Origin of the sequence: Fulvivirga sp. M361 (assembly GCF_007097395.1) — a bacterium.
Lineage (GTDB): Bacteria > Bacteroidota > Bacteroidia > Cytophagales > Cyclobacteriaceae > Fulvivirga.
This window is the reverse complement of sequence record NZ_VKDC01000001.1, coordinates 122,844-180,514: the sequence shown is the minus strand read 5'-3', so window position 1 is coordinate 180,514 and position 57,671 is coordinate 122,844. Positions and strand designations below refer to the sequence as shown.

Annotated in this window: 43 protein-coding genes and 1 pseudogene (2 of these 44 cut by a window edge); 24 read left to right on the top strand and 20 right to left on the bottom strand. The window is 41.2% G+C overall.

What is annotated here, in order from left to right; all coding sequences use genetic code 11:
* Positions 1-684: the final stretch of an alkaline phosphatase gene (locus tag FNH22_RS00735; protein ID WP_143396372.1), read on the top strand. 879 nt of this gene lie to the left of the window's left edge; only the last 684 of its 1,563 coding nucleotides appear in the window; its start codon lies off the left edge, out of view; the stop codon is at positions 682-684.
* Positions 685-803: 119 nt separating this feature from the next.
* Positions 804-1,676: a DMT family transporter gene (locus FNH22_RS00730; protein WP_143396371.1), complete on the top strand. Its 873-nt coding sequence runs from the start codon at positions 804-806 to the stop codon at positions 1,674-1,676.
* A gap of 11 nt (positions 1,677-1,687) precedes the next feature.
* Here FNH22_RS00730 and FNH22_RS00725 read toward each other — a convergent pair whose 3' ends face one another.
* The 4 genes from FNH22_RS00725 to FNH22_RS00710 all read right to left on the bottom strand — a co-directional run bounded on the left by FNH22_RS00725 (position 1,688) and on the right by FNH22_RS00710 (position 5,529).
* Positions 1,688-1,963 (bottom strand): UBP-type zinc finger domain-containing protein, encoded by a 276-nt coding sequence (locus FNH22_RS00725; protein WP_143396370.1) that lies wholly within the window; start codon positions 1,961-1,963, stop codon positions 1,688-1,690.
* Positions 1,964-1,999: 36 nt separating this feature from the next.
* Complete coding sequence (locus tag FNH22_RS00720) at positions 2,000-3,661, bottom strand: response regulator (protein ID WP_143396369.1); 1,662 nt, start codon at positions 3,659-3,661, stop codon at positions 2,000-2,002.
* 18 nt (positions 3,662-3,679) lie between these two features.
* Positions 3,680-5,071, bottom strand: a complete 1,392-nt coding sequence (locus FNH22_RS00715) for an ATP-binding protein (RefSeq protein WP_143396368.1) — start codon at positions 5,069-5,071, stop codon at positions 3,680-3,682.
* A gap of 65 nt (positions 5,072-5,136) precedes the next feature.
* Positions 5,137-5,529, bottom strand: a complete 393-nt coding sequence (locus tag FNH22_RS00710) for a DoxX family protein (protein WP_143396367.1) — start codon at positions 5,527-5,529, stop codon at positions 5,137-5,139.
* Between the two features lie 158 nt (positions 5,530-5,687).
* On the opposite strand from FNH22_RS00710, the gene FNH22_RS00705 reads away from it, so the two are divergent.
* From FNH22_RS00705 to FNH22_RS00695, 3 genes are all read left to right on the top strand, one after another.
* Entirely contained in the window at positions 5,688-6,230 is a 543-nt protein-coding gene (locus FNH22_RS00705) for a hypothetical protein (protein WP_143396366.1), read from the top strand.
* A gap of 622 nt (positions 6,231-6,852) precedes the next feature.
* Positions 6,853-7,347, top strand: coding sequence for a hypothetical protein (locus FNH22_RS00700; RefSeq protein ID WP_143396365.1), 495 nt, complete (start codon positions 6,853-6,855; stop codon positions 7,345-7,347).
* Positions 7,348-7,452: 105 nt separating this feature from the next.
* Positions 7,453-10,767: an ATP-binding protein gene (locus tag FNH22_RS00695; RefSeq protein ID WP_143396364.1), complete on the top strand. Its 3,315-nt coding sequence runs from the start codon at positions 7,453-7,455 to the stop codon at positions 10,765-10,767.
* A 207-nt stretch (positions 10,768-10,974) separates the two neighbouring features.
* On the opposite strand, the gene msrA is transcribed toward FNH22_RS00695, so the two are convergent.
* The 3 genes from msrA to FNH22_RS00680 form a co-directional block, all read right to left on the bottom strand.
* Positions 10,975-11,520 carry a peptide-methionine (S)-S-oxide reductase MsrA gene (msrA, locus tag FNH22_RS00690; RefSeq protein WP_143396363.1) on the bottom strand — a complete coding sequence of 182 codons (546 nt, stop codon included), beginning with the start codon at positions 11,518-11,520 and terminating at the stop codon, positions 10,975-10,977.
* Positions 11,521-11,609: 89 nt separating this feature from the next.
* Positions 11,610-13,952: a 7TM diverse intracellular signaling domain-containing protein gene (locus FNH22_RS00685; protein WP_143396362.1), complete on the bottom strand. Its 2,343-nt coding sequence runs from the start codon at positions 13,950-13,952 to the stop codon at positions 11,610-11,612.
* Between the two features lie 8 nt (positions 13,953-13,960).
* The gene (locus FNH22_RS00680; protein WP_143396361.1) at positions 13,961-15,058 is read right to left on the bottom strand and encodes a 6-phosphofructokinase; all 1,098 of its coding nucleotides are present in this window, start codon (positions 15,056-15,058) and stop codon (positions 13,961-13,963) included.
* A gap of 213 nt (positions 15,059-15,271) precedes the next feature.
* Between FNH22_RS00680 and deoD the strand changes: the two genes are divergently transcribed.
* Positions 15,272-15,976, top strand: coding sequence for a purine-nucleoside phosphorylase (gene deoD, locus FNH22_RS00675; RefSeq protein WP_143396360.1), 705 nt, complete (start codon positions 15,272-15,274; stop codon positions 15,974-15,976).
* 34 nt (positions 15,977-16,010) lie between these two features.
* Here the strand turns inward: deoD and FNH22_RS00670 are convergent, their stop codons facing one another.
* Positions 16,011-16,766 (bottom strand): LytTR family DNA-binding domain-containing protein, encoded by a 756-nt coding sequence (locus FNH22_RS00670; protein WP_143396359.1) that lies wholly within the window; start codon positions 16,764-16,766, stop codon positions 16,011-16,013.
* Between the two features lie 120 nt (positions 16,767-16,886).
* Here FNH22_RS00670 and FNH22_RS00665 point away from each other — a divergent pair, with 120 nt between their 5' ends.
* Complete coding sequence (locus tag FNH22_RS00665; protein WP_143396358.1) at positions 16,887-18,200, top strand: PDZ domain-containing protein; 1,314 nt, start codon at positions 16,887-16,889, stop codon at positions 18,198-18,200.
* Positions 18,201-18,270: 70 nt separating this feature from the next.
* Here FNH22_RS00665 and FNH22_RS00660 read toward each other — a convergent pair whose 3' ends face one another.
* Genes FNH22_RS00660 through FNH22_RS00650 form a run of 3 tightly spaced genes read right to left on the bottom strand, consistent with a single transcriptional unit; the run spans position 18,271 to position 25,473 of the window.
* Positions 18,271-20,661, bottom strand: a complete 2,391-nt coding sequence (locus tag FNH22_RS00660; RefSeq protein ID WP_143396357.1) for an ABC transporter permease — start codon at positions 20,659-20,661, stop codon at positions 18,271-18,273.
* Between the two features lie 3 nt (positions 20,662-20,664).
* Positions 20,665-23,046, bottom strand: a complete 2,382-nt coding sequence (locus FNH22_RS00655) for an ABC transporter permease (protein WP_143396356.1) — start codon at positions 23,044-23,046, stop codon at positions 20,665-20,667.
* Positions 23,047-23,049: 3 nt separating this feature from the next.
* The gene (locus FNH22_RS00650) at positions 23,050-25,473 is read right to left on the bottom strand and encodes an ABC transporter permease (protein WP_143396355.1); all 2,424 of its coding nucleotides are present in this window, start codon (positions 25,471-25,473) and stop codon (positions 23,050-23,052) included.
* 263 nt (positions 25,474-25,736) lie between these two features.
* On the opposite strand from FNH22_RS00650, the gene FNH22_RS00645 reads away from it, so the two are divergent.
* From FNH22_RS00645 to FNH22_RS00605, 11 genes and pseudogenes are all read left to right on the top strand, one after another.
* On the top strand, positions 25,737-27,107 hold the full coding sequence (locus tag FNH22_RS00645) for a sigma-54 dependent transcriptional regulator (protein WP_143396354.1): 1,371 nt from the start codon (positions 25,737-25,739) through the stop codon (positions 27,105-27,107).
* A gap of 50 nt (positions 27,108-27,157) precedes the next feature.
* Positions 27,158-28,507 (top strand): PAS domain-containing sensor histidine kinase, encoded by a 1,350-nt coding sequence (locus FNH22_RS00640; protein WP_143396353.1) that lies wholly within the window; start codon positions 27,158-27,160, stop codon positions 28,505-28,507.
* A 10-nt stretch (positions 28,508-28,517) separates the two neighbouring features.
* On the top strand, positions 28,518-28,847 hold the full coding sequence (locus tag FNH22_RS00635; protein ID WP_143396352.1) for an SdpI family protein: 330 nt from the start codon (positions 28,518-28,520) through the stop codon (positions 28,845-28,847).
* 772 nt (positions 28,848-29,619) lie between these two features.
* Positions 29,620-30,327 (top strand): annotated as a pseudogene (locus FNH22_RS32825) (ABC transporter permease); the annotation flags it as partial.
* Complete coding sequence (locus tag FNH22_RS00630; RefSeq protein ID WP_255517946.1) at positions 30,328-32,001, top strand: ABC transporter permease; 1,674 nt, start codon at positions 30,328-30,330, stop codon at positions 31,999-32,001.
* A 346-nt stretch (positions 32,002-32,347) separates the two neighbouring features.
* Entirely contained in the window at positions 32,348-32,734 is a 387-nt protein-coding gene (locus FNH22_RS00625; RefSeq protein WP_143396350.1) for a hypothetical protein, read from the top strand.
* 197 nt (positions 32,735-32,931) lie between these two features.
* The gene (locus FNH22_RS00620) at positions 32,932-33,180 is read left to right on the top strand and encodes a type II toxin-antitoxin system ParD family antitoxin (RefSeq protein ID WP_143396349.1); all 249 of its coding nucleotides are present in this window, start codon (positions 32,932-32,934) and stop codon (positions 33,178-33,180) included.
* Complete coding sequence (locus FNH22_RS32820; protein WP_143396348.1) at positions 33,177-33,473, top strand: type II toxin-antitoxin system RelE/ParE family toxin; 297 nt, start codon at positions 33,177-33,179, stop codon at positions 33,471-33,473. Before FNH22_RS00620 ends, FNH22_RS32820 begins: the two co-directional genes overlap by 4 nt.
* Before the next feature lie 329 nt (positions 33,474-33,802).
* Positions 33,803-33,964 (top strand): hypothetical protein, encoded by a 162-nt coding sequence (locus FNH22_RS31910; protein WP_185154019.1) that lies wholly within the window; start codon positions 33,803-33,805, stop codon positions 33,962-33,964.
* Positions 33,933-34,223, top strand: a complete 291-nt coding sequence (locus tag FNH22_RS00610; RefSeq protein WP_185154018.1) for a hypothetical protein — start codon at positions 33,933-33,935, stop codon at positions 34,221-34,223. Before FNH22_RS31910 ends, FNH22_RS00610 begins: the two co-directional genes overlap by 32 nt.
* A 357-nt stretch (positions 34,224-34,580) precedes the next feature.
* Positions 34,581-35,147 carry a hypothetical protein gene (locus tag FNH22_RS00605; RefSeq protein ID WP_143396346.1) on the top strand — a complete coding sequence of 189 codons (567 nt, stop codon included), beginning with the start codon at positions 34,581-34,583 and terminating at the stop codon, positions 35,145-35,147.
* Between the two features lie 94 nt (positions 35,148-35,241).
* Here the strand turns inward: FNH22_RS00605 and FNH22_RS00600 are convergent, their stop codons facing one another.
* The 5 genes from FNH22_RS00600 to FNH22_RS00580 all read right to left on the bottom strand — a co-directional run bounded on the left by FNH22_RS00600 (position 35,242) and on the right by FNH22_RS00580 (position 41,961).
* Positions 35,242-36,573 carry an OmpA family protein gene (locus FNH22_RS00600; protein ID WP_143396345.1) on the bottom strand — a complete coding sequence of 444 codons (1,332 nt, stop codon included), beginning with the start codon at positions 36,571-36,573 and terminating at the stop codon, positions 35,242-35,244.
* A gap of 445 nt (positions 36,574-37,018) precedes the next feature.
* Complete coding sequence (locus FNH22_RS00595; protein ID WP_143396344.1) at positions 37,019-37,792, bottom strand: hypothetical protein; 774 nt, start codon at positions 37,790-37,792, stop codon at positions 37,019-37,021.
* A gap of 30 nt (positions 37,793-37,822) precedes the next feature.
* Positions 37,823-38,590, bottom strand: a complete 768-nt coding sequence (locus FNH22_RS00590; protein WP_255517952.1) for an MIP/aquaporin family protein — start codon at positions 38,588-38,590, stop codon at positions 37,823-37,825.
* Positions 38,572-40,068, bottom strand: coding sequence for a glycerol kinase GlpK (gene glpK, locus FNH22_RS00585; RefSeq protein ID WP_143396342.1), 1,497 nt, complete (start codon positions 40,066-40,068; stop codon positions 38,572-38,574). The genes FNH22_RS00590 and glpK overlap by 19 nt, the downstream gene beginning before the upstream one ends.
* Positions 40,069-40,365: 297 nt before the next feature.
* Complete coding sequence (locus tag FNH22_RS00580) at positions 40,366-41,961, bottom strand: glycerol-3-phosphate dehydrogenase/oxidase (protein WP_143396341.1); 1,596 nt, start codon at positions 41,959-41,961, stop codon at positions 40,366-40,368.
* Between the two features lie 126 nt (positions 41,962-42,087).
* On the opposite strand from FNH22_RS00580, the gene FNH22_RS00575 reads away from it, so the two are divergent.
* On the top strand, positions 42,088-42,915 hold the full coding sequence (locus tag FNH22_RS00575; RefSeq protein ID WP_255517945.1) for a DeoR/GlpR family DNA-binding transcription regulator: 828 nt from the start codon (positions 42,088-42,090) through the stop codon (positions 42,913-42,915).
* A gap of 213 nt (positions 42,916-43,128) precedes the next feature.
* Here the strand turns inward: FNH22_RS00575 and FNH22_RS00565 are convergent, their stop codons facing one another.
* Positions 43,129-43,551 (bottom strand): DUF134 domain-containing protein, encoded by a 423-nt coding sequence (locus tag FNH22_RS00565; protein ID WP_143396338.1) that lies wholly within the window; start codon positions 43,549-43,551, stop codon positions 43,129-43,131.
* A gap of 186 nt (positions 43,552-43,737) precedes the next feature.
* Between FNH22_RS00565 and FNH22_RS00560 the strand changes: the two genes are divergently transcribed.
* Positions 43,738-44,157: an acyl-CoA thioesterase gene (locus FNH22_RS00560; protein ID WP_143396337.1), complete on the top strand. Its 420-nt coding sequence runs from the start codon at positions 43,738-43,740 to the stop codon at positions 44,155-44,157.
* Positions 44,158-44,497: 340 nt separating this feature from the next.
* Here FNH22_RS00560 and FNH22_RS00555 read toward each other — a convergent pair whose 3' ends face one another.
* From FNH22_RS00555 to FNH22_RS00545, 3 genes are all read right to left on the bottom strand, one after another.
* A complete protein-coding gene (locus tag FNH22_RS00555) occupies positions 44,498-45,472 on the bottom strand; it encodes an FKBP-type peptidyl-prolyl cis-trans isomerase (protein WP_143396336.1) in 975 nt (324 codons plus the stop codon).
* Positions 45,473-45,870: 398 nt separating this feature from the next.
* The gene (locus FNH22_RS00550; protein ID WP_143396335.1) at positions 45,871-46,623 is read right to left on the bottom strand and encodes a hypothetical protein; all 753 of its coding nucleotides are present in this window, start codon (positions 46,621-46,623) and stop codon (positions 45,871-45,873) included.
* Positions 46,620-47,240: an RNA polymerase sigma factor gene (locus FNH22_RS00545; protein ID WP_143396334.1), complete on the bottom strand. Its 621-nt coding sequence runs from the start codon at positions 47,238-47,240 to the stop codon at positions 46,620-46,622. The genes FNH22_RS00550 and FNH22_RS00545 overlap by 4 nt, the downstream gene beginning before the upstream one ends.
* A gap of 150 nt (positions 47,241-47,390) precedes the next feature.
* Here FNH22_RS00545 and FNH22_RS00540 point away from each other — a divergent pair, with 150 nt between their 5' ends.
* The 4 genes in view from FNH22_RS00540 to FNH22_RS00525 are tightly spaced (at most 37 nt apart) and all read left to right on the top strand, a layout consistent with a single transcriptional unit that may run on beyond the window.
* Positions 47,391-50,606: a CHAT domain-containing tetratricopeptide repeat protein gene (locus FNH22_RS00540; RefSeq protein WP_143396333.1), complete on the top strand. Its 3,216-nt coding sequence runs from the start codon at positions 47,391-47,393 to the stop codon at positions 50,604-50,606.
* Between the two features lie 37 nt (positions 50,607-50,643).
* Positions 50,644-52,326 carry a hypothetical protein gene (locus FNH22_RS00535; protein WP_143396332.1) on the top strand — a complete coding sequence of 561 codons (1,683 nt, stop codon included), beginning with the start codon at positions 50,644-50,646 and terminating at the stop codon, positions 52,324-52,326.
* Between the two features lie 12 nt (positions 52,327-52,338).
* Positions 52,339-56,376, top strand: coding sequence for a hypothetical protein (locus FNH22_RS00530; protein WP_143396331.1), 4,038 nt, complete (start codon positions 52,339-52,341; stop codon positions 56,374-56,376).
* A 9-nt stretch (positions 56,377-56,385) separates the two neighbouring features.
* Positions 56,386-57,671 carry the 5' portion of a fibronectin type III domain-containing protein gene (locus FNH22_RS00525; RefSeq protein ID WP_143396330.1) on the top strand. It continues 691 nt past the right edge of the window, so only the first 1,286 of its 1,977 coding nucleotides appear in the window; it begins with the start codon at positions 56,386-56,388; the stop codon falls past the right edge of the window.

Below are 57,671 nucleotides of genomic sequence, written 5' to 3'. Positions count from 1 at the left end.
GCAGACCTGATCATGCTGGATGAACGTTTAGCGGGAAGGACCATGCCTGCCGATAGTCTCAATGACCCCTCCCTGAAGGATAGTACACGCAGTATGTTGGGGGTAACACAGTTGGAATGGTTTGAAGATAAACTGAAGAACTCCCGGGCTACGTGGAAAATAATTGGTAACCAGGTAATCTATTCTTATTTAAACTGGGGGCACCGCAGCTTTAACATCAACCTTGATTCGTGGGACGGATACCCTGTAGAGCAGCGGAAGATTGCCGATATTATTCAGAAAAATGAGATTAATAATGTCGTTTTTGTAACGGGTGATACGCATTCATCCTGGGCATTTGAAGTAGCTATCGACCCATTTAAGGAATACAATCCTTCTACAGGTGAAGGGGCCTTTGCAGTTGAATTTGGAACTACCAGCGTTAATTCTGCTAACAGTAATGAACGTTTTCACACAGATTCGGTACGTGTACATGAAGGTAAAATTGTCAATAGTCCGATTAACCCACATTTGAAATATGCTAACCTACGGGACCATGGTTACCTCGTACTAACCCTTACGGCTGATGATGCACGGGCTGATTGGTATTATGTCAATACCAATCGCGAGCCTTCCGATGAGGAATCGTTAGGAAAGTCGATTTCTGTGAAAAAGGACCAGGTTCGACTCAACTTTATCGACTAGATCAGTTTTCTCTGATTTTAAGAGTAACTCAGGTTACATGCTTAGCAATAACCAATAATCTTAGGTGGTTATCATAAGGTTTAAGTAAGTTAGCATGCACTCTTTTCAGTTTGAAAACTATGAAGACGGGTAACCTGGTATTGTTTGCTATACCTGCAGTCATTTGGGGTTCCACATGGTATGTGATCACTTTTCAGCTCGGTGAAGTGGATCCATTACTTTCGGTTTGCTATCGCTTTGCGTTTGCAGGTGTGATACTACTGATTTATAGCAAGGTAAGAGGGTTAAAACTGAGCTTTACGCCAGGCCAGCATGTGTTTATGGCTATGCAGGGAGCTTTATTGTTTGGAGGTAACTACTGGTTGGTGTATATCTCAGAGTCTTATATTACCAGTGGGTTAGTGGCCATTGCTTTCTCTACGCTGATATTCATGAATATCCTTTTTAACTTTCTTTTTCTTGGAAACCCGGTCAATAGAAAACTGATTTTGGGGGCTTTATTGGGAGTTTCCGGTACAATTATTATATTTCACCAGGAGTTGTCCACCCTCAGTTTCGAAGATGATGTATTTAAAGGGTTGGTTTTTTGTACCATTGGAGTGGTTCTGGCATCCCTTGGCAATATCACATCTGCTTTTAATCAGAAGCAAAACCTTCCGGTCATCCAGACCAATGCCTACGGGATGCTTTATGGAGGCACTTTAATGTTCCTGATAGCCCTTGTATCCAATAAACCACTGGTTATTGATACGTCATTGCCTTACCTTGCTTCTCTTGCTTATTTGACAATTTTCGGATCAATAATTGCTTTTAGCACTTACCTGACACTGGTAGGAAGAATAGGTGCTGATAAGGCCGCATATGTGATCGTGTCACTACCTGTAATTGCTATTGTTATTTCTGCTATTTTTGAAGACTTCAACGTCACGTTGTATACGTTAACAGGAATGTTACTCATTGTATTGGGTAACGGAATGGCGCTCCGGAAATAGCCGGGTTTTGCTTACCGGCTTAGCATTTTCAACTCCTGATGTACATAACAGTAAGCCCAACTTTCTCCGGGTTCAGCGGAAATAACTACCGGATGGTCGTGATTTGCAGCATGTTTTGAAGCGTGCTTATTGGGTGACGAATCACAGCACAATGTAGTGCCACAAGCCTGACAAGTTCTAAGGTGTACCCAGCGGTCGCCCGTTTTTACACATTCATCGCATTGGTACTTAGCCGGGGCTTTGAATTCCAGGCTTTCCAGGTGTTCACAGTTTTTTTGTTTGAGCATGATAGATCAATGATTATTGGAGGTTTTAAAATGTCATCAGTTTTCTGCCAGGTATTCATGAACCAGTTTAATGGCCATGGCACCTTCACCTACGGCAGAGGCCACACGGTTCATAGCACCGGCACGTACATCACCTGCGGCGAAGATACCGGGACTGCAGGTTTCCAATAAAAAGGGTTCTCGCTCCAGCTTCCATATTTTTTTAAAATCATGGTATTTATTTAATCCGTTACCTGTTTCTATAAATCCCTTCTTATCTTTTATAATATTGAGTTGCAGCCAATCTGTATAGGGTTTGGCTCCAATGAAAATAAGTAAAGCGCCTGCTTCCACAGTACGATCTTCCTTCTTCTGAATGTCTTTGAGTACCAGCTGTTGCAACCTGTCTTTTCCTATGGCCTTAGCCACCTCGGTATAGCCAAGTACATGAATGTTCTCAGTCCCGTTGATTTGGTCTATGAGGTATTGTGACATACTGGAGCTCAGGTCAGGCTTCCTGATGAGGATATATACATTACGTGCGAAGTTAGAAAGGTACATGGCAGCTTGCCCCGCAGAGTTACCCCCTCCTACGATATATACCTCTTCATTACGGCATGCATTTGCCTCTGTATTGGCAGCGCCGTAGTAAACTCCGGCGCCTGTAAAATCGTCTACACCCTCGGCCTCCAGCTTCCTGTAATCCACACCTGTGGTGATCACAACGCTTTTGGCATTTACCTCATTGCCATCTACTAACTGAAGTATTTTGTAGTTATCCTGGAGTTTTATATTCACTACCTCCTGTGGCGACAGAAATTCTATTCCGAAACGTGTGGCTTGTGTGATGGCCCTTCTTGAAAGTTCAGCACCACTAAGGCCTTTTGGAAAGCCCAGGTAGTTTTCTATGCGTGAGCTTGTCCCTGCTTGTCCTCCCGGCGCGCGTTTCTCAATTAAAAGTGTATTCAGCCCTTCTGATCCCCCATAAACGCCCCCTGCTAATCCTGCCGGGCCTGCTCCGATGATAGCAACGTCATACATCTTTTGCTGAGCGATCGCTATCATGCCCACATTTTGCGCTACTTCCGGTAGTTCCGGGTTTATAAGCTTACTACCGTCATTGAAAAAAACAGCAGGAAGGTCTTTATGATCGATACCGTTCAATTCCAGTAGTTCATTACCATTACCATTAGTTTCCACATCCATCCATTGATAGGGGATCAAATTACCGGAAAGAAAGTCTTTAATAGTGTGTGATTTTGGCGACCACTGATAGCCTACGATCCTGATCCCATCAAATTCCGGACGGAAAGAGCTTTGCCACTCTTCCAGTTGATCATTCAGCGCCGGATATAATCGTTCTTCAGGCGGGTCCCAAGGTTTCATGAGGTAATAATCCAGTTGTACCTCATTAATGGCCCGGATAGCAGCGTCAGTGTCTGAATAGGCTGTTAACAGCACACGTTTGGCTCCCGGATAAATTGCCCTGGCCTTTTCCAGGAATTCCACCCCTAACATTTCAGGCATGCGTTGATCGCTTAAAAATAAAGCCACCGCCTCCCCTTTATTTTTCAGCTCTTTAAGTGATTCCAGCGCTTCATTAGCAGATTCAGTAGCCAGGATACGATATTCTTTTTTATAAGCGTCACGTAGATCACGTACTACAGCACGTAACACGGCAGGGTCGTCATCTACGGCAAATATGATTGGTTTTTTCATTGATTTTCTTTCATTAAACTATTGAATAGGTAAACAAACCTGAAACTCTGTACGGCCCGGCTCAGAAATTACTTTCACGGAACCATTGTGTTGTCCAACGATCTGATGGACCACATCAAGTCCCAGTCCGGTGCCTTTACCGATGGGTTTGGTAGTAAAGAAAGGGTCAAAGATCTTATCTATTTCTTCTGCAGAGATCCCTTTTCCGCTGTCGATAATATTGACAAGGACGAATTTTCCATCTCTTAAGGTTTGAAGGGTCAGTTTTTTATCTTTTGATGATTCCATAGCATCTATGGCATTATCGATCAGGTTAGTCCAGACCTGGTTTATTTCACTCACAAAAACGGCCACCTCAGGCACCTGGCCAAATTCCGGGATAACTTCAATGTTTCCTTTATTGATTTTATGTTTTAACATGGTGAGTGTATTGTTGATGCCCGTGTGAATGTCGGTAGGCTTTTTTTCCGGGGCCTGGTCCATATGTGTGTAGCTTTTTACCGAACGTACCAGGTCGTTGATCCTTTGTGAAGCATCTTCTATTTCGTTCACCAGTTTCTCTGTGGTAAGTACCTGGTACAGCCAGTTGATAACGGGTACCAGGTCTTCATCTCGAAGGCTTTCTTTTACGTACTCGAAATCTTCTACATTAAAACCAAAGTCCACAAAATTGTCGACGATCTCATATCCATCGTCAAATCCATTTTCTTCCAGCCATTCCGCCAACTCATCTTCTTTCGCCGACCTTTCCATTAAAGGAAGCAGGACCATCCCATTTTTGGCCTTGTCAAACACTATTTTATTTACAGCGTCAATGGTTTCATCTTCCGTGCGTATTTTGATCACGCTTTTGAAATTTTCAGGAAGGAAAGAAAGATGTTTTTTTAACGATTGTGCACTTCGTACTACGGCGGCTGAAGGATTGTTCAATTCATGTGCTAATCCCGCTGAGAGCTTTCCCAGGGCCATCATTTTATCGTTCTGTTGCTGTCGCTTGGTAAAATGTCTGATCCTGGAACTCATTATATGCACCAGGGCGGTGGTCAGTTCCTCATGCTCATGGATCATAGTTTTGAAATGCGGACGATGTAATACCATGATACACGATGTTTCATTGGCTTCAGCATACCCTGAGGCTTCTTTCGCCCTGGAATAAGGCAGGTATCCCGTAATCGTATTTTTCTTTATAGTATCTATTAACCGGAACTGATCGTTTTGCTTGCTTTTTAAGGCAAAACTACCTTCCAGAAGTATGTACATCTTATCGATGGGGTCCCCTGGCTTGAAAAGATAATCCCCAGGCGCTAACGTGACAACTTCACATTGATCTACCAGCCACTGTAACTGATTCAATGGAACAGTGTTCAGTTCCGGTATGGCTTGCAGCGTATGTGAGGATGGTGTGGACATCTAGTAAAATTAAGAATAATCAGATGCCCTGAAAATAATATTCCGACCTGAGCCGGAATATTTATTTAGCCTGAAAAACTTGAAAGGGTTTTGGGGTTTCGTAGCAAACTGGCTACCCAAACCAGCACTAGGATAATGGATGGCATCAGGTAATTCTGGATGCCTTCCCCGCCTAATTCTTCCGTTCCGGCAGCGGCTGACATATGCGAGGCTATGGCGCCACCCATATAGGCTGTGACTAACAAAGTACCTAATGACTGAGTTCGAGGGATAAGAAAAAGTACTGCGGAGATCACTTCACCTATTGCTATCAGAGTAGTTTCTGATGCTGTAAAGCCAAAATGTTCCATCATGGGGCTTGCCTGACCCATAAATTTGCCCATTGCACTGAAAAGTAGCAAAGCGCCGAGCAGACCCGAAAGTACCCAGCCGATGATCTTTTTGGTTTTTTCTGTCATAACAATGTGTCTTTAGTTGGATATCTAAGGTATAAATAAATGTTTAAACATGTAATGTGTGGTATCATTATTGATACCATTTATTCTCTAAAACATAACCAGGGAATGAAAGGGAAATCAAAGTCTTTTTTGTACTTTCGTTCCGTAAGAATTGTCCTATGCTCAAAAACATCCTTGTTTTATTGTCTATCGGCTTATGGATCAATCAATCACACGCCCAGGTGGTGGGAAAGTTATTTCCGGATATGGAAGTGGAAAATGTTGAGGACGCTGCTATTTCTCTTCCGGGTGATACCAAAGGTAAGTTTACATTACTAGGTCTGGCGTATTCTAAAAAGTCCGAAGGAGACCTGAATACCTGGTTTAGTCCTGTATTTAATAAGTTCATTCAGTCCAGCGACGGGATTTTTGGTGGCTTTGGGTACGATGTTAATGTCTATTTCATTCCTATGTTCACCGGAGTGAATTCTGCGGCTACCGGTACGGCAAAAAGAAAAGCTGCTAAGAACATTGATGCACGTTTGCTGCCATATATACTTTTTTATAAGGGTAAGCTAAAGCCTTATAAGGACGCTTTGGCATTTTCAAAGAAAGACGTCCCATATTTTTTTGTATTAGATGATCAAGGTAAAATCGTCTTTGCCACATCTGGCGCTTACAGTGAAAAAAAAATGGATGAGATAGAAGAAGTGCTTGAGTAAGTAGCCCTTTTTTTCACCTTTTCACTAGTACAGAGGTAATTAACATATATTACTAGCTTCACAAGCCTTTTAGTAAAATACTGTAATAGATTTCGTTGCCTGGCGAAAACTCATTGTTAATTACCTAATATACAGCAAGTTATTCTGCTGCCACCACTCTATTTTACTGGTCTCCAACTTAAAATCATATAATCCTATGAAAATTATGAATTTGTTGAATTTTATATTGAAATCATTAAATAATGCAAATTTTTATCAAAAAAGTTTTGAATTTAAGCAATCAGATTCCTAAGTTAGTTGTGTAATTAATCATAAATAAATCTTACAAGTTATGTTAAACAACTCACAACAAAAACCTTCTGAAAGCAAAATCAAGAAAGATCTTATTGAAAATCTGATCAGTAAAAATCAAGTTTTGAATGAAAAAGCAGCGGTTCATTGCGAAGGTTGTGTCTCCGTAGTATTTCCTTAAGGTGAGTTTCTTGCCTAATAAGTGAATAAGATATTATATCAGTAAGACCTGATCTTTGAGGGTTCATATTTCCAAAGCTCAGGGCTATAAGAAATAAATAAGAGTCATCTCGACTCCAGGGATGGCTCTTTCATTTAACGTATTAAAATCATGACGATTAGCGAAAAGCGTCTTATAAACGCACTTGATTGCGAAGATGAGGCACTGATCATTGAAGGGTTTATGGAACGTTATGACGTTTCCCATGATGAGGCCGTAGATCTTTTTAATGAAACAAAAAAGTGGCTATGGCTGGCTTCTAAAGCGGAAGAACTTGAAAACCCTCTGTTCATAGATCGGCCACTCATCATTATCGATGAAATGTGGCATACTTTTATACTTCATACAAGGCAGTATTATAAATTCTGTTCAGATCATTTCAAAAGACTGATCCATCATCAACCTACGGCGCCTAAAGTAAAAAAATCACAACACCAACGCATGCTTACCGAACCGGTAAAAGTGATGAAAGAACATGAAGCTAAATTAAAAAGTCAGTATAGTGCTATTTATGACCATCTGGGTGCTGAAACTCTTGTAAAATGGTACGACACTTTTGCTTCTAAATACAATCCTGATTATATCAATTCAATAAAAAAATACTAGGTTACAGTAACTACCGGCCAACAATATTTAGTTTTTTTATTTCACAGCTAATCTTATTTTAGACCTTACCAATGCAATTGGACTGCTTGCTGTGTTTTGAATTGAATGTTTCCAAGACTATCTTTAGTTATCATAGTATTTTCTTCTTTCACGCCGCTTTTGGCGCAGAAATCCGGTCGATATTTTATTAACAATTTCAAGCGATCTGATTATACCGCTTCTCTCTCAAACTTCAGTTTGGCACAAAGCCAGGATGGCTTAATCTACATTGCGAATTACAGTGGGGTATTAGAATATGACGGACTTAATTGGAGGCATATTCCTATCGCGTCTAATTCAAATGTTTTATCACTTGCTATTTCAGAAAGTAATAAGATCTATGTAGGTGGTAAAAGGGATTTTGGCCACTTGACCCCGGATCTTAGCGGTGATCTTCATTACGTTTCCCTAAAAAATAAAATTCCTGTAGAGGTTAATTTTAATGTCATCAGGTTCATTTTATGTGCTTCGAGCGGGGTCTATTTTTTTTCAAAGGAAGCTATTTTCAAGCTGGATGAGGAGCATGAAGTATTTGAGGTATGGCGACCTGAAAATAACAATTTTAATTATGCACCTTTCGAAGTGGGAGGTGACATATATTGCTTTTTAAAAGGTAATGACCTTGTAAAACTCGCAGAAAACGGACTCCTCGAAAAAGTAAATCACCTGAATGTAAAAGATCTGTCCGCTGTGACATTTGTTGATCCGGTAGATGAAAATCAGACCATCATAGGTACATTAAAAGAAGGGTTTTATGAATTTGATGAAGATAGTGTGTACCCTATGCCCGGCTCGATAAATGAATATCTGTCTAAGAGCCTATTATTTGCAGGGTATAAAACTGAAGCTAATAAGTATGTTTTTGGCTCCCTGGGCAGTGGTATTATTCTGACAGGGTCTGACCTCAATGTAGAATTTGTGATCGATAGATCGCGGGGACTGCAGAGTAACCATGTAAGAGATTTAATGTTCGACCATCAGGAGCAGCTGTGGGTAGCCATGCAGGAAGGTATAGCCACCATTGATCTTTACTCCCCCTGGCTTTTTTGGGGTCAGGATCAAGGCGTTGAAGGTACCGTCTGGGATGTGGTGAGGTTTGATAATACGGTATATATTGCAACTACCGAGGGCCTTTTTTATAAAAAGGATGGGATTTTTCAGAAAATAGAGGGGATTAATGGCAAAGTATGGACACTTATTACGGTTGATTCCAAAGGACATAATAATATCCTTCTTGCAGGAGGTAATGAAGGTCTTTTTTATATCTCGGAAAGTAAGTTGGTCAAAATATCGAATTTCCCAAATGTGTCTAAACTGGCCATATCAAATAATAATGATGAAATTATTGTGGGTCATCTGGATGGTTTGAGCATCATCAATTTAAGCAGTGATGGCTTTGACCGACATGATTTGCTAAAAAGCCCGAACAATACGTTTCGCAGTATTTATCAAGATAAAAATGAAACGATCTGGGCGGCATCTAAATTTTTGGGCGTTTACCGGGTTGAACCGGACCCCTCATCAAAAGTACCTGTAAAACTCTATGACGAGAAAGCCGGTCTTCCTGACCTAAGTGAGATCAATATCTTTGAATACCATGACCAATTACTATTTACCACAGGTTCAGGCATCTACAGTTTAATTAAAGATGTAAATGATACTTTGACTTTTGAAAAAAACGGAACTTTCATTGCGTCAGAACATAAAATTATGTCCATTACCGGTGATTCAAAAGGAGATTATTTTCTTTCTTATCTTGATAATGAAAGAAATGAGCGGGTTGAGAAGTATTACTATGGTGAGGAAGGTAAATATGTGCGGGAAAGCACTCCTTTCAATCGTTTACCGGATATGGAAGTGATGACTGTCTATGCTGAAGGGGATAGCCTTGTATGGATAGCAGGAACAGAAGGCTTATTCCGCTTTGATCAGCGCATAAAAAGGGATTATCATCAGCCTTTCAATACATTGATAAGGCGGGTCAGCACGGTTGATTCGGTTCTTTTTAACGGTGCTACGGCAGTGTCATCTGACAAGAATCAAATACCTTCTATTGCTGCCCGACAGCCTCACGGCTTTAGACTAAAGTTAGATTATGAGTTGAACGATATTAGTTTCGAGTATTCGGCTACCAGCTATATAACACAGGAAAAAAACGAATTTAGCTACTATCTTGACAATAATGATGGTGACTGGTCTACCTGGTCAAAAGAGTATAAGAAGGAATACAGTAATCTGCCTGCTGGTGATTATACTTTTTATGTCAAGTCGAGGAATATATATAACCGGGAGGGGAAGCAAGCCTTTTATGCCTTTACTATTTTACCACCATGGTATCAGACCAGTTGGGCATATTCCGTTATAAGTGTTTTAGTAGGCTTATTTATTTGGTTCATAGCACTAGGGTATTCTTACCGCATACGAATGCAGAAACAGAAATTAAAGCTTATTGTGGCGGACAGAACATTTGAGGTAATGTCACAAAAGAAGGAAATAGAAAAGCAAAATGATCTGCTTAAGATACGTCATGAAGAGATCACCAGTCAAAAAGAGGACATTGAGTCTAAAAATAATCTACTCAATAAATCCCAGGAAAAAATTCTGAGCATTAACAAAAAACTCACAGAGCTCAACTACTCATTGGAGAAAGAGGTAGAGAACAGGACTTCTCGCATCAAATCTACCATGGAAAAGTTGAAGCAGATCAACAGCGAACTTGATATGTTCATTTACCGCGCTTCTCATGACCTTAAAGGACCTATCAACCGGATACATGGATTGACTGCCCTGGCTAAACTTGAATCGTTGGATGGGAATAATGAAAAATACTTTAGTCTGATAGAGGAAACGACACTTGAAATGGAGACCCTGCTTTCTAAACTTATGCAGGTCCATGATATTATTAATACACATGCTAACCGGGAAGAGGTAGATCTTATAGCACTTATTCACAATACCTGTGAGTCATTAAAGTTTTTGGATAGAGAGGGAGAAACGATTTATTCTTTTGATTTGGATAAGAATAGTTTACTGATCTCAGATACTTATCTGCTTACTATCATAATTAAGAACTTACTGGACAACGCACTAACTTTTCGTAAGAAATTAAGCAACGAGAAACATGAGATCAAGGTCTCTACAAAGTATAAAAAGAACAGCATTGAGGTCAAGATATTTGATAACGGAATAGGAATTGATCCCAGGTATTCAAAGCGTGTATACGAAATGTTTTTCCGGGCTTCAGATCTGTCAAAAGGAAATGGACTTGGGTTGTATCTTGTAAAATTAGCCAGCGAAAAACTGGGTGTTCAGATTGAATTTGAATCAGAAAAAGGGGTTTATACTGAATTTACAGTAAGTATTCCTTACGACGAATATTAGTGGATAAAGTCCTTTCTTCCGGCAACACGCAAAAACCGCTTCTTTAGTATTCCAATGTCAACCTTTTAAACAGGCACATCATCTCATGACACCTCCTTAAACTTATCAACCTTATCCGAAAACGGCAAAAACGACGGCATTTGACTGCCTGTGAGTGCAAGACTGATCTCGGTAATGGCTTATATAGGCCCTGTATGATCTTATTTATCAGGAGTCACCTATTGTTTTCAATTTATTAGCGAACACACGTTTCACTTTATCCACCTTCGGTTTTACCACAAATTGACAGTAAGGCTGACCACCATTTAAGTTAAAATAATTCTGATGGTGTTCTTCAGCCTTGTAAAAGACTTCCAAAGGTGATATCTCCGTAACAATAGGAGAATCAAAGGTGCCGGATACATCCAGTTCTTGTTTGAAGCTTTCCGTCAGTTTTTTTTGCTCCTCATTATGATAGAAGATCGCTGAACGATATTGTGTGCCCACATCTGCACCCTGACGATTTAATGTGGTAGGGTCATGACTGGACCAGAAAATTTCCAACAACTCTGTATAGTTTACCTTTTCGGGGTCAAAGCTTATCTGGGCCACTTCTGCATGTCCGGTACGACCTCCGCACACTTCACGGTAGGTCGGATCTTTCACTTTACCACCGGTATAACCCGAAACTACTTTTGATACTCCACTGATCTGCTGAAAAACAGCTTCTACACACCAAAAACAACCTGCCCCAAACGTTGCTAATTCTGTCATCTCTTTCTTTTTAATTTAAAAACCCTGCAGCGCTCATTTAGTTCACCGGATGATGGCAAGCATATGCTCATTGGTAAAATAAGTTGAATCTATTTGCTAACAGGTATTTCGACTTTAAATTCTGCTCCCATTCCGTAATCAGAGGCCACTTCTATTTTCCCGTTTAACCTGTTCAGGGTTTCTTTAACAATGTATAAACCTAATCCGGACCCTGATATGTTTTCATCAGCCCTGTAAAACATCTCGAAGATCTTTTCCTGACGATCTTTAGGGATTCCCTGTCCATGATCTTTTACCACAATTTTTAGCACGTCATTTTCTACAGCCGCCTTAACATGTATCTTCTTTATTCCCTTACCTAAACGCCCATACCGGATCGCATTGCTGAGCAGGTTTCTCGCGATTATCTTTAGCCGTATAGGGTCAGTTTTAATCCTTAGGCCCTTTACAATTTCTATTTCTCTTTCCAGGTCCTCTACACCTTGCATATATTTCAGGTCTTCGAATATTTCACACACCACCTCCCTCAGATCAATTTCTTCAGGTTTTATGTCCATCCGTGCATTGCGTGAGTAATCAATGATATCGTTAATAAACTGGTCCAGCCTGGCGATAGACCGCTGCATCATGCCGTAATATTGATATCGGACCTCTTGTTCGTTTTCTTTCTTCACCAGGTCTATCAATCCCAGAACAGATGCCAACGGCGCTTTCAAGTCATGCGATGCGCTGTAAACAAAACTATCCAATTCACGATTTACCTTTTTTAAGACCTTGTTTTGCTCTACCAGCTTTTTCTGGGCCTGGGTACGTTTGGTAATATCTTTAGCAAAAAAGGAGATGCCCGTTATTTCGCCACCGTCCTTAATAGGATATACATGTATTTCATAATAATTATTTTCATGGCCTACCTGGTAAGAGTCTTGATAGACTGCTTTTTCCCCTTTTAGGGCATTTGAATACCGGCATTCCCAGAGCACACGCGTAGCTTCATCAGGTATATGTTCCGGGAGGTTCATTCCAACTTCTAATTCTATCCCATAGGCGAGTTTCCATTCTTCTTTGAAGATGAGATTAAAATCAATTAAAAAATAGTTCTTGTCCAGTAGCCAAATGGAGTTGTCAGAGTTATCAAGGATAGATCGCAGGTTGATCTCTTTCTTTTCAATATCACGTGTACGTTCTGTTACTTTTAACTCCAGTTCCTGGTTCTTTTTTTCAATAGTTTCGTGCTTCTCTTTTTCCCTGTCCATGTAAGTCAGAAATGATTTATACACTCTCATTCCTAAACCATAAGACAGTACGATTATGCACCCTATGAACCCAAAATGAATGGAATATTTAGGAATAGGTCCATAGGGTATTACACGTTGTATGCTCAAAATGAAAATGGTAATAAATATTGCGTATACTGCATAAGCAGCTACAAAATATTGAGCCTGGGGTACTTTTCTTTTTAGTGCGATTAAACTACAATGGATGGTGATCAAGAGCACAGCCATACCAATTAAACTTAGTACAAAATAAGCCTGTTGAAGATCTGCTATCAACAATATAACCATAATGGCTATAATGGTATATACGCTCCAATGAAGGAACTTATGGTAACGCATTGACCAGGTGGAAACTTGCAAAAAATCTAGCATAAACAGTAGGCCGAGTATATTCACAAGCGCTGCGGTAAATGCATCCTGGTAACCGTTGGTCCAATCCACCAAAAAATAAAGATACTGTGGGGTGAAGCCGTCTGCTGCTCCCGTAAAAACAGCGATTAACGATACATAGATGGCGCTTAGCAAGAAGATTCGAAGACGACTCGAAATGAACAAGAGAAGGTTATAAATAAAGATCATTAGTAAGGCGCCATAATATAAACCTAAAGCCGTACGTTCAGTCGTATTCCGTTCCAGTGCAATGTTGTCATCAATAAGTTGTGCCGAAACGGTCATGTAGTTGGGCGAAGATATTTTAAAAATACATACGGAGCGTACTCCTGGCTTCAGGTGAAGTAAGAGGTTATTCCTATTGCCCCGGATGTCTTTTTCATAAGGATGGATGCCTGCCCCGGTGATAGACCTTTTATGACCTCCGTTAGGCCAACGCTGGAATAGTTCAATAGTGTGAATAGAGGGGTCGTAGAAATCAATTAAAACACTTTCGGGACGAGGCAGATGGCTTTGATAACGCAGCCTTAGCCAGACATGGGCTTTAGTGAGTGGAAGCCGTAGCCCTTCTTCACTTATTTTTTTAAAAGCACTATCGCTAAGAGACAGAACATCTGAGTGAGTCAAAGACCTATCTTCATCAATCAGGTAACTCAAATACGAGTTAATATTTTGACCTTTATGTAATGACCTTATAGACAGTGTTTTACCTTGACCAAAAAGTATGGCCGGTATAAACGCAACTACAAACAAAAAGTATGACCTCATAACTTCATTTAGTCCCCAAAAGCTATCCCTATGTTTTTTGCCGCGTGCACCAGGAAAGAATCTGTAGCCACATAATTGTAGCTGGACGTTGCTGCCTCGAGGGAAACGGTCGTTATTTCATTATTAAGATAAGAAACCATTTTACCATACTCTTTATTGAGTATCATTTCAAAAGCCTTGACACCAAAAAGCGTGGCAAGTACCCTGTCAGAAGCTACCGGTGTTCCTCCGCGCTGTGTATGGCCTAGTACAGTCTCTCTGATATCCGCTTTACAGCCCGCTGCCTTAAGCTGTTCGGACAGTTGGTAAGCCACACCCCCCAGTCTTACGTGTTCATAACCGGTCTCATCACTTTCTTTGCTTACTATCTTGGTGTTCAAAGATTTAGCCCCCTCGGCTATGACGATATTGGCAAAACCCTTACCTTTTTCATATCGTTGGTTTATATGTTTTACCACTTTATTGATGTCGTACGGTATTTCAGGGATAAGACAAACCTCTGCTCCACCGGCTATTGCCGTGTGCAGTGCTATCCAGCCGGCGTCACGGCCCATTACTTCCATGATCATTACACGATGATGGCTTTCACCGGTAGTGACTAATTTATCAAAGCTATCCGTAGCTATTTGTACCGCAGTCCTGAAGCCAAACGTGTAATTCGTAGCGGAAAGGTCGTTGTCAATTGTTTTGGGAACACCCACAATATTTAATCCCTGATCAAATAATTTTTGAGAGATCCGTTGTGAGCCGTCTCCGCCTATGCTGATTACCGCTTCTATTCCAAGATCCTGGATTTTCTCGATGAGCTCATCAGACCGGTCAATGATAGTTACAGATCCGTCTTCATTTTTCATCGGGAAGTCAAAAGGATTGCCCTTGTTGGTGGTCTTTAAGATGGTCCCGCCTTTTACATGTATACCTGCTGTAGACCGGTTACTCAGTTTCTTGATTTCCATAGGGTCACGCAATATCCCATTGAATGCCTCCATGCTGCCTACCACCTGCCAGTCTTTTTCCTGCTTCGCTCTTTTTACTATACCACGAATGACAGCATTCAGTCCAGGACAATCCCCGCCTCCGGTGAGTACCAATACCTTTTTTTTCATTATTTGTGAGGTTACGTTATCAAGTTTTGTTCAAAGATATTTTATGTTGTCCATTACTACGCTCTGTAGGCATGTAAGATTACATGCATATCTGAATACTATAAATAAAGGATATTTGTCAGCCTTTAAAAAGGATAAAAATCAGTTTTTTACTTGACCGCCTTTCAGGTCGCACCTGATTGTAAACGAGTAGCTTGCCATTAAAAACGTCCTATGAGTTTACATATCGGAGCGAAAAAGGGAGAGATAGCAAAAACCGTTTTACTGAGTGGTGATCCGTTGCGCGCGCAACATGTGGCGGAAAACATGCTTATGGATAGTCAGACATATTCTACTATTCGTAACATGCTGGGTTTTACAGGTTACTATAATGGGAGGAAAGTGTCCGTTCAGGGCAGTGGTATGGGCCAGCCTTCACTGGCTATTTACCTTCATGAATTAATACATGACTACGGAGTGAAAACCGTCATTCGCATAGGTACCTGTGGTGCAATGAATGAAAGCATAGGTTTGGGAGATATTATCATGGCTATGGGGGCTTCTACGGACAGTAATATGAATCGCATACTTTTCAATGGCCTGGATTACGCTCCTACTGCTGACTTCGGGCTTTTACAAAAGGCATGTCAAAAAGCAAAGGAACTGGATGTTCCAGTGACAGTAGGGGATGTATTCAGCACAGATCTTTTCTATTTTAAGAACGATCCTGTAAGATGGAAACCATGGATTGATCATCAGATACTTTGTACAGACATGGAAACATCCACATTATACACCATGGCAGCTGGTGCAGGAGTAAAGGCTATGAGCATTTTAACCGTAAGTGACCATATCATTTCCAGGGTATTCAGCAGCACGGAAGAGCGGGAAAGATATTTTACTGATATGGTAAAAATTGCGCTCGAGATTGTTGAGTGATAAATGCGCTGTTACCTCTGCGCTATAGGTGTGATCACATTTTGAAAGCTGTTTTGAATGATCGTCCTATAGGGAAAAAACGATCTCCTAACTGAACATCTTCATAATTATAAGAGAGGATATGATCTTTATTCACTATGAATGACTTATGTATTCTTATAAAGCTTTCAGGCAAAAAGCTTACGGCTTCCTTAAGGCTGATATAGCTTATTATCTTACGGTCTTCCAGAACGAATGTCACATAGTTTCCCAACCCTTCGATATACATTATATCTTTAGCACTCACCCTGTAAGTTCTTTTTTCAGCTTTTATTTCAACCATTTCGTGCCTGGAAGCCTTTAATTCATGTAATAGGGTTTTATTCTTATCTTTTTCTTGTAGCCATAACAGGCCCACCTTCACTGCGGAGACAAAGAGTGTAGTGGAATTAATGAGTATAACAGATCTGAGGATCATAGGCAGATCAAAAAGTGTCCTGGTATCCAGGGTAAAAAAACCTTCATAAAAAAAGTAAGTAAAAAGCCGCTGTAATATGCCGCAGGCCATCAGCATAATGACATAACCGATTAAAAATAGCCTGAACTCTTTGTTTTCCAGGTATTTTGGGATCAACACATAGATGGAAAAATACACGGCAAGTATCCTTACAGGAAGAAGTACAAATTCCAGGAAGTACGATGGCAGGTAAGCCCCTTCCTTTGCCCATATGAATCCAAAGAGCAGGTAGTAAACTAACCAGAAAGAGATATGCGTTGTAATTCGAGACCCAAATAGATAGTAGTCCTTCATAATTACTAAAATACGAAAATAGCTTTTTGCGGATATACTGTTTTTTACATGGGTACAACTGTAGTTGACATAATAAATCCCCGTATGTCTGTTTTCTGTGGTCTATTTACTTAAAAAACGATGAAAAAAATAAAATTGAGCATTATACTGTGCTGTTTGTTGGGTACAGCTTTAGCACAGCCATTGGAAAGAAGGGCGCATATCGGGGTCCGTTTCTCAGGGCCAAATGGAATAGAGGCCGGAACCTTGGTGCGAAGTGTAGAATCATCTTCCGCATGGAGGAAGGCAGGTTTGCGGGTGGATGATAAACTGATACGTTTGAATGGTGAGTTGATCAAGGACCCTGACCGCTGGAGCGATGTTATTTATGATCTTAGAGGAGGTCAACAAGTGGCACTGGAAGTGGTAAGAAATGGAGAATTAATAAAAATGTCCGTAAAACTTGAGCCTTTACCCAGAGAGACATACCCGGACACGGAAGTACACTACCAAGAGGTAATGTCAGACCAGGGAGACCTTATTAGAACCATTGTTACTCACCCGAAAAAGGCGGACGGCCCGTTGCCCGCGGTTTTTGTAATTGGAGGTCTCAGCTGTAGTTCTATAGAGGTATATCCTGGCCGTAGGGAGTCGGGATGGACACGTGTGTTAAGAGATCTCTCCACTAAATCAGGGATGGTAGTAATGCGAGTGGAAAAACCGGGAGTTGGTGATAGTAATGGTCACTGTGGAGAGAGCGATTTACAAAGAGACCTGGCCGCTTTTGAAGCAGCCTTTAAAAGCCTTAGAAACTTTAAGCTCACTGACACTACTAAAATGGTTATTTATGGCTCCAGTATGGGTAGCGCACTTGCTCCATATTTTGCCAATAAACTGGGCGCTGCGGCAGTCATTTCCGATGGAACTTTTGTAAAAACATGGTTTGAGCATATGCTTGAAATAGAGAGAAGGATCAGGGCCTTTGAAGGAGACAGCCCTACCGAAGTGATGCGAAAGATGAACGAAGGGTATATTCCGCTATATCACGGTATGCTGATAAAAAAAATGTCTTATGAAGAAGTGATCCAACAGCAACCTTCATTAAAAGCATATAATTATCATAGTCCGGAACATATGTATGGGAGGCCGGTATCGTATTATCATCAAGTGCAGGATTTTAACTTCTCAAAAAATTGGGAAGAACTTAAGGTCCCTGCCCGGATCATTTATGGAAGTAATGACTGGATCATGACGGCGAATGACAATGACATGATCATGGATATCCTGGAAAATACAGGCCATAAGGACCATAAACTGATTATCCTGGAAGGTGTGGACCATTGGAATATGGTGCACGAAAAGGCCCTTGACTCTTACCAGGGAAAAACCGGAACGTGGGATGACAAGATCAGTCAAACCGTGATTGACGCAGCCTGGGAGCTTATCTTAAAATAGTTCTTCAATAAATGATGACTAACCGGACAAGCAGGCCGGAAGCTTCCGGCCTGAATAAAAAGCTTTTGTTTTACTGTTCTTTCAAAACATTCACGGGATTGGTAAGAGCGGCTTTGGCAGATTGAAAACTAGTGGTGATCACTGCCAGCAAAATAATGAGCATAGCAGCCTGGAAGAAAGGCAGCCAACCTATTTCTATTTTGTAGATGAATGTTTCCAGCCATTGATCTACAAGGTAATAACTGATAGGTATAGCTATTACAAAGGCCACAGCCAGTATGCTGAAAAAGTGCTGATTAACAAGCCTGACGATTGTCCATAAAGGTGCACCTAATACTTTTCTTATTCCTATCTGACGAGTGACCTGGCTTACTGTATAAGAGATCAGGCCAAGTGCCCCGAGACAAGCGATAACAATAGCGACGATCGAGAAAATGAGAAAGACTTTTAGAAATCGTTTTTCGCTTTGATAAAGATTTTCGATTTGTTCTTCCATAAACGTGAAATCAACCGGTCTGCCATTGGCGTATTTATTCCAGACAGTCGTCATTTTTTGAAGGGTTTGTTGGGTATCAGATGAATTGTACCGTACGATCATGTAGTTAAGAGGTGTGGTGGCCGGGCTGTGAAGTGAAAATATTACGGGCTGGATCTTAGTGTGGAAAGAGGTGAAATGGAAATCTTTTACCACTCCAACGATTGTAGCATCTTTCTGCGACCATTGATTTCCCGTATAAGCCCAACCTTTAAGTCTGGTGCCTATTGCCGCTTCCAACTCCAGGAATTCGACAGCTGCTTCATTCAGTATATATGCTTGTGTTTCGTCCGATTTGAAAGTTTTACTGAATGAACGGCCGTCTTTTAATTCCGTCTCCAGCGTCTCGAAATAATTGTGACTTACTACTATGGTAGATAAAGATTGGTTTTCTCCATTTAACTCATAATCACGCCAGTGACCGATGCGTGAGGTAGGGTTGTTATTGGAAGCTGTTACACCTGTAAATTCCGGTAACATCAGTAGTTCCGTTTTCATCGCTTCGTAGTTGTCCCGTATTTCATTCGTAGGTAGTGGTAAATACACGATTTGCCTGGGATTGATACCTAGTTTTTTTGTATGGATAAAGCTAAGCTGCTGATAGATGAAAATGGTGGTTATAATAAGGACCGTGGTGGTCATAAACTGAAAAGCTATCAGTATCCTTCTAAAGGATAAAATACCTCCCTTTAACTTTATTTTCTCTCCCTGGATAACCTTTAACGTGTTAAACCCTGATAGGTAGAAAGCAGGATAACTTCCGGCTATCAAACCGATGATAATACCTATGGCCAGCAATAAGGACACGAATTGAAGGTCTATGATAATACTTTGTTCTATAGACTTGCCGGAGAGTTGGTTGAAGTAAGGAAGTAATAACTCTGTCATTAAGCCACCGAAGATCATGGCCATAAGAGATAAAGCTACTGACTCAGTCAGGTGCTGCAGGATGAGTTGAGACCTGCCGGCGCCGATCACTTTTCTTAACCCCACTTCTTTTGACCTTGCCGTTGACTGGGCTATGGAAAGGTTAGTATAATTGATACAGGCAATTACCAATATTAAAATGGCTGCTGTGATAAAAATATAAACATAGGTTATATCCCCGTTGACTCCGATTTCACCAGAGAGGTCAGAGGTGAGATGAATCGACATTAACGGTTGGAGAAAGTAGTCAGGAGGCCCTTCCCAATCAAAAAAACGCTCCACAAGCTGATCAAGCTGCAGTTCAATATTTTCCTGACCAGCACCATTTCTAGCTAGAATATAGGTCACATGACTGACACCACTGTTATTCGTTAATATCCAATCAGGATAACTGGGCACAACAGTGCGCATCGATACTACAAAATCAGCAGTGAAATGACTGTTTGCCGGAATATCATCCATGACGCCTGTAATTTCAATGGTTAAACCATCCACATTCAGAAGCTGCCCCATCGGATTATTATTACCAAAGTATTTTTTGGCCATGGAACTACTGATCACTATGGAATTGACTTGCGACAATACCTGGCTGGGGTCTCCTTTTATCAACGGAAAGCTGAATACCTCAAAAAAAGTGCTGTCAGCGAAAAGAACACGATCTTCCTGAAAAGCTTTGTCACCAAACTCCATGTAGGCGCTGGCCGGCTGTATCCTTAACCATTTTTCTATGGCCTGGATGGACTCCAGTTCAGGGCCTAAAAGAAATGTAGTATTGACCGTACGATTGCGCTCATCACCTCCCTGATCGTAACTACCGGCGATCCTGTAAATGCGGTCCCCGTTTTCATGAAAAGTATCATAACTTAATTCATCGCTTACATAAAAGAGTAATAACAGGCAGCATGTGATACCGATAGAAAGACCAATGACATTCGTAATAACGAAACCCAGTCTTTTTTTAAGGTTTCTGTAAGTGATCTTCAGGTAATTTGATATCATGATCTATTCGTCTTTAAGGACGTCTACAGGGTTAGTTCTAATGGCTTTTACAGATTGAAAGGCTACTGAAAGGAATGCAACGCCCAGGGTAATAAGTGCAGCCATTATAAAAACACCAACGGTAATATCAATTCGGTACGCGAATGAACTCAACCAGCTATTTGAGAAATACCATCCGGCTGGTACGGCCAGTAGATTGGCAATGAGAACAGGCGCTAAAAACCCTCCCGTTAGCAGCGAGGTGATGTGGGAGGCAGTGGCTCCTAACGCTTTCCTTATCCCCATTTCTTTGGCCCGTTGCGCCACTACGAATGATGCCATACCGAGAATGCCGAGACAAGCTACCAATACTGAAATAGAAGAAAACACTGTAAAAAGTTTTGCTTGCAACTGCTCCTCTTCATAGAGCTGGTCCAGGCTGCTATCCATAAAGTGATAGTCCATAGGAAAGGGGGTAAATGCGGCCCACTGTTTTTCCAGCTCTTTAATGGCTGTGCCGGGTGAGCCCCCGGTCATCCTTACAATCATTAGGTCGGCGCTGCTTGGAGGCATTGCAGTAATAACAAGTGGCTCTATGGCGCTTTTTAGAGACACAAAATGATAGTCTTTTACGACTCCTACTACCTGCCTTTCCAAAGTATCTAAAAAGCTATTCATCATACGTTTGCCAATGGCATCTTCCGGTGTCCATCCGATATCGCGCACTGCCCTTTCGTTGAGTATGACAGCATTACTTTCATCCGTCACATGGTCTTCAGAAAAGTCACGTCCTGCTATGATTTCCAACTGTAACGATTTCAAATAGTCCGTATCACTAAAAACCGTTCGTAGTCGCAGGTTATCCTCCAGCCCTTCAATCTCATAAGGCATGGTGTCATGGAAGCCACCGGGTTCTCCTGTTGCACAGGATACTTTGGCGATCAGACTATTTTGTAACAGTCTTTTTTTCAAAGTATTTGCTTTTTCCATCACATCCGCATTGTTCAATTCTATCATTAGTACATTGTCTTTTTGGAAGCCAAGGTCTTTTGTTTTTAAAAAATCAAGTTGGTGACTAATGATCAACGTAACGATGATCATAAAAATGGAAATAGCGAATTGTATTATTACAAGTGTTTTTCTAAGCGAACCTTTGCCACGTTCTTTCTCACCTCGTGTGGTTAGTGCTCTTACCGGAGAAAAATTTGACATAATAAAAGCGGGATAGGCTCCTGTTGTGAAACCCAACAGGAGTGTAGTCAGTCCCGCCAGGGCCCATATTTTAGTATCTAACCAGGACAGCTGAATATCAGTGCCAAAAAGATTATTTAAAAAAGGCAGTGATAACTCCACAGTCATGAAGCCGAGAATAATAGCTATAATACTAATGAGATAGGATTCTGCCAGAAACTGTAACAAAATTCGTTGGCCACTGGAGCCTAGCGTCTTTCGTATACCCACTTCACGCGCCCTGGACATGGACTTAGCTGTCGCAAGGTTAATGAAATTGATACAGGCTATTACCATGATAAAAATACCTATGGCAGAAAGTATGCGTACTGTAGTAAGGTTTCCGGTGGTGACCCGGTCATATTTCAAATTGCCTTGAAAGTAGATCTCATCGATTGGCTGAAGTACAAGGTCAATGCGTGTTTTGAGTTTTACAAAGTCCTCGCCAAAGTACTTATCCATAAAGGCGGGAAAACGTTTTTCCAGCTCTTTACTGTTCGCAGCCGGAGTTAATGCTACGTAGGTAAGCATGGAGTTACTCCACCATTCATTAAACCAGGGTCGGTTTTTGAGGGGAGCAATGTTAGCCACCATATCAAATGTCAGATGGGCCTTTCCAACAGGCCGCCGGATCACGCCGGTGATGATTAAATCGAACTGGTCGTCTACCCGGATCGTCTTTCCAACAGGGTCTTCGTTACCAAAATATTTTCTGCCGATCCGTTCTGTAACTACCATCGAATTAGGTAGTAATAATGCCTGTGACGGATCACCCGTTATGAAATGGTAATTAAAAAAATCAAAGAAGTTACTATCAGCCATCAGGAAGTTGTCCTCCAGAAATACTTTGTCTTCATAAGTCACTGATAGTTCATCATTATATACTCTTAGCGTTTCTTTGACTTCCTGTGGAAAATCATTTTTTAGCGCCTCGGAAAATGGAGCTGAAGTAATGCCTATCAAATAATCTTCCCCATTTAGGGTGGCATCGCGGAGCAGTCGATATACATTCTCCTTTTTAACAATATCCTCGTCGTGATTAAGTTCTGCTGTTACATACAGGTAGATTACCAGCCCTACGGTAACGGCCAGCATTAACCCAAATACATTGATCAACGTGAAGAAGCGTTGCCTCCACAAATTTCTTATGGCTATTTTCAGATAGTTCGTAATCATTTTTTACTCTTCTTTAAGTGATTTGATAGGGTTTTGAACAGAAGTGTGCCATGTCAGATAGGACACGGTAAGCAAGGCTACGGTAAGCAATGCAATGGCTGCTATGATAAAATCCAGTGGATTGAGTGTTATTCTGTAAGTGAAGTTTTGAAGCCAGCTTTCCATTGCCCCCCATGCCAGGGGAATGGAGATGATGATTGCCAATGAGATCAACCTTAGGAAATCATATACCAGCAGATGGAGCAGTCGTGCGGTAGATGCGCCCATTACTTTGCGGATACTTACTTCTTTGGCACGCTGAGCATAATTCAGAGAGGCAATACCGAATAACCCAAAACATGCTATGGCTACAGCAATGATGGAAAACCCACTGAATACCTGTGCCGTTTTTTGCTCTCCGATGTATTGTGCTTCCAGGTCATCGGATAAGAAGCTGTATTCAAATTCGAAGCGATGATCAAATTTTTGCCATACGGATTCAATAGCCTTGATAGTAGATGCATTAGCACTGGTGTTCATTCTTATCAGTGTATGATTATAGGCATTGCGTAGGCAGAATAACAACGGTCTGACAGGCTGATGCAATGAATTATAGTTAAAATCTTTTACGATACCGATGACTGTGCCACGGACAGGAGGTTGTCCGTTATTATCCCATTCCCATGTGATCTCTTCACCTATGGGGTCTGTCAGTCCCAGATTTCTGGCTGCGGTCTCATTGATAATAAAAGCGGATGAGTCTGCCTGGCGGTCTTTGTCAAACCCATGGCCTTGAACAATGGAAAGGTCCAGCGTAGTAAAAATGGCGTGGTCTACAAAGACCTCTGAAGCGCTAATACGTGTATCAGGACGATCGGTTTTATATATTGAATTTTGATTGAATTGTTTACCCGGTACGTTAGAAGTGCCTGAAACGGCGGCTACCCCTTCTATTTTCAGCAATTCGGTACGTAGTTCGTTCATACTTTTTTGCAGTCGTCTGTCTTTCACGGGGACTAGCATCAGCTGTTCTTTATTAAATCCCAGGTCTTTGTTTTGGATGAATTGCAACTGATCGTAAATAACAAAGCTACCTGTTATCAGGGCCATGGAGATGGTGAATTGAAATACCATCAGGCCTTTTCTGAACCATGCCCCGGAGGGCTTTACTTTGCTCAAACCCTTCAGGCTTATTACAGGGTGGATGGAAGATAAAAAGAACGCAGGATACAGCCCTGATACTACACCTGTTAAAATGCCTATGCCGAATATACTTAGGGTGATCATAGGGTTTTGCCAATATTCAATAGTTATACCCTTTCCGGTCACGTGGTTGAAAAAAGGAAGGGAAACTTCTGCCAGGAAGCCTGCCAGGAGCATACCCAGTAAGGCAGTAAGAACAGATTCTCCCAGGAACTGTCCCTGCAGTTGACCTTTTAACGCTCCAAGACTTTTTCTAACACCTATTTCTTTAGACCGCTCTGTAGAACGAGAGGTGGTGAGGTTCATAAAATTGACACACGCTGTGATCAGTATCAATAATGCGGCTGCGGTCATAATGTATACATAGTTCCTGTTGCCATTCGGCGCTAACTCCCATCGTATCGCTGATTTGAGATGGATGTCAGTGATACGCTGTAGCCTGAAATGTAGATTAGTCTCTATCACTTGCTGTATTTCTTCTTTTGAAAGCTGTATATACCCTTGCACCCAGTCCATGAGTTGCTCCTGAAGCTGCATAGGGTCAGCGCCAGGCAGGAGTCGTATGTAGTTAAAGTGCCCAAAATCTGCCCAGGTGTAATAGGCATCATCGGGGTTAACGTATTTGAGTGTAACATAAGAGATCAGCATATCAAAATGAAAGTGTGAATTGGCAGGCACATCTTTGAAAATACCTTCTACTGTGAGTAACGTTTCATCATTATTGATCGCCAGTTGTTTGCCGATGGGGTCTTCACCCCCAAAATATTTGAAGGCGGAAGATTCTGAAAGAAGTAGCCCTCCTGGCCCTCTCAATACTTTTTGCCTGTTCCCTTTCAATAGTTCAAAGGAAAATACCTCGAAAAAGGTGCTGTCTACACTTAAGATATCACTTTCGTCGAATGTGAGGTCTTTTTCCAGGTTTCTTATGGAAAAAGTCTGTTTCGTAAGTCCTGGCCCCCATAGTGGAGACAGTGAAGTTGCCGAACTTACCTGTGGAAAGTCTTTGACCAATGCCTGTGCCATAGGGTGTGGTGTGCGGGTTTGGGGGTTATCCCCCCACCAGGCGATACGATAAATGTCTTTGGCGTCATCATGAAATTGGTCATAGCTCAACTCATCCTGAACATAAAAACAGATCAACAGCACACAGGCCATTCCAAACCCCAGGCCCAGGATATTGATAGCCGAATACAGCTTCTGTTTTACCAGGTTACGAAAAGCAATTTTAAAGTAGTTACGTATCATAGCAATATCAGGTAATCATTGATCATACTGGTGTCTTTTCATCTACAGAACTTCGTCATTTAGCATTAAACAATGAAGTAAGTTAAGCAGATATAAATTCAATATCCTACCAGACGAAATCTGTACCAATGTATTGGAAAGTGCCTTTGAAAGCCTTAGGAGGATGTATCCATAAAACTTTTTTGGATAACTGTTCCAAAAAGGAACACAAGATTGTTCCGATGTGGAACAAATCACTAACTTGAATACAACATTAAAATGGTATGGATAAAGTTAACGCACATATTTTGATCGTGGATGATGATCCTGATCTGTTACATACGGCTCGTATTGTATTGAAACCTTTGTTTTCCTCTATCACCACGGAGAGTAATCCGCAACAACTTAATTATCTTATCGGACATCAGCCCTTTGATGTCGTGGTACTGGACATGAATTATACCATTGGCGCTACCAGTGGTAAGGAGGGACTTTTCTGGTTAAAGCATATCAAACAAAAGAAGCCTGATCAGCAGGTGGTCATGATCACCGCGTATGGAGACATCAAGCTGGCTGTAGCGGCCATGAAAGCCGGGGCCACTGATTTTGTAGTTAAACCCTGGGAAAATGAGAAGTTACAAGCTACGGTGATGTCGGCCTTTAAACATAGTAGTTCTAAAAAGGAGCTCGAAAACCTTAAAACAGAGCAGCGGTCGCTGAAGAAATTTATCTCATCTTCGGAAAATGAACTGATTGGAAATTCCATTGCCATGCGAGAGACCTTTAGGGTGATCCGTAAAGTGGCTTCTACAGACGCTAATGTGTTGGTTTTGGGGGAAAACGGTACCGGGAAGGAGCTGGTGGCCCAGGCGATACATCAGAGGTCCGGCCGTTCGGAAGAAGCCTTCATTAAAGTTGATTTAGGGGCTATTCCTGAAAGCCTGTTTGAAAGTGAGCTTTTCGGTCATAAAAAAGGGGCATTTACAGATGCCAGGGAAAATCGTCAGGGACGGTTTGAATTAGCGAATAACGGTACGCTCTTCCTGGATGAAATAGGTAACCTGTCATTGCCCATGCAAGCCAAATTACTAACGGTATTACAAAGCCGGGAAGTGGTACGTGTAGGTGAAAATGTGCCCATTCCAATCAATTGTCGCGTCATTGCAGCTACCAATGGGAACTTACATGAAATGGTGAGCACCAAAGAATTTCGTGAGGACCTCTTGTATCGACTGAATACAGTGGAGTTGGTCCTACCCGCACTACGGGAACGTATGGATGACATTCCTTTACTTACTCAACATTTTTTGAATAACTATACCCAGAGATATCGCAAATCTACTATTGAACTTACGGATCAAGCCCTGGAGCATTTATCGGGATACACCTGGCCCGGGAACGTAAGGGAATTACAACATGCCGTTGAGCGGGCTGTGATTATGGCAGAAGGTGATCAGCTGGATGCCGATGATTTTCTCCTTAACCCCAAAGCAGTTACTCCTGTCCATTCATTAAACCTGGATGATATGGAAAAAGCAGCAATCGAAAGAGCAATCCAAAAAAATCAGGGTAATATCAGTAAGGCAGCTAAAGAGTTAGGACTCGGGCGTACTACCATTTATAGAAAACTGGACAAATATGGCATTAAGTATTGACTGGAAAAGGCCAACACGCAAAATCATTATAACCAAAAAATGTCGCTGTCATGGCAATGAACCTGTATAATTTCCGTGTAAATGTGGTGATCAGGGTGACGCTCATTTTGTTACTCTGTATGATGTTGGCATGGGTACTTACGACTACGCAATGGTTTTTTACCCCTCTGGTACTGGGAATATTACTGCTTTCTGTTGTTATTAATCTGGTCTATTACACGGAGCGGACTACTAAAAAGCTAACACAGTTTTTAATTTCTATTCGACAGGGGGCTTTCACCAATACATTCACCGGGCAGCGTAATGATCCTTTGGAAGCCGGACTGAGCAGCGCTTTTAACGATGTGATCCGGGAGTTCCAGAAAATAAGTATTGAAAAAGAAACACAGTACCTCTACCTCCAGACACTCAACGAAAATATTGGTGTATCCATTATCAGTTATGAGGAAGATGGCCGTGTAGAGTTTATGAACCCGGCAGCAAAGGTCCTGCTGAAAAAACCCTATTTGAGAACGATCCATGAGATGGAAAATATTGATGTCAAATTGCTTCAGGTGATAACTTCATTACTATCCGGGGAAAAACGTGTGGTAAAAACTTTTATACAGGATGAAATGCAGCAGCTCTCTGTACAAGTGAAGGACTTTGTATTACAACAAAAAAACTTTCGGTTGGTGCTATTGCAAAACATCAATTCAGAGCTGGACCAGAAAGAAATAGAGGCCTGGCAAAAACTGATCAGTGTGTTGACCCATGAAATAATGAACTCTGTCACCCCTATCGCCTCGCTGAGCAACGCGATCAATGGAATGCTGTCTGCCCAAGATAGCTTTAATGACCTTACAGGAGAGGACAAAGAAGATGTGATCAGCAGTCTGAAAACCATTGAAAACAGGAGTAGAGGGCTGGTACGCTTTGTAGATGCTTATAAGCACTTCTCCCGGGTCCCGGAACTTAAGCTTGCCTCAGTAGATCTTCACTTACTGATACAACGTATTGCTGATTTACTGCGCCCTGATATAAAAAAATCCGGGTTGGAGCTTATCCTTTTATTGGTTAAGGGGCCGCTGACCATTCTTGTAGACCGTGATCTAATAGAGCAGGTGCTGATCAATATTATAAAAAATGCGATTGAAGCTATGAAGAGCCAGTCAGGCGGTGCCATTAGTGTTACCACGGAAAGAAATCCCGGAGGGCGGACAGTGATAACCATCGCTGATAATGGGCCTGGCATACCGGATGACATTCTGGAAAAGATCTTTATTCCTTTTTACACCACAAAAAAACAAGGTACCGGCATCGGGCTGAGCTTCGCGCGGCAAATAATGAAACTACATAATGGTGATGTAATTGTGAAGAAACCCGCGGATAGTGGCACAGTTTTCACACTTATCTTTTAAATTAATAAATATGATTACCTGGATTGTATATTTTTTAGCCGGCCCGGCTATGGTCCTTTTGGCTACCATTTTCAAAGCTTTTCCTCCTGCACATATCAATAACTTTTATGGATACCGTACCAAAAGGTCTACCAAAGACCAGGCTTCCTGGAATGAGGCCCAACGTTATGCCAATGATTTGATGTTATGGAGTTTTATCATCAATAGTTTGGTTGAATTACCACTGTTTTTACTATTTGATTTAAGTATTGCAGTGCTTGCTTCCTGTGTCGGACTCATAGTTTGTGTTTTTGCTGTGATGTATTTTACGGAACGTCATTTAAGGATGAAATTTGGGTGAACGTTAGATATAGTTGGTACCAGTCAATGATTTGCCCCTCATGTACACATTTATAATTATTTTAGCGATCGAATAACGGTATTGTTGTTATTCATTAGCACTTGGAAAACTTCCCAACTGAATGAGCCCTTATATCTTTATTATGGTTGTAACTCTCTATGCGACTAAAATGGTAGTTCATTTTATCTACCTAAGTAGAGCAGACAGATTAATGGGTAGAAATGAGAGCATGGGGTTTTTCGCCGCACAGTTCCGTTACCTTGTTATTTTGACTCCAGTGTTTCTTAAGGACGGAATCGCTGAACATAAATTTGATAAAGAAATGAAAATCATATGCTCTCTAAGTCGATGGATTTTTGGACTTCTGGTTTTGGCAACATTGTCGTTCTTCGTTGCAGTCTGCATTGAAATAAAAGCACCCCCCTGGTCGTCGGTTAAGCGTAGCGTTCCTACGACCAGGGGGGTCGTAATTCGTGGAACGGTTGGACTGATCGTGTCCTTGTTAATTACCTATCAATTCCTACTTTTCTCTATTGAAAAATGGACGGGATCTGAACTGCTAGTTAATGTAGTAGCAGCTCTATTCCCTCTAATCACTCTGATAACCTTCTCGAACTACCGACTTCTTGAGAACTTAAAACAATAAACTTCAACTAACGAGCTACAACCTATAGCTTGGCGTTGTGGTACATTAATTGACGTTTTCTGAAACTACCATAACAAATTCATATTTTAGCTAAAACATAACTCAAATTAAAGATTCTGGAAATATATGATCCGCCACTATTTCAAATTGGCCAAAAAAGTCCTGATCAAAAACAAATACTATACAGTCATAAATGTGTTTGGACTGGTCTGTGGAATGTTATCGGTCTTAATAATTGCAAAATATATCGGTGGTTCACTGTATGTGGATAACTTTCATGTTAAGAAGGATAGGATTTATACCATTGCCCAGGAAGAATCCTCAGAAAATAACGCTTCAATAAAGGGTGAAACTACCTATTGGGGTTTAGGAGAAATCGTAAATCAATATCCTGAGGTTCTTAGCGTATCAAGATACAACTACCATGTAGAATCTCTGGTTATAAGTGAAGAGGACGCAGATAGCAGAATATCATTTATTGAAAACAAAATATTTTCTACGGACTCTAATTTTCTAAAAATATTTTCATTTCCACTAATCTTTGGGAATCCGGAAACAGCCTTATCCCGGGTTAACTCCATTGTCATCACAAAATCAACTTCCCAGAAGTATTTTGGAACGACTAACGCCTTGGGAAAGGTGCTTACCATACGAGTTTCATGGGGGAAAGAGACTATGTATGAAGTGACTGGAGTCGTAGAAGATATTCCAAAAAATTCAAAATTCAGATTTGATTTTTTAGTCCATTCATCCCCACTGAGCACAGAATATTATTGGGATGTTCCTGCCCATAAGACTTATGTGTTATTGAGTGAAAAGATAGAATCACCCAAATTGGAAACAAAATTGACAAGTGATATAAATGAGATTGCTCCACTTGAAAAGACAAATAAAAAAGTTGTGATATCGTTGGAGCCATTTGCAAAGAAACAATTATCAAGTATTGAATATATGCTGGCTGTTGTTGGTTTGTTTATTCTCCTTATCTCCTGGGTGAACTTTATAAACCAGAGCATTGGGCAATCCTACGGTAGGTTTAAGGAAATCGGAATACTCAGAGTGATGGGAGCTACTGTAGCAAATTTGAAATCGCAATTTTATTTCGAGTCCGGCCTCATTTGTTTGACCTCGTTAATCATAAGTGTTGTTGTCTATTTAGGTCTCGAACCATATTTGCAATCGTTTACAAATGGCCATTTATTACCATTGATTGGTGATCCTGGTTTTATCAACCTCGCTTTCTTGTCAATCTTCATAATTGGGACGGTGCTGGTAGCAGCTATTCCGTCAATGGTTCTCTTCTCACATAATCTAAGCTCTGCTTTACAAAAAGGTTTTGGGGGTAAAATTGGAAGTTTGAGATTAAGAAAATTGCTCTTGATCTTCCAGTTCTCTATCTCAACAATTTTGATGATCTGCATTTTTGTAATTATGAATCAATTGGATTTTATGAGTAGTAAGAACAAAGGGATCAATATTGAAAATACCATTATTGTCAAGTCACCTATGGAAAAGGGTACATGGGAAAGTAAAACTAAAAAGCTGAGACTCTTCAAGGAAAAATGTAAGGAACTATCTTTTTTGGCTGGAATTACATCATCATCAACAATACCAGGAGAAGAATATAGACGTGAATCTTTTCTTAGCCTTGATGATCCGAATGAAAAGAAACTTGTTTACTTAAATGGCGTCGATGATCGGTTTTTAGATTTGTATGAAATAAGGTTTGTTGCCGGAGGTAATTTCATCCCAAATGCCCGCTGGAGAAACCGAAAAGGTATCATATTAAATGAATCAGCTGCACGAGCCCTGGGGATTATCGATTTTGATAAAATGATGCCCACGAAGTTGCTGTTAGACGGAGATAAGGAGCTTGAACTTATGGGAATTGTCGAAAATTACCATAAAACTTCATTAAGATATGAGATCAGACCCATGGCTTTTCAATTCAATGACAACCGGGGTCATTTTTCCTTAAAAGTCCATAGCCTTAGCAATGATTATAATGATTTGCAAAAAAAGGTAAGTGGAATAGAAAATGTTTGGGCCCAGGTTTATCCGGATAATCCTTTTGACTACTTTTTGTTAGCTGAGAGATTTAAATCTCAAGATAAGGAGGATATTTATTTTGCTAAGCTCTTTAAAATCTTCACAGCTCTTTCCATTGTTATTTCGTGTTTGGGCTTGTTCGGTTTTTCACTTTTAGTTTCTACAAAAAGGCTAAGGGAAATAGGGGTGAGAAAAATTTTTGGGGCATCATCGTTCAACATTTTGGTTATGTTCACTAAGGGGTATCTAGGGTCGCTTAGTGTAGCTACTATTATTGGTATTCCAATCGCCTATTCACTTATGACGATATGGTTGAAAAACTATGCCTACAAGGTAGAAATTGGATTCTTGTCCATATCTCTTGCTGTACTCAGTTTAACACTTATATTTCTGTTCACGGTTTTGTATCACACTATAAAGTCTTCGACAGCAAATCCTGTGACGATTTTGAGGGGTTAGTATTTTGATACGAGTTTTGCAAAAGATTAAAACTGAAATTTTTATTCTTTTTGTTTATATAATTTAAGCTCCGATTGAATATATAATTTCTCCCTTCTCAGAGTCTCTCGTAGAGGACTCTGAGCATAAAGATGACTAAACCTTAAAACAACCTCCTAAACCGAATAAATTGTCCACTCACACCCGACACACCAAGAACTTTGAAGCTTATTTCTGCACTCTTACATGCTATCAGTGGCTACCTCTTTTCCAGGTCACCGATTTTTATGATGCCGTGTACAATTGGTTTGATCATTTAAAAGTAAAGGGCTGTTACATTTTGGCCTAGGTCATAATGCCTAACCATATGCATACATTATTCTACCCGACACGCGGATCTTTGAACAAGCTCGCTGCAAACGGGAAACGTTTCATGGCGTATGAAATGGTGAAAAGATTACAACAGCTCCAAAAGTATGACCTGCTGGAAGAGCTTGGGCAAGGTGTACCTTCACATGAGCGGGAAAAAGGTAAAAAACACCAGGTCTTTCGTGCCTCATTTGATGCCCGGCTATGTTTTGATGAGCGTATGACCGAACAGAAACTTGACTACATCCACCATAATCCTGTGCAAGGTAAGTGGCAGTTGGTAAAGGACTATGCCGACTACGAACATTCCAGTGCAGGCTTCTATGAAAAAGGAAAGCAAGGTGTTTACAATGCAGTTCACTATAAAGAAATTTTCGTTCCTTAATTTGGGTAGAAGAGTGACGTTGCTAAAAACAACTGTAACTGTCCTCAGAGTCCTCTACGAGAGACTCTGAGTGGGATGGAGGCGTGTTGTCCCCATATTTTTTATTAAGAGGTGTTGCATGTAATTAGTCTTTCTGATCTGATAGTTGTCGGAACTACCAATATTTGGTACTTTTGTAAAAGTATGACAAGAAGAAAATGGGAAAGAATACATCAATAGTGCTGGGAGATCATTTTGAAAATTTTATTTCAACAACAATAGGAACCGGAAGATACAATTCTGCCAGTGAAGTAATTAGAGCAGCTTTGCGATTACTGGAAGAACAAGAAGAAAAAAAGAGTTTCTTAACCAAAGCTTTAATTGAAGGAGAAGAAAGTGGGCTAGTAGAAAATTTCGACCCTCAAATTTTATTGGATAAACTTCATTCCAAGCATAATCTCGAATGAGTTACAAGATTTCATCTAAAGCCAGATTAGATTTAATCAGTATTTGGGAATTCACGAAAGAAAATTGGTCTACTCAACAAGCAGACAGATATTATCAAATCATTGTTGATAAATTCATTGAAATTAGTTCACATCCCGATTTGGGGAAGAACTATGATGACCTAAGAACTGGCTATCGAGGAATTATTGTGAAATCACACATAATCTTTTATAGAATATCCCCTCAGAATTCTATTGAAATTATCAGAATACTGCATCAACGAATGGATTACAAAACCAGATTAGCAGATTAAAAACCCATCTCCTTTCTCTTCTTTTACAGGGTTTTAGGAGTGGAGGTGCTATTCATCTTTTCCACAGATTATTGCACGTTTGTTGCAACTGATCAGGCATTACTGGTCGGCTGTTTGGTCTGATCTTAATCCGTTTTTGAGTACTTGAGGTACTTCTGAACGGTCTTATAAGCGAGCCAATTTCCTGAGTTTTGGTAAAATCAGGATTTGTCAGACCATTAATTCTGAACAGGTTAGAGCATTGTCCATACGATTGTCCATAGTTGTTGTTCTATATATGACTATGTCCGTTTCTACATTGTAGCTGTCACTAAAACCATAGTAAACAGATGAAACATTTATTTTTATTCAGCACAGTGTTGGCCTTATTTTTTTCTTGCGGCCAGGAAGAAATGGATGAAGTAAGTGCGTCTAAGGAAGAAATATCCATTGATGTTAACATTCCTTTTATTGAACTTAATGAAGGAGGAGGTTTTTGTTACAAGGCTTAGTTTATTTAATAGTAAGTATCATTGGTTGCGATTCGGAGCGGGATTTAATAATCATATTTCATCCATTCAAATCAACAATGAAAATGCACATAGAAGAGTCATAGTTGAAGTTTACGAAGATAAAGATTATAGAGGAAGAAGGTTGCGATTCCGTGTTGCCGGGCAAGACAGGGTAGGTCAGGGAAAGCAGTTTACAGCTAGAGATTTAAGAGACTACGGATTTGATGATCAAATCAGTTCTATAAAAGTGTATCATTAAAGTCTATGAGTCTGCTTTTGAATTTAACCGTATGAAAACAAGTGTTTGTGTCAGATGATCTTCAGTGTAAAGCTGGACTGATCCTATTTGGAGTGCGTTTAATGCACTCATTACAGAAGAGTGCTGTAAGTGGAAGAGGATAAAGATTTCTATTTAAAGATAACGTAATCAAAAACCCCATTGGTATGCAGTCTGGCTCATTGCTGAATTGCTGTTTGATCCGCTTTGCGAAAGAAGATCGGTTAAGTGTATTGCCTTTTATAGGCCTTATATACCTATCATTCTTTTTTACTTTTTTACCTTTGCTAATTTCTTTTATGAAGGACCGTTTGCATTATTTTTTTAACGTTTGAAATCATGAGTAATACCTCTTTGAAAAGCCATAAAACATTCACTGATCATCACCAGACACGCTTGCACAAACAAAAAGGCAGGGCATCTTTGAGTGTAATCCTTGCCAGCATAAGGAAAATGGTCTCTATTTCTGAAAGTTTAATGTGGTTGCTGGCGTATACAGATCGTAAATACGAGCTGGCTGGCCGGTTGCGTCACTTCTGTGGATGGCTAAACGGCTCCCAACACTATACACGTATTGCTTTTTCTCATTCTGGCGGCTGCTACCGGCCGTCAGCCCAGCAGTGTAACGCGTGGTGTCTTATTGTATATTGCCTCTTTGTCAGCGCACTGGCTAAAAAGGCGCACTATGCTGAGCTGGTACTATGTTGCGAAAAAAATCGCGTGACCATAACCCTCGATACAAACATCGCTTTATTCGATGTCACCAAAATAGCCGAAGACCCGGCGCTTCAAAAGGCTGTGGAGTACATCTGTAGTATCAAGGGGCAGCTTAAAGGCGAGTGCTTCAGGTTGAATGATTGGGTGTATCGGTTAACACTTACCACAGAAGGTGAGGTTATAAGTTAGTTTTAGTAAGGCGCGGTATGCTTTTACTATTTGATAATCAGGCATATAATAACCATTGCCCACTGTATGTGAGCATCACAGATAAAGTCAAAACCTAAAATTTCACCAATTCTACCCTGCGGTTTTTAGCCCTTCCAGTAGAGGTTCGGTTATCTCCAACAGGTTTGGATTCACCATAACCTTTTGATCTTAACTGACTGGTGGACACTCCGTATTTCGATGTTAATACCGAACTTACCGCTGCTGCCCTTTCTTCTGAGAGTGCCTGGTTGTAGCTTTCTTCCCCTTGGGAGTCAGAGTGGCCTTCTATCCGGACCTTCATAGCAGCGTCTGCTTTAAGCATCATTGCAATTTGTTCAATAAGAGGATATGAATTTGCCTGGATGGTACTCTTATCCGTGTCAAAGTAAATACCATACAATACCACCCTCCCATTAGTCTCGAGATTCTTTTTAAGATAGTCCGAATCGATGGAAGAAGTTACTTCAAAAGGTAAGGGTTCTAATAGTTGTGGCCCCTGGTCAGTATAGAACACTCTTAGATCGTATTTGCCTTTGCTTGCCGGGGCTTTGAAAGTTACCGAACCCCCGGTTTTAGGGGTCAGGTATTGGTAATCCATGTAACCATGTGTGCCTGTTGCTTTTTTTGGGTCAAATATCCCTATCCAGGCACGATCCGTCAGATCCGGATGCCCTTTATATTGGACGATCACTTCCTCTTCCGGATCATAGGCCTGCTTGTTAGCTTCAAAACTGATGCCGTCTAAGTTCAAGGCCCCTAGTCGGAAACTCACTCTTTTAACTAAGGCCCCGGGGTCTGAAGCATAAAATCGTAGTTCATAATCTCCCGTTTGGGCCGGAGCCTGCATTTTAAATATGGCCTCTTTTTTATGGCCAACATATTCGTAGGAAGTATACCCGCGATAATCATCTTTATTGGCTTTGGCACTAAATATACCCACCCATGCTTTTTCATTCATATTAAAGCGACTTTCCACTTTTACTTCAAAAGGTTGGGCTGGTTTGATGTCAGTAGTAACAATGGCCATAGCCAAATCGCCGGGGTTAATGGTTCTCACAGTTACAGGTACTACATGTACTTCCTTACCGTACTCACTATCAAAGACACGAAACTCATATTTGCCACTTATCGCCGGAGCCTCAAATGCATAAGTACCCGAGGTATTATTTCGTACATAGTGATATTTTTCATAGCCACTTCTACTGCCACGAGGTATCGATGCTTTGAACAGTCCCAACCAGGCGCTTTCTTCTAAAGGTGTTTGGGTGCGGTATTGTACTTCAATAATATCTCCCGTGTAATAACTGGACTGTGGGAAAGTGATGGTGACATTTCCCTGGGTAAACCCAATATTAAAGCAGCTTACTGTAACGAGTAACTTAAGAAAGAGAAGGTTTGGTTTCAAGGTGGATCGTTTTAAATGGTGGATAATTATGTCAGAGCTATTGTGGCCTTAAAGTAGCCAGCAAATAAGGGGAAATCCATAACATTTTCTTTAACAGCTGCTTATAAATTCTATTTTGGAAGGATTCAATGAGTGAGCTATTTGCAGGCGATGCATTATATGGGAGTAAATTGAAAATAGTTTTGAAGAAGACAGTTACCGGTCTGGAACTTTCAACACTAAAAGAAAAATCCCACTGAAATGGATACTGTAACTATGTAAAGGTGGAATAGGAAAGGTAACCGGAGGTTAAGATGATCAAGCCGTATGGTACTCAATGATGCATTACTTTCACTTATTGGTCGTTCTTCTCTTTTGGTTCCTGACAGGATTTGATTCGAGATTATAACTTAAAAAAACCGACTTTATAAGTCGGTTTTTTTAAGTTATAATGACTGTTCTACACTCAGAAAAAGTCTATCGCTATCTGTATGCTGGCAAATTTTTGATCAGCATTCCATAAAGCCATAGCAGATACAGGCAGGGAAAGCTCTTTTAAGAGCTTTACTTCCTTGCTGTAGGTAATGGCAAAATTATTTATGGTTCTGCTACCGTAAAAATGTGCATCATGGCGGGGCGAAAACGTCCCTGCGATAGATACATTTAACGTGGAATGTTCTTTTTCCAGCAAATTGTAGCTCAGTTCAATGTAATTGGAATAAGCATTTTCCAGTCCCCCGCTTTCTGTGACATAAGTGTCCCTTCCTAAGAGAATAGTACTCCAGGATGCTTTTAAGGGAAATTGTTGGAATGTATAGGCAATGGTAAGGTCCACAAAGTGAGAGGTAGTGGATTTATCATAATCAAAAATTTCCGCATCGGGAAAGTTACTGTAATTGTTAATGTCCCATAAGGCTATTGAAAACCCATTTGTGGCATAACTGACATAATAATCAATCTCTGTATAATCTCCGTTAAAACCTGCTCCACCCCAAAATCCGGCATCAAATTTCCCATTTCTTGAAGTGTAATGGACACGCGCGCCGGTCATAGGCGCATCTGTAACCCGAAAGCCTCTCCACAGGTGCATGTTTTTTACCTGGAGGTTAAAATCAAAAGGGTGGTAGGTGTCTTGTTCAGATGTTTCTGCTTCTGACGTTTCAGTGTTTTCCTGTGCATTTAGAATATTGAAGGAAAAAACCAATAGTAAGCCAATAAATATAGGATTAGAATATTTCATAATCGTATGTTTAATCCAAGTGATCATCTTCTATGAAAGGTATAGCATGAGAAAGGCGGCTATAGCGCCACCAGTAATTGGCCCGATCACCGGTATCCAGGCATATCCCCAGTCGTTGCTGGCTTTGCCTTTGATAGGCAGTAGGGCATGCATAATGCGAGGCCCTAGATCTCTTGCCGGATTAATGGCATATCCTGTTGTTCCTCCTAATGACAAGCCTATGGCCCACACCAAAAAAGCAACGGGAATGGCTCCTATGGAGCCTAAACCTATGACTGTTGGAGCATTGTCAATGGTGGCGCTGGCATCAGTGAAATAGAAAATGGCAAATACCAGTACGAATGTTCCAATAATCTCACTGATAAGGTTAGCAATAGGATTTCTGATGGCCGGATCGGTACAGAATACCGCTCTTTTTAATCCTGCGTCTTCGGTTTCGTCAAAATGATCTTTGTAAGTTAACCAAACCAATAAAGCGCCGGACATGGCGCCAATAAGTTCTGCCAGGATGTAGGAGGGTACGGATTCCCAGGGAAATTTTCCGGCAATGGCCAATGAAACGGTCACGGCCGGATTCAGGTGCGCTCCACTATACGGACCGGCGATTACAACTCCGATGTAAACGCCTAATGCCCAACCGGTGGTGATAACGATCCACCCGCTGTTGTTGCCCTTGGTTCCTTTCAGGACAACATTAGCGACAACTCCGCCGCCCAGGGTGATCAGGAACATACTTCCAAGGATTTCTGCTATAAAGGGATTCATCTTTTGTGCTTTGGTTAATCTTGTTGAGACCAGTGTTCCAGGGCGTCAATAGCCTTGTACCATCTTTTTATTCCTGCGTCGATGGTTTCCCGCTCTGTCGCAGGGTTAAAATGAACATCTGCCTGCCATATTTTCTGAATTTCTTCCAGATCATCCCAGTACCCTACGGCAAGACCGGCCAGATAAGCTGCTCCCATAGCCGTGGTTTCCACTACTTTGGGTCTGACAGTGATCGTATTCAAAACATCGGATTGAAACTGCATAAGCATGTTGTTCACAGTAGCCCCTCCATCTACACGCAGTTCTTTGATACTGATGCCAGTGTCTGCTTCCATGGCTTTTAGAATGTCCATGGTTTGGTAGGCAATGGATTCTAAAGCGGCACGTGCGATATGGGCATCTGTGCTTCCCCGGGTAAGTCCGAATATTGTTCCCTGGGCATACTGATTCCAATGCGGAGCCCCCAACCCGGCGAAGGCAGGTACAAAGCAAACACCTTCAGAACTTTCTACACCATTGGCCAGTTCTTCTACTTCGGTTGAGGTCTTTATGAATTTAAGACTGTCACGAAGCCATTGTACTACTGCACCGCCTACAAATATGCTTCCCTCCAGGGCATATTGTGTTATTCCATTGATACGCCATGCAACAGTAGTAAGCAGGTTGTTTTTAGAAAGCAAAGGTTTTTCTCCGATATTCATTAACATGAAGCAGCCCGTACCATAGGTGTTTTTAACCATACCTTGTTTTGTACACATACTGCCAAAAAGAGCAGCTTGTTGGTCTCCGGCAATTCCTGCAATGGGAATGGCTGAAGCAAAAACAGTCGTTTTGGTATGGCCGTAGACTTCACTGGATTGTTTTACTTCGGGTAACATGCTCTTTGGAATAGTGAATAACTCCAGTAATTCGTCATCCCAATCCATGGTGTTAATATTGAAAATCAACGTTCTGGAGGCATTGGTGACATCAGTGATATGCTTTTCTCCTTTTGTGAAGTTCCATATTAACCAGGTATCGATCGTCCCTAGTAACAGGTCTCCTGCTTCTGCCCGTTTCCTGGCCCCGGCCACATTATCAAGGATCCATTTAACTTTGGTGGCAGAAAAATAGGCATCAATGACCAATCCGGTTTTAGATCGGATTATATCCGTTTTGCCTGAAGCGGTGAGTTCGTCACAATAAGCAGCCGTTCTTTTATCCTGCCATACAATGGCGTTGTAAACGGGCTCCCCCGTATGGCGGTTCCACACCACAACAGTTTCACGCTGGTTGGTTATTCCGATGGCTGCAATGCTTTTTCCGTTGAGCCCTTTCTTAACGGTGGCTTCAGCTGCTGTCCCGGCCTGGGTAGACCATATTTCCAGTGGGTCGTGCTCTACCCACCCTGGTTGGGGGAAGAGTTGGGTAAATTCTTTTTGAGCAACGGAAACGATGTTCCCCTTTTTGTCAAAAATAATAGCTCTTGAGCTGGTAGTGCCCTGGTCAAGGGCAAGTATGTATTTTTCCATAGCTTGAAGATTGGATAAGTGAAAGTCTAAAACTCCTCATGGAGTAATTGTTTTAATGGTTTATATAAATGGATTAACTGTGAAGCTTCCGCTAACCAGCAGGCTTAACTGTTAATGTTTAACTATTCCACGTCAAATGCTTCAAGCTCTGTTTTTATTCCTATACTTCTCTTATGACCTCCTTACAGCAAGATCATCAAGTTTCTTGACATTGGGTTAAATTATAATTTACACTGACACCATACTCACCAATAATACACGTTGATAGTGTCAATCAGTACTTTCAGTAAACAAAGGTCATGATGGCTGTGTAACGGTTTCATTTTGTAACACATAATTAGTAGCGATGGCAGTAAACGCTTCTGTTTGCTGTTGTTGCCACTCATAATCTTTGTGTAATTCTTCTGCCAGTAGGCCTGCCACCATAGGTGCAACTTCTATCGCCGCCCGCGCATCTACAAATAATACCCTAACCCTTCTGGCTAAAATATCTTCAATGGTCCTGGCCATTTCATGCCGGATAGCCCAAACGACTTCTGCTTTCAAATAATCCAGACGTGGATGTAATTTTTCTCCCAGGTCTGGGGATTCCTCTATTAATGCTGTAATTTCCTTCCAGTCACTTCCATAAATATAGAGATGATTGCTTCTGTCTGAAGTAGGCATGGCGCCATGAATAGCGAGATGCTGAGTAGTGCATGCCTTAGGAGGTAATTTTCCAATGGCGATGGCCTTATCTATGGTGTCCTCTCCCATTTTTCTGTAAGTGGTCCATTTGCCTCCTATAACAGATAACATTCCTGATGGAGAAACCACTATTTTATGACTTCTTGAGATCTCTTTGGTTTTTTCTGATTTATCTTTTGGTGCGGCCAGAGGTCTTAACCCGGCATAAACGCTAAGTACATCTTTTCTGGTCACTATTTTAGTGAGATATGAATTGGCTGTGGCCAGTATAAAATCTACTTCTTGTTCCAGTGCGACAGGCTCCGGGTTATGTTCATCCAATAGTGTATCCGTTGTTCCAACCACTACTTTATCGTGCCATGGTACTAAAAACAACACTCTGTTGTCTTCGGTTTTGGGGATCATAATAGCATCGTTACCCGGCAGGAATGATTTGTCCAGCACCAGGTGAACACCCTGGCTCGGACGGACCATATTTTTTGAACCCGGTGTATCCAATTTAAGAATATCATCAGTAAACACTCCGGTAGCGTTAACCACTACCTTGCCATGTAGTTCGTAAGATACATTGGCTTCCGTGTCATAACCTACAACGCCATTGATAGTTCCGTTATCATCTTTTATCAATTCTTTTACTTTGAAATGATTGAGCACAGTGGCCCCATGTTCCAGACATGTCTGGGCGATGTTTATTGCTAACCTTGAGTCATCAAATTGTCCATCGTGATATACAACACCGCCTTTCAACTTGTCGGTTTTAATAGTTTGTAGCCTTGCTTTGGTTTCTTTTTTGGCAATGTGTACAGATTTTCCAAAACTTAGTTTTCCCGATAGAAATTCATAGATCTTCAGTCCTGTGGTATAAAAAAAGATGCTCCACCAACTATATCCCGGGATAATGAAAGACTGGTTTTTTACCAGGTGGGGAGCATTTTTTAGCAACAACCCTCTTTCGTATAATGCCTCTTTCACCAGATCTATATTTCCCTGGGCTAAATATCGGACTCCTCCATGCACCAGTTTAGTACTTCTGCTGGACGTGCCTTTAGCAAAATCATCTTGTTCTAATAATAGTGTTTTAAAACCCCTGGTCACACTATCTAATGCAACACCCAATCCGGTTGCACCACCGCCAATTATAATTACATCCCAATTAGTTTTTGTTTCTAATTGTTTCGTTATCACTGCTCTTTTGAACAAATTCATGTCTTATCATTTCGTATGATTATAATTATAGCTTTAAGTTACGAATAGAAGAACTTAAATGAAAGTAAATGAAATTAAAAATAATAAAATGAAGATGATTTAATGCAGTGGGACCGACTTGTGATTATGAAAAGAAACAGTATGCGCTATAAATCCTATTTTATTTTGTTTCATTTTGTTATTTTTAGGCCTGTCGCTACTATGAAAAGACATCAGATCATACTGGATAAATTAAACAAGGACAAATACGTCGAGGTATTGGATCTGGGTAGGTTACTCAATGTTTCCACTGTTACTATTAGAAAAGATCTAAAACTACTGGAAGACAAAGGGCTGTTATTCAGAACTCACGGGGGCGCTTCTTTGAAAAATCCTTATGTAAATGACCGGTCTGTCATTGAAAAGGAGAAAATATATGTGGAGGAAAAAAGTGGTATCGGCAGAACTGCGGCAGATATGATCGTGGAGAATGATTCTATAATAATCGCTTCCGGAACCACTGTTCAGGCTTTGGCGCGTGCTATTGCACCGGAAATGAAATTAATGGTGGTCACATCTTCATTAAATGTTGTTCTGGAATTGATAAAACATCAGAATATTGATGTACTACAATTAGGTGGTTATGTACGGCATAGTTCTTCTTCCGTGGTAGGTAATTATGCTACTCATATTCTGGAGAATGTTTCGTGTAGTAAACTCTTCATGGGAGTGGATGGCATAGATTTGAACTACGGCCTGACAACATCCAGTCTCGAAGAAGCTCAGCTCAACAAAAAGATGATCTCAGCTACCCAAAAAACGATCATCTTGGCAGATTCCTCGAAGTTTGGTAAGAAAAGTTTCGCCAGAATTTGTGGGCTGGATCAAATAGACGAAATTATAACCGATAGGGACATTTCTTCTTCAGTAGTTAAGGGGCTTGAAGAAATGGGAATTGTGGTGAATACGGTTTAGATCGTAAGAAATAATTAACGGGAAATACTCTGTTATTACCAAATGTCAGGGCTTTCACTTTTCTCTGTCTTTGTTAAATACAACTGGTGATGATAACTACCTTCCCGCATCAATTTTTTGCCGCATTTTGGGCAGGTATTTTCCCTGCAAGGTTCCCCTTTGACATGGAGGCTCCGTGTGTTGCAATGAACACAAATACAATGTCCTTTAAAATCAGTCGTTTTCATTTGTGATAATGGTCTTATTTAATCTGCGTAGTGTATCCGAGTGGCAATAACTGCACGTCTTTGATGCTGTCTTGGATATATTCAGCTTAAGACAACGCTCGCATTTGTACCAGCAATCATCCGTATGGTAATTGCCTCCTTCAATGAATATTGCTTTACCCTCTACAAAAGCCTGTGCAATGGTCCGTCGTGCTTTTTCGTAGATCCGGGTGAATGTAGGACGTGAAACTTTCATGCGTTCTGCCGATTGTGCTTGTGTTAAGCCTTCATAATCAGATAATCTTATAGATTCATATTCTTCATATAATAGCATGACAGGTTCCAGATCAGACATTGGAATTCCAAAAGGTTTAAACCCTTCCATTGTTGGAGGAGTTTCAATTAGTCTTTTCCTTTTAGGTCTTGGCATCTCTTGTAACACTAAAATAAATCATCTTTTTATGAAAGGTTTAGTGAGTGCGAACCCATCCAAACGTCTGCTTCACTGCCCCATATTTTATTAAAAAGGCCTGTATGTTTCGATACTAAAATACCTATTATTATGAACATATGTTCATAATAATAGGTATTTTAGCACAAGTTATTTTTATCATTTATGGAAGAACGAATCAGATCAAGTGAAACACGCCAGTTTAAGGCGGTTTTCCCTAAGACACTTAACGCTAATGATACTCTTTTCGGAGGTCAGGCGATGCAATGGATGGATGAAGTGGCATATATCACCGCTACCCGATTTACAAGACAGAAAATGTTTACTGTACAAACGGAAAATATAAAATTTATTAAAGCCATTACACCGGATTCTATCGTGGAAATAATCGGAAGGGTTGAAAAGGTAGAAGTCATAAAAGTGAAAGTGGGCGTTGAGATCTTCGTAGAAGAAATGTATGGCAACAGGCGTGAGAAAGCAATAAGTGGGATTTTTTGGTTTGCCTCATTGGATGAGAACAGGCGCCCAAGAAGGATCGATTTTAGCAATTCAAACCGCTACGGAGAACAGTGCTTGTATATTTAATACAGGTCAATATTTTAAAAACGGTCTTTCGCTCAACGAATAGGTACCGTATTAAAGGTTATTGATCACCCTTACATTTATGCTCAACAGTGGTATGCCGATAAGTCACTTCCAAAGATTAAACTATAGGTGTAACCTTTTCTTATAACATGGTCCTAAAGCATTAAAATAATGCTGCGCAGTCAGACTCATCTACCAAAGGTTTTAAAGGTAAGATTAAGGCAGTCCAAAAAACTTCTGTGACTGCCTGTGTGTCTCGCCAAGAAAAGTTGACAGGATTCTGATAAATGCATGATTTGAAGCAAATTAACTTTTGTGGGTCCTGATTTTCGCTATCAAATCATTTTATATCCTCAAGAGTTAATTGAAAAACTAAAGTAGAATAGGGTGGTATCCGTCCTTGGATCTGTCTTCTGATAAGATAGTCTTCTCTTAACTCATTAGGTATTACTTCAACGCTCGAGCCATATGCCCGGTCAGAAGGGATGATCAAAATAGCTTCCTCACCCTTTTGCATAAGTCTTATCCCACTTTCAAACCCTGCAATTGTTTCTTTATTTCCAATCCTGAAAATGAGAGGTTTATTTGATTCAGATTCATCAAACACTGTGCCGTCCAGGTATGTACCTTTGTAACTGACAGTAACTTGATTGCCGCTTTTGGGTTTATCACCACTGCCTTCACTTAACTTCTTATACCGCAGCCCTGTTGCGAAACTTTCTACTCCCTCCATTTCTTTTTCTGCTATGTAGTTTTCGATGGCTTCTTTTTCATCGGCTTGTTGTGAGCTTTTGGTATCGATTTTTACAATTTCCACATCTATTACCAAGCCTGCATGTGCAGGGAGCAATGATTTGTAAGCGTAAGACTCAAAGCCCAGGTAGGCAGGTACAAATAACCTAAAAACCTCACCTTCTCTCATTAAACCTGCGGCTATGTTTATGGCCGTTGGCGCCAGTTTGAGTTGATCCGTTCTGTAAAGGAATTTAACGGGTTTTCCTGTTATCTCATTTACCTCACCAATTTTTTTCCCATCTAACAATGACATTTTGTAGTAAAAGGATACGATGTCGGAGTTTTCTACTTCTTTTCCGGAGTCATTGGCACGGGTTTTTATAAAGTAGAAACCGGAATTTGTCCTTTCAGCCGTTATATTGTTGTTTGTCAAATGGTCAGCGACTAATTGGTCGTCCGCTTTTCTTTGTTTTTCAAGATCCGATTCATCGTCAAAACAGCTTTGCAAAAGTGTTATACTCAACAGGAGGCCAATGATTCTGAAAAATGGGAAGGTGAAATGTTTTTTTGACTTTTTCATAATAGTTTAAATTATTAAATAAGCTATAGGAGCATTACTATTTTGATAGCGTTACTTTTTGCGAATGCCTCAATAGAGGTTTGTGTTATACCTATAAATAAAGACCCTTTCTGCAGTGATAAAGTTGGAAAGTCCAAAGGATAAAATGATATATGTGGACACCTACCGGTCATTCAACTGAAGCTGTTGTTTTGGGTTGGTTATTGGAACTAAAGAAAATGTAAAAGGACAGTCACTGTAAAAAGTGTTGCAGTTGAAGGAGGGGATGGTAGTGGAGCTTTGTATTCTGATGTTTTAGAAATTCCATGAGCTGAATCTCCTTCAGAAAATACAATTATATGGTTAGCAGGAAGGCTTACTGTCTGATCAAGGCAATGCAAAGCCTGGAAAAAAGTCATTTATAATTGATCTATAATATCTTTGGCCCTTTGTCCGTATACCTTACTTTTTTTAATAAGAGGCGTCAGCACTTCAATAGCTGATGCTTTGTCTTCTAATTTCAAGTAGGTCAACCCCAGATACCAGCTAATGTCAAAACCCAGTGTAAGATTATTTCTTTCCATTTGGAGCAGTATTTCCAACGCCTTTTTGGGCTGATCTTGTTCTAAAGCGATGTTAGCCAGCATGAGCTGTGATACATCGTTGAACATAAAACCTTCCTGCCCTTTTAGATGTAATAAAAGTCGTTCCGAGCGCTCCCACTCTTGCTTTTGATAGAATAAGCTTGCTGCATACCATAAACTGTCTACTGGATTTATTGAGTCAGAAAGTTGCCCTCTTTCAGTGGGCACTACATAAAGCCGGAACTGTTTTTCAAAAGTTTTCTGTGGGCTGACAGGTTGAGCATATTGATAAACTATATAGCCAATAGCACATATTACTAAAACAGACGCAGCCATTTTAAAGGGCTTACCTAAGAATACGGATTGACTTTTTTTTTCTACCTGATCAAACAATGCCGTCTTTTCATAAAAAGTCTGACGCTCCTTTCGGGCATATACCTGAATGGCCATGCGAGCTTTTAGTTCAAGCTTCAAAGCTTCTTTCAGAGCAGTATCCTTTTGACAGGCTTCTTCAAAAGCCTGTCTTTCCTGGTCATTCATCTTATTATCCAGGTAAGATGATATTTTTGCTTCGTATTCAGGTTTCATTTTTTAGCACTTTTAGTAACCTGTTCATCTTTTATCAACTTCCTCAACTCCTCCATGCACCTGTATTTTGCCTGGCTGGCACTTTTCCCCGTCTTGTATCCTTTACGTTCAGCTACCTCTTCCGGTTTAAAACCCCAGTAGTCGAAATCCATGATGAGTTCTTTACAACCATGTGCGAGCTTTTCCATCACACTCAGTATATCATTCATGTCATCTTGCTCCATCATAGACTGTAGAAAATCCTGTGATTTTACAGGCAGATCTTCAGTGATGGTGTTCAGGTTTCTTTGCCACTCGTGTTTATGGTTCGTAACCCGCCTGAGTTGATCAATACATTTGTTGGAAAAGATCTGATAAAGTAAGGTAGATAGTTTAGCGACCTCTTTTTTGAATTGATTTGAAAGTACTTTTTTTATAACGGCATCGACAGCATCTATATAGGCATCGTGTATATCTGCCGCTTCAAGTAACGGATGTTTTTTGACCGCTTCATGGATATAGTTTTCACACATACGATAGAGTACGAGCGCATATTTTTCAAAGGGAGGACCGCCAGCCAGCAGTCCTTCTATAATTTCCGAATCAGAAGATCCTAATTTTTGTGATGGGCTGCTCATACCATAATTAACGATACCGGATAAAGCTGCTAAAATAACAAATACATTTTCTATGCGACAAGTTGTTTAAGCATATTACTTACAACCTGCAACTCAGGTCTTAATGTAATTTATTAGCTTTAACGCTAGTAAATTCTACTCTAACTACCTATGAAGGCGATAACGTTACCTCTAATCTTAGTATTAAGTATTTCTACAGCAGTCGGTCAGGAGTATGACTCAATCCAGGTAAATACATGGACAGAGCAAGCATCGGCTCATGAGAAGCAGTCCGATTTTGACAGCGCCATTTTTTACTATGAAAAAGTTGAGCAGGCGTTGATGCCCATCGTTTTATCTGCAAAAGATTCACTGTTATCTGTTGAATACATAAGGGTAATGGACAAACTGATGATCATGTCGTTCTTTTCAGGCAAATTTGAAAATTCCACATCTATTGGGCATCAGGCATTAAAAGCTATGAATACTATCTGGCCTGAAGGTGCTCAGATAGGAGCACAGATCCATTTTTCTTTAGGCAATATATATTTACGTTTCAAGCAGACGGACAGTGCCAGATATTACCTGGAACAATGCCTCAAAGTCCATAAAACATTTCTGCCGGAGACTGATGGCAGGAAATATGATGTCATCCAGGTACTTGCCGGTGTATATGCGCAGGAAGGTAATTATGCCAAAGCCTTGGACAGCTACAACCAGGTCCTCGATTTTTATAAACAAAACCTGGATCCGTCGGATAACAAGATAGGCAATACGTATATCTACATTGGTCACTTGTATCAGGATTATCTTGGTGATCTGCAAAAAGCGCTGGAATATCATCTGCTGTTTTTTCAACAACGACTGGCGACTAACGATAAAATCAGCCGGCCGGTTGGAGTAGCCTATGAAACGATAGGCATTAGTTACAATCTACTTGGTAGATACGATAAATCGCTGGATTATTATCTGAAAGCACTATCAATCTATAAGAAAGTGTTAGCACCTGAAAGCCCGACAATAGCTAACGTGATGCATAACATTGGTTCAACTTTGAATCATAAGGGCAACTACACAGGTGAGTCCAATTATCATGAGGAGGCATTAACATATCATAGTGACGCACTGGCCATGAGGAAAATGGCATATCCTGAAGTAAGTTATAAGGTAGGCAGTAGCTACAAAGACATGGGCATCACCTTATCTGCACTTAACAGGCATGATGAAGCCTTAAGTTATCATAAGCGCGCTTTGAAGGTACTTGAAGAAGTATTCGATAAAGATAACCTGGAATTGGCAGCGGTAAATATAGATATGGGTGATGCATTGGACAAAAGTGGCAATTATAAGCAAGCGATGACTTACTATATGCGTGCACTTGAGATTGTACATTTATCATTTACGAATAAACATCCTACCCTGGCAGTGATACATAATAATATAGCCAGGATATATGCAAGGCAAAACGATACACAGCTATCCTTGTCACATTTTCACAAAGCATTGATGGCCAATGTAAAAGGCTTTGATGATACGGATATAATGGCTAATCCCTCGCCGGAGATGGTTATGACCGCCATTAACAACGACAGCTATCTTACTTCATTGAACGGTAAAGCCAATCAGCTTAAACTTTCCACCACCATCAAAGACCATGAACTGTACGCAGATTCAGCATGGCAATTATCTGTGGCATTAGTCGATCATATCAGAAAAGAGTACAAGAGTGATGACATGAAGCTTAATCTGCAGGCCAGATCATTACCTCTCTATCAATCGATGATTGATAACTTGTATGATCTTTACGAGCAATATCAGGATCCCACGTTCTTGCGTCGAATATTTAATGTAGTTGAAAGATCAAAAGGAACGGTTTTATTTGAGTCCCTCAAAGCTGATGATGCGCTGAGTTTTGCAGGCCTTTCCAAAGAGATCAATGATAAGGAGAATGCGCTAAGAAGTTCCATCAATTTTTTCGAAAATATTATTTATGAACTAAGTAACCAGCCTGATAGTGTAAATTCTACCAAATTGCTTGACTATCGGTCTTCATTGTTGGACAAGCAAGATTCTTATGATTCCCTGTTGAATTTTTTAGAGCATAACTACCCGGAATATTATCGGATCAGGTATGCTACAAGTTCAATAGAAATACCGGAAGTGCAGCAAACACTGGACGGTGAAACATTACTGTTGGAGTATTTTATCAGCAATAACTACCTGTACAGGATCGGTATAAATGCCGAGACTTTTGAGGTAGACCGTATCGCGATAAATAAAGATTTTGAAAATGATGCCTTAAAGTACCTTGGGTTCTTAAACAACAGAAGTGTTGCGCTGAGTTCAGAAAAGAATACCGTCGTCAGTTATCTTAATGAAGGGCACGATCTTTATCAAACCTTATTGGGTGGAAGAATTATGCAAGATTCAAAATACCGTAAACTTCTTGTTATACCCGATGGCGTTTTAGGTTATCTCCCCTTTGAAGGCCTTGTCTCCGACAAAGTAAATTCATCTATGGGATTACCGGATATCCCTTATCTTATCAAAGATTATAATGTGCGTTATGCCTACTCAGCGGGCCTTAGCATTCTGGATGTATCAAAACGAAATAAGAACACTGAGGTAAGTTTTATCGGATTCGCTCCATCCTACCCCGGCGATTATTTACTGGCTTCCTCAAGAGGGTTGGAGCAGCTTGATTCTGCTACCCGGGCCGGTGTGTCCCCGTTAGTTTATAACCAAAGAGAAGTTGAAGGAATTGGTAGCTTGTTAAAGGGTGAAGTAATTATTGGTACAGATGCTTCGGAAAAGGCGTTCAAGACAAATGCCAAAAGAAGTAAGATATTACACCTTGCCATGCATGGCCTGACAAATGACCATAATCCTCTTTACTCCGGCCTGCTGTTCGCCCCTGCAGACACTACTGAACAGGAAGACAATTTTCTCTATGCCTATGAACTTTACAATATGGACCTTAGCGCTGAGATGGCCGTACTTTCTGCCTGTAACACCGGCTGGGGTAGGTTAAGAAAGGGGGAAGGCATCATGAGCCTTTCAAGGGCCTTTCGTTATGCAGGTTGTCCTAATCTTGTCATGTCCTTATGGCAAGCCGATGATCAGGCAGCATTTGACCTAATGAAGGTTTTCTACCAGGGGATTGACGAAGGACTGCCCAAGGATGAGGCGCTGCGAAAGGCTAAGCTGGCATACATCGATACTCACGATAATATTCACCCTTATTTTTGGGCCAATTTTGTCCTTATTGGAGATGATAAACCCATAGCTATGGATGAGTGGCCTAAGATGTTCTACTTTATTTTAGCATTTATGGTGCTGATAATCATTGTTTTATTGGCAAGAAAAAAAGTTTTTCCCACTTCCTGAGTGATCACCTGTACCCGATGTCGAATTATGAGGCCAAATGGCAAAAAAATTCGGCATATCAATTTTTATCAGTCTTCTAACCTGGATAAATGGTTACACACAAGACCTTGAGAAAGTTGACCTTAAGCATCCGGTCAAACTAACAGGTTCGTTTTCAACCGGGTTGAAGTATTATGGCGCTTCAGGTATATCAAATCGATTTGATCCTCTGATCTGGACCAGTTCAGGAAATTTGAACCTGAACATTTATGGCGTAACACTTCCCTTTTCATTTTTGTACAGTACACAAAACAGTGAGGTAAGGCAGCCCTTTAATCGGTTTGGCGTTACCCCCAGGTACAAATGGGCAAAGGCCTATCTCGGGTACACCTCCATGAACTTTTCACAGTTCACATTTAGCGGTAATTCTTTTCTGGGAGGAGGCATAGAGCTAACCCCTAACAAATTTCGCTTCTCAGCTGTATATGGCAGGCTGAGACAAGCAGTAGCCAGCAATTTTAGTTCCTCATTTACCATACCCACTTACCGGAGAATGGGCTATGGTGTAAAAGTGGGTTATGGAGATACGAATAATTTCATAGACTTTATCCTTTTCAAAGCCTATGATGATGCCAATTCTATTATAGCAGAAGATAGCCTTAACATTAACCCACAGGACAACCTGGTAGTAGGAGTTAATGGGAGGTATAAACTTACGAAGCGACTTGGTGTTTCCTTTGAGCTTGCTACCAGCGCGGTAAACCGTGACAGACGAGCTGAAGAGACCAATTTGTCATCAAGAAAATGGCTCAATAGATTGGGAGGCCTCTTTCAGCCTACGTTTACTACGCAAGTGCATGATGCCATACAGGCCGGCATCAGTTATAACCTGGAATTCATTGATTTTTCTATTGATTATAACCGTGTAGACCCCGGTTATCAGACACTAAGCACTTATTTTTTCAACAACGACCGTGAAGAGATCACTTTTAATACAGGTCTGAGGTTAATGAATAACAAGCTATCTATCAGGGGCGGCATAGGCCAGCAACGAAATAACCTGGCCGGCGGAGAATCTACAACGCTCACACGTTTGGCAGGCAATGCTGGCCTCAATTATGTGATAAGCTCTAACCTGAATTTTGCTTTCACTTATAGCAACTTTTCTTCTACTGTGGAGTTCCTGGTGGATGAGTTTCAGGCCGACTCTCTGAACTATGCCCAGGTGAGTGAAAGTTTTGGGGCCAATATCATATACTCTCAAAGGAAAGGCTCCAAAACTCATTCGTTAGCGCTCAATGCCAACCTCCAAAGCCAGAACGTTGACACAGATACCGAGAATCCCGGATTGTCCAACAGCTCATTATGGAATGTGAACGGACGATACAATATCAATTTTATTCCGGTCAAAACCCGGCTGAACCTGGGGTTAAATTTCAATTCGAATGATCTGGCCGATCGCAGCACCCAACGCTATGGTCTAAGCCTTGGTGTTTCTAAAATAATGTTAAAAAATCGGTTGCAGACAGCGCTTAACCTGAGTGGGTATAATTCCTACCAGGGTGGAGTCCTGAATAATTTTACCTCAAATGGTAGATTTTCTGCGACCTATAAAGTGAACAATCATCATTCCCTGAGTTTAGGATCAAGTCTGATCTATCGGGAAATTAAAAGTACTGACCGGGACGTCAATTCCTTCGAAGAATACAGAGCAGATATCAATTACAGGTACCGGTTTTAAAAAAGCATCATCATGAGAAAAGTTACGTTTTTAGTACTGTTCATAAGTGTAGTTCCCTGGCTGTCAACATTTGTTAAAGCTCAGCGATTTCCGGCTACCACTTCACTTCAGTTAATTCCCCCCTATTCTGTGAACCTGGAAGACTATGCCTCTCCCGGCGTAGACAGGGTGTTTGTAACGGCAGTTTTTAATGATTTCAGTCAAAATTCATGGAATGTAAAATTCCGGGTCACTATACAAGGAGGAGGAGTTCAGTTACAAACCAACCCTGATGCAGCCCTACCGCCTATCCGCTTGGTTACGGGAGAGATGGAACAATTTACCGGTGCTGATCTGGCCGATTACTTTAGCTACAGTAATATGAGGATATCCGGTATTGACTTAGGAGAACTTCAAACAAGAGACGGAATTCCTGAAGGCATGTATACTTTTTCTATTGAAGTGCTGGACTACAATACAGGCGTCCCTATCTCTAACAAAGCCTCCGTTATGACTACACTTATTTTAAATGATCCACCTCAGATCACCTTACCGGTTTGTGGTGCACGTGTATTGGACACTGAGCCTCAAAACATACTGTTCCAGTGGCTACCACTTCATCAGGGATCTCCTAACAGCCTGTTTGCCACTTCTTATGAACTCACCATAGTAGAGATGCCGGAGGGTTTAAACCCTGAAGAGGCGGTACGTTCCGGGATACCGATATTTCAAACCACCACTGATGTTAATAATTTCTTGTACGATACGTCAGCGCCCTTATTGGAAAACGGTGTGACGTATGCTTATCGTATACGTGCTACAGACAGTGAAAACCTGGGGCTATTCAAAAATGACGGATACAGTAACGTCTGTTGGTTTACGTTTGGCTTCAGCACGGGTGGGGTGATTGAGCTCCATAGCCCTGCCCGTGAAACCATCATAAAAAGTGATGCTAAACCGGTCTTTCAGTGGAGTGCTCCCAACAATCTTAGTCAGGGTCAGCAGTTTCGATACCAATACAAAATTGTTAAGGTAGAAGAGGGACAAACTATAGAAGATGCTGTGCTCACTAGTGTGCCTTTTTACGAAGAAGAGTTTGCAGAGACGGTGTCAGACTTTGCATGGAGCTTTAGACTTCAGGAAGACCTGGAAACAGAAAGCCAGTATGCCTGGCAGGTCACTGCCCTTTCAGGAGAAATTGAAATTGCCAGTTCTACGCCGGCACTACTCCATTCAGCGCCGAAATTAAACTCTTTTTGGGCGGGCAGGCATGAAGTGAATATTGTCTCTTTGACAAATGAAGATTTTAGTAATCTATCCGGAAAGGGAAGCATCAAATTACAGGAGGATGGTACACAATACGAGATTAACTTTAGCGGACTAAAGCTGAAAGCGTTGGCAGGTAAACTATTTCTGGAAAGCGGTTCCATCAGCCAACTACTTCCCGATCAGTTCCCTGACATCATACTTGAACCGGTTACAGCTGTCAACGGTGAATCTACTTTTTATCCACAAAGCATTCACCTGGATCGTGACAAACTGGAAATCGCGGGACATGTGGAGTGGCCGTTGCCCTTTCCTGTACAATCCGGAGAATTAGCCTATGTGAAGTCCGGGAAACAGCGTGTTAATTTTGATAATCTTAAACTCAACGGGTACATAGCATTAGACAGTTCTAATCAGTTTCAACTGCTGGACCCGTTCGGATTTGATCTCCACCTGCCTTCATCTTCAAACTTCTTTTTACGAGAGAATAGCTATACCCAAAACTTCGATGTGGAAATGCTATTGCCCGAACCTGTTAAATCGGATAAGAACGGTCGCGTAATGGTGAAAATGAATAAGGTGCAACAGCTATTCTTCAATCAGGTAGAGCATATAGAACAACCTATTAAGCCGGTTCGAAACCTGAACATTCAGTTGATCCCAAAGCTGGTACATATAGACCTTTCCTCAGCGCAGTCACCCGGAGAATTTTCGGCTTCTGAAAGCTGGATGGGTCTGTACTTTGAAAAATTCGACCTGCTATTTCCTGAAAAAGTGGATGATCAGCAATTAACCTTCGACGAATCCATTACCCATAGTTTTGAGATAGAAGAAAATATAAAAGCATGGGTGGATGCGGAAGGTCTTGATTTGAAGGCCCAAAGAGCATTTACCGTAGTAGAAAAGGACTACTCCAGGTTCAATAACTTTTACGGGAAGGTCCGGGAAGTGGAAATTGACATCGCAAATAGTGTAGTACAGCAAGGTGAAGTCACCGGAGATATTCATATTCCACTCCTGGACAGTAAATATTTTGATTTTAATATTCCTATAAGTGATGAAGGGTTTGAAGAAGGTTACCTGGTAGAAGAGTTGATGGGCCAGGAATACACTTTTGGCAACGGAGCAGAAGATAAAGTGAGGGTGAAACTAGGTCAGGCCGTCTTTGCGGATAATGAACGGCTTGACCTGTCCGTTGCATTGGAGTGGCCTGCAACTCAGCTGATCATCGAGCAGGTACATGGTTTTAAAATATGGGGTAATGGTCAAATAGGATTTGAAACGCCTAATGGTACTACCGGACTGTCCAGGCAGGTAAGTGGTGAGTTACATGGTTATCCTATTGTGGCGCACTCGGTCAGTGCAGGGCTGGCAAAATCCAGCTACTATTTTAATGTGCTTTCTACCATAGCCGTTGATGAAGATCTGAGCGGAGAAAACGGTCCGGTTGAAATTTCCATGTACTCAGCCGAAGTAGCTGATCTGTCGGAAGTAGAAGTTGATATTTTGGAAGAAGGCAAAAACCTGGTTGAACCTAACCTTAAGCTACCTAAAAAAGGTCGATTGGCAACAGGAGAGATTATCCTCGAGCCTACTTATGTTAAGTTAGAGATAGAAGCAGGCACCGCAGAAGGATATATTAACCTCCTGAAAGACGATCCTGACTGGGGGGATTCATGGCAGGGATCACTTTCTGCTGAGATCACAGTGCCTACCACTTTTCATGCCAATGTCACCTTTATCAGCGGTAAAAAAGATGATTTTACTTACTGGTTTTTTGAAGGAGGCCTTGGCGTAGAAGGAGGTGAGGAGGATACTTCCGGGACCTCAGACAGTGGCAGCGCCGGAAAGAAAGGTAGCCGGAGCAAGCGTAAGTTTAAGGTCTCGCAAAAGCTGTCCAATGGATTGCCCCTGGGCCCCTTATTACTGGTAGGCGCAGACCTTAGGTTCTATAAAAATATGAGTCATTCGGATGACACTGCGGTAAGCGAAGGTGAAGATGAAGCTGAACTGGAGTTCCTCCCTGATCCTGACAATAGCTTTGGTATCTATGGGCGTATCGCCGGACTAGATCTGAAAACCCAGGGAGAAGCGTTTTCATTTGATGCTGCTTTTACCTATTCACGAACGGTAGGAGGTACTAACCGCTTTGGGTTTGAAGGAAATGTAGCTATAGGATCAACGAATGCTTCAGGTGAAAGCAGCCTGGGAACGGGTCATGGTAAATTCATTTACGATGAGGCGCAACAGTTCTACCATGGTGCTTTTAATATGGAAGTGGAATCACCCGGAAAACTGTGTGCTGTAGGAAATATGTCCTTTACCATGTCCCCGGACTACTGGCAGGTAAACCTGGGATCTGAAGAAGAAAAGATCGTTGTCACCCCAGGCTGTGCCGGGTTTACAGCAGAGGGTTTCCTGGAAGTAATGCCTGACCAGTTCTCATTAGGACTTGGATTTGGAAAAGCCATTCGCCTGAAGTCACCAGAGGTAAGTATCCTTGGCAACGATTTCATAGGTCGGGTAGATGCCGGTTTTGTGATCGGCGCTAAGGCGGCCGTCCGTTACAAGCCTTACGTATCGCTAATGCATGCGGGCGTATGGCTGGACGCATGGGCGGCCGTCTCTGTAGATTATGACACGTGGTTTGATGAAGGTACCTGGGAAATTGCCTCTGCCAATCTAAGGGGATATGCTACGGTTTATTTTGAGCCCTCACGAAGGATCACCGGAAGGGTAGAAGCTGAAGTGGAAGTACTCAAGTACGACGTGGAATTTGATATGGGATTTAACACATCGTTTTAACACACACCTATGAAGATTTTTAGCATTACATACGTATTGACTCTCGTCAGCCTTATAACCACGGCACAAGACAAAATCGTAGTGACCAATTCGAAAGAAGGTGACCGGATAGAGGTAAAGTACTATTGCACAACCGTATTTCACGACACCGACGTGAACTATTACCGCAGGGCCCTCGATGAAACCGAATGGACCAGACTGAACAACAAACCGGTTCATTGGGGGAATTATAAGATACCCGGGGAAATAGTTGAACAAGATAAACAAACCCACATGCTTACCACGGTTATTGACAGCCTGGGCGCCACCAACATGGAAGGGCTCCTGCAACTGATGGTGTTGATGAAGTCTTTTGAAAGTGCCCATTTCTCAAAATACCTGGGAATACAATTTACGGATACTACCACCTCCCATGGCACTACCTATAAGTATCGGGTCACCAAGGTTTTAGATGGACATGAAGAAACGGTAGGTATCTCAGAAGCCATAAAAGCAGGCCGTTATTTGCCTCCATCTCCGCCTGCCGGAGTGATCACAAAAATTCAAAAACGAAACATAGGTATATCGTGGCAACCTGAGACAATGCGATATTACGGGGTAAACATTTACAGAAATTCAACAGAAGATACCAATTGGAAAAAAATTGTGAAAAAACCGGTGATGATCAGTAAAGTAAGCAATGAAAGCGGTGAAAAGGGTTACCCGGAGCTATTCTACCGGGATGACAATCTCAAAGAAGGGGTGACTTACCGCTATAAGCTAACATCTGTAGACTTTTTCGGACAGGAGTCCCCCTTTTCAGGAGAGTTTGCAGTTCCGTTAAAAGACAGGACTCCACCGTTGGCGCCCGAAAAAAGTGAAGTCCGGGCAGACCATGAAAAACTTGAGATTGCACTAAACTGGCAATATGCCTATGATAGGGTAAGTGACCTGGATGGGTTTAATGTTTATCGCAGTGATAAATTTGACGGAACTTATACAAAGCTCAACCAGGCGCTATTACCTGCGCAGACTAACCAATTTGTGAGTCAGGTACCAGGGCCCTCGGGTTATTACTACTACGTTTCAGCAGTGGATCTGGCCGGAAATGAGGGTAAATCAGCCGTTCTGTTTGTTGAAGTTCAGGATTTAGTGCCGCCTGCTATTCCAAAGGGAGTAAACGTTCAGGCAGATACTTCTCTGGTCAGAATAACATGGCATCGCAACACGGAGCAAGACTTGAAAGGCTACCTGGTTTACCGTTCATTGGACAATGATCCGGGGAATGGGGTACTGCTGAATGCTGAAACCATAGC

Bases quoted from the DNA above. Each gene is read 5' to 3' on its own strand.
- FNH22_RS00710 (WP_143396367.1), bottom strand. From the start codon at position 5,529: ATGACAGAAAAAACCAAAAAGATCATCGGCTGGGTACTTTCGGGTCTG.
- FNH22_RS00555 (WP_143396336.1), bottom strand. From the start codon at position 45,472: ATGAAAAAGTCAAAAAAACATTTCACCTTCCCATTTTTCAGAATCATT.
- FNH22_RS00645 (WP_143396354.1), top strand. From the start codon at position 25,737: ATGGATAAAGTTAACGCACATATTTTGATCGTGGATGATGATCCTGAT.
- FNH22_RS00715 (WP_143396368.1), bottom strand. From the start codon at position 5,071: ATGTCCACACCATCCTCACATACGCTGCAAGCCATACCGGAACTGAAC.
- FNH22_RS00700 (WP_143396365.1), top strand. From the start codon at position 6,853: ATGACGATTAGCGAAAAGCGTCTTATAAACGCACTTGATTGCGAAGAT.
- FNH22_RS00680 (WP_143396361.1), bottom strand. From the start codon at position 15,058: ATGAAAAAAAAGGTATTGGTACTCACCGGAGGCGGGGATTGTCCTGGA.
- msrA (WP_143396363.1), bottom strand. From the start codon at position 11,520: ATGACAGAATTAGCAACGTTTGGGGCAGGTTGTTTTTGGTGTGTAGAA.
- FNH22_RS32820 (WP_143396348.1), top strand. From the start codon at position 33,177: ATGAGTTACAAGATTTCATCTAAAGCCAGATTAGATTTAATCAGTATT.
- FNH22_RS00580 (WP_143396341.1), bottom strand. From the start codon at position 41,961: ATGAATTTGTTCAAAAGAGCAGTGATAACGAAACAATTAGAAACAAAA.
- FNH22_RS00635 (WP_143396352.1), top strand. From the start codon at position 28,518: ATGATTACCTGGATTGTATATTTTTTAGCCGGCCCGGCTATGGTCCTT.
- FNH22_RS00620 (WP_143396349.1), top strand. From the start codon at position 32,932: ATGGGAAAGAATACATCAATAGTGCTGGGAGATCATTTTGAAAATTTT.
- FNH22_RS31910 (WP_185154019.1), top strand. From the start codon at position 33,803: ATGAAACATTTATTTTTATTCAGCACAGTGTTGGCCTTATTTTTTTCT.
- deoD (WP_143396360.1), top strand. From the start codon at position 15,272: ATGAGTTTACATATCGGAGCGAAAAAGGGAGAGATAGCAAAAACCGTT.
- FNH22_RS00720 (WP_143396369.1), bottom strand. From the start codon at position 3,661: ATGAAAAAACCAATCATATTTGCCGTAGATGACGACCCTGCCGTGTTA.
- FNH22_RS00640 (WP_143396353.1), top strand. From the start codon at position 27,158: ATGGCAATGAACCTGTATAATTTCCGTGTAAATGTGGTGATCAGGGTG.
- FNH22_RS00655 (WP_143396356.1), bottom strand. From the start codon at position 23,046: ATGATTACGAACTATCTGAAAATAGCCATAAGAAATTTGTGGAGGCAA.
- FNH22_RS00685 (WP_143396362.1), bottom strand. From the start codon at position 13,952: ATGAGGTCATACTTTTTGTTTGTAGTTGCGTTTATACCGGCCATACTT.
- FNH22_RS00565 (WP_143396338.1), bottom strand. From the start codon at position 43,551: ATGCCAAGACCTAAAAGGAAAAGACTAATTGAAACTCCTCCAACAATG.
- glpK (WP_143396342.1), bottom strand. From the start codon at position 40,068: ATGGAAAAATACATACTTGCCCTTGACCAGGGCACTACCAGCTCAAGA.
- FNH22_RS00575 (WP_255517945.1), top strand. From the start codon at position 42,088: ATGAAAAGAAACAGTATGCGCTATAAATCCTATTTTATTTTGTTTCAT.
- FNH22_RS00725 (WP_143396370.1), bottom strand. From the start codon at position 1,963: ATGCTCAAACAAAAAAACTGTGAACACCTGGAAAGCCTGGAATTCAAA.
- FNH22_RS00670 (WP_143396359.1), bottom strand. From the start codon at position 16,766: ATGAAGGACTACTATCTATTTGGGTCTCGAATTACAACGCATATCTCT.
- FNH22_RS00610 (WP_185154018.1), top strand. From the start codon at position 33,933: ATGAAGGAGGAGGTTTTTGTTACAAGGCTTAGTTTATTTAATAGTAAG.
- FNH22_RS00545 (WP_143396334.1), bottom strand. From the start codon at position 47,240: ATGAGCAGCCCATCACAAAAATTAGGATCTTCTGATTCGGAAATTATA.
- FNH22_RS00665 (WP_143396358.1), top strand. From the start codon at position 16,887: ATGAAAAAAATAAAATTGAGCATTATACTGTGCTGTTTGTTGGGTACA.
- FNH22_RS00695 (WP_143396364.1), top strand. From the start codon at position 7,453: ATGTTTCCAAGACTATCTTTAGTTATCATAGTATTTTCTTCTTTCACG.
- FNH22_RS00530 (WP_143396331.1), top strand. From the start codon at position 52,339: ATGAGAAAAGTTACGTTTTTAGTACTGTTCATAAGTGTAGTTCCCTGG.
- FNH22_RS00705 (WP_143396366.1), top strand. From the start codon at position 5,688: ATGCTCAAAAACATCCTTGTTTTATTGTCTATCGGCTTATGGATCAAT.
- FNH22_RS00535 (WP_143396332.1), top strand. From the start codon at position 50,644: ATGGCAAAAAAATTCGGCATATCAATTTTTATCAGTCTTCTAACCTGG.
- FNH22_RS00540 (WP_143396333.1), top strand. From the start codon at position 47,391: ATGAAGGCGATAACGTTACCTCTAATCTTAGTATTAAGTATTTCTACA.
- FNH22_RS00650 (WP_143396355.1), bottom strand. From the start codon at position 25,473: ATGATACGTAACTACTTTAAAATTGCTTTTCGTAACCTGGTAAAACAG.
- FNH22_RS00560 (WP_143396337.1), top strand. From the start codon at position 43,738: ATGGAAGAACGAATCAGATCAAGTGAAACACGCCAGTTTAAGGCGGTT.
- FNH22_RS00595 (WP_143396344.1), bottom strand. From the start codon at position 37,792: ATGAAATATTCTAATCCTATATTTATTGGCTTACTATTGGTTTTTTCC.
- FNH22_RS00660 (WP_143396357.1), bottom strand. From the start codon at position 20,661: ATGATATCAAATTACCTGAAGATCACTTACAGAAACCTTAAAAAAAGA.
- FNH22_RS00730 (WP_143396371.1), top strand. From the start codon at position 804: ATGAAGACGGGTAACCTGGTATTGTTTGCTATACCTGCAGTCATTTGG.
- FNH22_RS00550 (WP_143396335.1), bottom strand. From the start codon at position 46,623: ATGAAACCTGAATACGAAGCAAAAATATCATCTTACCTGGATAATAAG.
- FNH22_RS00625 (WP_143396350.1), top strand. From the start codon at position 32,348: ATGCATACATTATTCTACCCGACACGCGGATCTTTGAACAAGCTCGCT.
- FNH22_RS00605 (WP_143396346.1), top strand. From the start codon at position 34,581: ATGAGTAATACCTCTTTGAAAAGCCATAAAACATTCACTGATCATCAC.